The sequence below is a fragment of the Methylopila sp. Yamaguchi genome (assembly GCF_002897035.1).
Classification (GTDB): Bacteria; Pseudomonadota; Alphaproteobacteria; order Rhizobiales; family Methylopilaceae; genus Methylopila.
In genome coordinates, this window is sequence record NZ_BAUX01000012.1 from 54,414 (window position 1) to 109,991 (window position 55,578).

A 55,578-nucleotide genomic window follows, 5' to 3' on the forward strand; every position below is an offset into this window, starting at 1 on the left:
GATCAGGAAGTGGATGAAGTACCAAGCCGTCGCGATGCGGGCGTAGGTGATGTAGGGCTCCTCCGCCGGCTTCGAGCCAAGCCAGCCGAGGATCACGGCGTCCGCGACGAAGATCCAGAAGAAGATCTTGAACATCGGCCGGTACTTGGCGGAGCGCACCTTTGAGGTGTCGAGCCAGGGCAGCACGAACAGCACCGCGATGGCGCCGAACATGAACAGCACGCCGCCGAGCTTGGAGGGGATCGCGCGCAGGATCGCGTAGAACGGCAGGAAGTACCACTCCGGCACGATGTGCGCCGGCGTCACCAGCGGGTTCGCCTCGATGTAGTTGTCCGCATGGCCGAGGTAGTTCGGGATGTAGAACACGAACCATGCGAAGAACGCGATGAAGCAAACGAGCGCAAAGCCGTCCTTGATGGTCGCGTAGGGCGTGAACGGCAGCGTGTCCTTGCGGAAATCCTTCACCTCGACGCCGGTGGGGTTGTTCTGGCCGACGTGGTGCAGCGCCCAGATGTGCAGCACGACCACGCCCGCGATCATGAACGGCAGCAGGTAATGCAGCGCGAAGAAGCGGTTCAGCGTCGGGTTGTCGACGGAGAAGCCGCCCCACAGCCAGGTCACCACCGCCTGACCCACGCCCGGGATCGCCGAGAACAGGTTGGTGATCACGGTGGCGCCCCAGAACGACATCTGGCCCCAAGGCAGCACGTAGCCCATGAAGGCCGTCGCCATCATCAGCAGGAAGATCAGCACGCCGAGGATCCACAGGATCTCACGCGGCGCCTTGTACGAGCCGTAGTACATGCCGCGGAAGATGTGGATGTACACGGCGATGAAGAACATCGAGGCGCCGTTGGCGTGCAGGTAGCGCAGCAGCCAGCCGTAGTTCACGTCCCGCATGATCTTCTCGACCGAAGCGAAGGCTTTGGTCGCTTCGGGCGTGTAGTGCATCGCAAGCACCACGCCGGTCAGGATCTGGGCGACCAGCATGAACACCAGGATGCCGCCGAAGGTCCAGAAGTAGTTCAGGTTGCGCGGAACCGGGTAGGCCACCGCGCTGGAGTGCACCAGGCCGACGATCGGCAGGCGGCTCTCGAACCATTTGGCGAGGCCGCTTTTGGGCTGGTAGGTCGAATGTCCTTGCATCGAATTCACCTCGTCGCGCCGCGCGGGCGTGAACCTGCGGGGCGGCCTCAGCCGATGGTGATCTTGGTGTCGCTGTCGAAAGCGTAGGGCGGGATGTGGAGATTCTCCGGCGCCGGCCCTTTTCGGATGCGTCCCGCGCTGTCGTAGTGCGACCCGTGGCAGGGGCAGAGCCAGCCGTCGAACTCGCCCGACTTCGACGTCGGAACGCAGCCGAGATGGGTGCAGATGCCCGTGACGATCAGCCAGTTCTCCTTGCCCTTCGCCGCGCGGTTCTCGTCGGTCGCCTCAGCGTCGGGAGCCAGGTTTTCGTTGCGCGCGTTGCGGTCGGGCAGTTGGCTGAGTTCGACGGCCTTCGCCTCTTCGACGTCCTTCGCCGTGCGGTTCCACACGAACACCGGCTTGCCGCGCCATTTGACGGTGATGATCTGGCCTTCGGCGATCTGACTGATGTCGACTTCGCTGGTGGCCAGCGCGAGCGCCGACGCGTCAGGGTTCATCTGAGCCACGAACGGCCACACGGTGAACCCGGCCCCGACGGCGGCCGCGGCCCCCGTCGCCAGATACAGAAAGTCGCGACGGGTCGGCTCGGCGGCGTCGTGCGTGGCTGCCACGATCAGTCTCTCCCAAAAGCTTCCTCAGTGCGGCGGAACGGCAGGCGAAGCTCGTCGGTCCAACGCGCGGCCGTCCTTTGGAACGGCTCTTATCTCTTGCGCGCTTTGTCGCACCCGATGTCGCGGCCTGTCCAGCCCGCCTAAGACTTTAGGACACAGTGTCGCATCTTAACCACCGGGATTCCGCCACGATTCCGTTATCGGAGGGAAATTTCCGTTTGCGTCTCGCGCTTTACCAACCCGAGATCCCCCAAAACGCCGGGACGCTGCTGCGACTCGCGGCGTGCCTTGGGGTCGCGGTCGACATCATCGAACCGGCGGGATTCCCCGTGTCCGATCGGGCTTTTCGTCGCGCCGGCCTCGACTACCTCGACCATGTGGAGGTGGTCCGTCACGTCTCGTTCGAGGCGTTCGAGCAGGCTCGCCGAGCGGCGGGCCGGCGGCTCGTGCTTCTGACCACCCGAGGCGCGGTCGCTCATGTCGACGCCGCCTTCCGGGCCGACGACGCGCTAATGCTCGGCCGCGAATCGGCCGGCGTCCCGGACGCCGTGCACGCCGCCGCGGATCTGCGGGTGGTGGTGCCCATCCGTCCCGAACTCCGTTCGCTCAACGTCGCGGTCGCCGGGGCGATCGCCCTCGGCGAAGCGCTGCGCCAGACCGCGGGGTTTCCCTCCCGGGCCTCGCCACCCTAAATGCCCGCCTCCCGCCCTCGCACCTGCGGATCGGTCGCCATGCCCTCGCCTCTCGTCGATGTCGACGCCCGCAAAACCCGGGTCCGCTCTTGGTTCGAGTCGCTCCGCGACCAGATCCACGCCTCGTTCGAGGCGCTCGAGGACGAAGCGCCGGGCGACGGGCCCGCCGGCCGGTTCGAGCGCACGCCCTGGTCGCGCAAGGACCACACCGGGGCCGACGGCGGGGGCGGCGTGATGGGCATCATGAAGGGCCGGCTGTTCGAGAAGGTCGGCGTCCACTGCTCGACCGTGTTCGGGGAGTTCGCGCCCGAGTTCCGCAAGGACATCCCTGGAGCGATGGAGGCGCCCGGCTTCTGGGCCTCGGGCATCTCCCTGATCGCGCACCCCCTGAACCCAAACGTGCCGACCGTGCACATGAACACCCGCTTCGTGGTGACGAGCCGCGCCTGGTTCGGCGGCGGCGCCGACCTCACGCCCGTGCTCGACCGGCGGCGCACGCAGGACGATCCCGACACCATCGCCTTCCACGCGGCCTTCGAGCGCGCCTGCGAAGGCCATGCGGTGGCCGACTACGACCGTTACAAGGCGTGGTGCGACGAGTACTTCTTCCTCAAGCATCGCAACGAGCCGCGCGGGATCGGCGGCGTCTTCTACGACTGGCTGGACAGCGGCGACTTCGAGGCCGATTTCGCCTTCACCCGCTCGATCGGAGAGCGCTTCGCCGAGGTCTATCCGGAGATCGTCCGGCGCAACGTCGCCAAGGAGTGGACTGAAGCCGACCGCGCGGAGCAGCTGGTGCGCCGCGGCCGCTACGTCGAGTTCAACCTGCTGCACGACCGCGGCACGATCTTCGGCCTGAAGACCGGCGGCAACGTCGCCTCCATCCTGTCCTCGCTGCCGCCCGTCGCCGCCTGGCCCTGAGGCCTGAACTTCACAGCCCCGTTATCAGGCTGGAAAAATGACAGGTCGTGTCGCGGCGGCACTGGCGCGGCGGACGTCGTCGCTTAGTTCGCTCGGGCAACACGCACCCTGGGGGCCGCCGTCATCGCCGCACGTCAACTGACCCGCCTTGCGGCGCTCGGGCTCGTCGCCCTTTGGCTCGGCGCCTGCTCCGGCGTACAGTCCACGCTGGACCCCGCAGGCCGCGAGGCCCGCGATGTCGCGGACCTGTTCTGGGTCATGCTGATCGGCGCGGGCGTCGTATGGACGATCGTGCTTGGCGTCGCCGTCTACGCTACGCGCGTGAAGACCGACGCCCATGAGGAGCACGTCGGCAAACGGCTGATTTTCTGGGGCGGGGTCGTGTTTCCCGTCGTCGTGCTGGCCGCGCTGCTGGTCTACGGGCTGCGGCTGATGCCGGAACTGCGCCAGCCCGGCGAAGGCCTGCGGATCGACGTCGCCGGCGAGCAGTTCTGGTGGCGCGTGCGCTACAGGCCGCAGAACGGCCCGGAGGTCGTGACCGCCAACGAGATTCGCATGCCCGTCGGCGAGCGCGTCGAGTTCGCGCTGACGAGCCCGCATGTGATTCACGCCTTCTGGATACCAACGCTTGGCGGCAAGGTGGACATGATCCCCGGCCGCGAGAACCGACTGGTGCTGGAGGCGGAAAAGCCGGGAACCTACCGCGGCGTCTGCGCCGAGTTCTGCGGCGCGAGCCACGCGCTGATGGCCTTCGACGTCGTCGTGATGGAGAAGCCAGCCTTCGACGCCTGGCTGGCGGCCCAGGCCGCGCCGCTTCCCACTGCTACCGGCGATCTCGCGCGTGGCCGCGACTTGTTCCTGCAGAACGGCTGCGGCGCCTGCCATGCGGTGGCCGGAATCGAGGCCAGGGGCGAGGTCGGGCCAAACCTCAGCCGCTTCGGCGCCCGCAAGACGCTGGGCGCGGGCGCGCTGCCCAACACCGCCGAGAACGTCGTCCGCTTCATCGCCGAGACTGACAAGGTCAAGCCGCGCGTGACCATGCCCTCCTACCCCGCCTTGCCGCGCGACGACCTGACGGCGATCGCGGCCTATCTGGGGAGCCTGAAGTGAAGGGGGTTCTGGGTGTTTCTCTCGTCCACCCTGCCCTCTCCGAGGGAGGGAGAAGAGCATGACCGACGCCGCGCTCGCCTCGCCTCAGGACGATCCGGAGGTCCGCAAGGGCCAGGAGGAACGGCTCGAGAAGGTCTGGGAGACGCCGAAAGGCGTGCGCTACTGGTCGGCCGTGAACAATTCCGAGGTCGGGATCTGGTACACGGGGACTGCGCTGTTCTTCTTCCTGTTCGCGGGTGTGCTGGGGCTGCTTATCCGCGCGCAGCTCGCCGTCCCCGACAACGATTTCCTCTCCGCCACCTTCTACAACCAGGTCTTCACGCTGCACGGCACGGCGATGATGTTCCTGTTCGCGATCCCGATCTTCGAGGCGGTCGCGATCCTGATCCTCCCCGAGATGCTGGGCGCGCGCGACCTGCCGTTCCCCCGGCTGTCCGCCTTCGGCTACTGGAGCTTCCTGCTCGGCGGCGTGTTCGTCTGCGGGTCGATCTTCTTTAACGCGGCGCCCGACGGCGGCTGGTTCATGTACCCGCCGCTGACCACCGACGAGAAGCAGACGGGCATCGGCGCCGACGTCTGGCTGCTGGGGCTGTCGTTCATCGAAGTCGCGTCCATCGCAGCCGCGGTGGAGCTCATCGTCGGCACGTTGAAATGCCGGCCGCCGGGCATGCGCATCAACCTGATGCCGCTCTACGCCTGGTACGTGCTGGTCGTCGCCGGCATGATCCTGTTCGCCTTCCCGCCGCTGATCGCTGGCGACATCCTGTTCGAACTCGAGCGGATGTTCGGCTGGCCGTTCTTCGATCCCGCCAAGGGCGGCGACCCGCTGCTGTGGCAGCACCTGTTCTGGATCTTCGGCCACCCCGAGGTCTACATCATCTTCCTGCCCGCGATCGCGCTGCTCGCGATGATCGTGCCGACCTTCGCGCAGCGCCCGATCCTCGGCTATTCGTGGATCGTGCTGGCCGCCGTGGGCACCGGCTTCCTGTCGTTCGGCCTGTGGGTCCACCACATGTTCACGACCGGGTTGCCCGCGATCTCGCTGGCCTTTTTCTCGGCGGCGTCCGAGGCGGTCGCCATTCCGACCGGCGTGCAGATCTTCGTGTTCCTGGCGACGCTGCTCGCGGGACGGGTGATCTACTCCGTGCCGATGCTCTACGCCGTCGGCGCGCTCGCGATCTTTGTGTTCGGCGGCCTCACCGGGGTCATGGTCGCGCTCGCGCCGTTCGATTGGCAGGCGCACGACAGCCACTTCGTGGTGGCCCACCTGCACTACACGCTGATCGGCGGCATGTTCTTCCCGCTGATCGCGGGCATCTACTACTACTACCCCTTCGTGATGGACCGCCGGCTGTCGGACCGGCTCGGCAAGATTGGCTTCTGGCTGCTGTTCGTCGGCTTCAACGTCACCTTCCTGCCGATGCACATCACGGGCCTGCGCGGCATGCCCCGCCGCGTGTTCACCTACGCCGAGGGCCTCGGCTTCGAAACGCTGAACATGGTGTCGACCGTCGGCTCCTTCGTCTTCGCAGCCGGCGTGCTGGTGGTGGGCTGGGACATCCTGCGGCCGAAGTCGAAGGAGCCCTACGCGCCGCGCAACATGTGGAACGCCGGCACGCTGGAGTGGCTGTCGGAAAACCCTGGCAAGGAATGGGGCGTGCGGACGGTGCCGGTCGTCACCACGCGCTACCCGCTCTGGGACCAGCCGAACTTCATGCGCGACTATGACGAGGGTCGGTTCTACCTGCCCGACGCCGAGGAGGGGAAACGCGAGACGCTCATCACCTCGGTGCTCGACGCCCGGCCGATCCAGTGCCTCCGCGTGCCGGGCAACACCTTCATCACCATGGGCGCGGCCTTCCTCACCGGCGGCGCCTTCATCGCCGCAACCTTCTACGCCTGGACGTTGACGATCGGCTTCTCGATCGCGGCGCTGATCGCGATCCTGATCTGGCTCTGGACCGGCACCGCGATCATCCCGGAGAAGAAGGAGAAGGACGTCGGACTCGGGTTGAAGCTCCCGCTCTATGTCTCCGGCCCGGACTCGGTCGGCTGGTGGGCGATGTTCATCACGATGATCGGCGACATGTCGGCCTTCGCGAGCCTGATCTTCGGCTATTTCTTCTACTGGACAATCCACGCCAGCGGCTTCCCGCCGTCCGACGCCGCCGGGCCGGGCCTGCTGTGGCCGTTCACGGCGCTGGGGCTGACGGTCGCGGCTTGGGGCGCGATGCTGCTCGGGCGCCGGGCGAACGCCGCCGACCGGCCGCTGTCGCTCCGTCTGTGGCTGAGCGTCTCTGGGATCCTCGCGGTCGGCGGCGGCGCGGCGCTGCTGTGGGGCCCGCACACGACCGGCCTCGACCCAACCTCCCATGTGTACCCGGCGACCGTGTGGGTCATCGCGATCTGGACCGCGGTCCATGTTGGCGTCGGCGTAATCATGACGCTCTACTGTCTGGCGCGCTCGGTCGGCTCCAAGCTGACGACGGAGCACGACATCGACATCCACAACGTCGTGCTGTTCTGGCACTTCGTCCTGATCACCATGGCGGTCAGCGTCGCGACCATCGCCCTGTTCCCGCTGGTGGCGCGATGATCGCCTCGACCCGCGCGAACCTGATCACCCTCGTCACCGCGCCCACCGTGTGGGCGCTGCACTTCCTCGTCTCCTACACCGCGGCCGCCGGCTACTGCGCCAAGACCATGGCGGACGCGCGGGTGATGACCGGCGCGGCATGGCCGGACATCACCATCGCTCGCCTTGTGATCCTCGTCGCGACCGTGGTCGCCGTCGCGATCATCGCGCTCTGCACGCGGCAGGCCTGGGGCCACTGGCGGAGCGGCGACGTGGACCCGCCGTTCGACGAGCCGAGCTTCGAGGGCCGGCAGGGCTTCCTCGGCTTCGCCACGCTGCTGCTGTGCGGGCTTTCGGTCGTGGGCGTGATCTTCGTCGCGCTGCCGGCGGTGTTCATCGGAGACTGCCGATGAACCGCAAGCTTCTCCTCGGGACTGGTATCGCCGTGCTCGCGCTCGCCTGGGCGCCGCAGACCAGCGCGCTGATCGGCCACGGCTTCACCGGCCACATGATCCGGCACATGGGCGTGGTCGCGCTCGCCTCGCCGCTGATCGCGCTCAGCGTCGCGGGCTCCCGCTACGATCTCTCGGCCCGCCACTCGCTGCTGTTCGCGGCCGTTCCGGCCTCGCTGGTCGAGTTGGTCGTGGTGTGGGGCTGGCATACGCCGGCCGCCCACGATCTCGCCCGGGAAAGCGCCCTCGCCTATGTCGGCGAGCAAGCCTCGTTCCTGCTTTCCGGCCTCTGGGTCTGGCTCGCCTGCTTCGGCTACGGCGCGGCGACGAAAACGGGCCGCACCGCCGCGGGGGTCGTGGCGATGTTGCTCACTTCGATCCACATGACGCTGCTCGGCGCGCTCCTCGCCATGAGCGTCCGGCCGCTCTACGCCGCGCATCACCAGGTGAGCGAGGCGCTTACCCTGCTCACCCCCCTCGACGACCAGCAGCTCGGCGGCGTGATGATGCTGCTGATCGGCGGCGCGGCCTATCTCGCCGGCGGCGTCGCTTTGGTCGGCCGGCTGCTCTCCGACGATCGCGCCCCATCGGCGCTCACCCGCGGAGGCCGGCCATGAGCGGGTTTCTCAATCGCGGCGTAGACATCCGCGTGACCCCGAAGCGCGCCGGTCTCGCGGGGATCGCGGTGGTGGCGGCGGGCCTCGCCTTCGGCTGGTCCGGGCTGTTCAACATCTCGGCGAGCACCAAGCACTGGCCGGTGACCGACTGGTTCCTGCACTGGGTGATGATCAACTCAGTGGAGACCTGGTCGATCGGCGTCGAGGTCCCGGACAACCTCGACGATCGCGCGCTGATCGCCCGCGGCGCCGGGCATTACGCAACGGGCTGCGCCTCCTGCCACGGCGCGCCCGGCCGGCCGCGATCCCCGCTCACCGACGTCATGAGCCCGCCGCCGCCTGACCTCGACGCCAAGGTCCCGACCTGGGAGACCGCTCAGCTCTTCACCATCGTGAAACACGGCGTGAAGTTCTCGGGCATGCCGGCCTGGGTCTCGTTCGACGAGCGGGAGGACGAGGTCTGGTCGGTCGTCGCCTTTCTAAAGAAGCTGCCGGGCATGACGCCGGACGAGTACAAGGCGCTCGCCATGGGCGCCGAGACCGATGGCGCGGTGGGCGGGCTGGTGGCGATCGCGCATGGCCCGCAAGGCCGCGGCCCGCGCGAGGACGTGCTGGCCGACTGCGCCCGCTGCCACGGCCGCGACGGCCTCGGCCGGGACGGCGACGCCTTTCCCGTGATCGCCGGCCAGTCGGAGGACTACCTGTTCGACGCGCTGTCGGCCTACGCCGTCGGCAAACGCCACAGCGGCATCATGCAGCCCGCCGCCGCGCGGCTGCCTTATTCCGAGCTCGCGGCGCTCGCCGAGCATTACGCCAACCAGCCCGCCGCCCGCCCGAAGGACGCGCCGACGCCCGATCCGGCCCTGGTGGCCGCGGGCGAGAAGATCGCGCGCGATGGCGTGCGAGCCACCGGCACGCCCGCTTGCCAGTCCTGCCACGGGCCGTCCGCCTCGGCGCGCAACCCCGCTTACCCGTCGCTTAACGGGCAGCACGCGTCTTATCTGGAGACCCAGCTCCACCTCTGGGAGAAGGAGCACGACTCCCGCGGCGGCGGGCCGTTCCGCGAGATCATGCGCAAGGTCGCCTTCCGCATGACGCCGGAGGAGATCCGCGCCGTCGCCGCCTACTACGCTTCTCTCCCGCCGGGGAAGTGAGGGGGTGCGTCGGCGTCCAGCTGACCACGTCGACCCACCGCCGTCATGCTCGGCAAGGCCGGGCATCCACGACTTTCTAAAGATCGTCGAGCTCGACCCCAAAGCCGTAGATACCCGCAAAGACGCGTGCATGACGGTGCGGTTGTGAGCGACGCCGCGTTTATGTCGTAGCGCTTCCGCCTCAAGGCTTCCGATACGACGTCGCCCGGATCGTTAGCTCCGCTCCCGCCGGATCGCGCACGAACACCACGCCGGCCTGCTTCGACGACTTGCGCGCCACGTAGTCGAGGGTGACCTCGGCGCTTTCAAGCACCTCGTCGCCCTGCTTCAGCTCGGCGAGCATCAGGATCTCAGCCGCGGTCGAGGCGCCCTCGTTCTTCGCGGTGAAGCGGACGACATAGCCGCCGGAGCCACGGCTGACGTCGTCGACCGTCGCGACGATCGCGGGCGGGCCGTCCTCGTAGGTCAGCGCCTCGTGCGTAAGGACGCCCAGCACGCCCACCACGATGGCCGCGCCGAGCCCGGCGACGCCCCACTCCAGCCATCCAATTTCGCGCGGGCCTTCCTCAGCCATGTCGGTTCCTTAAACGATGAGCCGCGCGAATGCGGCGCCCACGGCGGCCGGGAAGCCCAGCGTCACGCACAGCCGCAGCGCGGCCTCGACCCCGAGATCGTCGAAGCGGCCGAACGTCCACATCAGGGCGAAGCACACCAGCAACGACAGCGCGTAGCCGACGACGGTGTAGCGCGCGAACAGGCTCCAGAAGCCGGCGCCCTCCGGGTCGACGGGCTCCTGGCCGGCGTACTGCAGCACGTAGACCACCGAGTGCATGGCGGCGAGGGAGACCAGAACGAGAGCGATGGCGTGGAACGGCGTCATCTCCGCGGAGATCAGGTCGACCTCCTCGGTCGGCGCGACGCTGAAGCAGAGGTAGATGGCGCCGGCCGCCATAAACAGCAGCTCGGCCCAATACCCCGCCTCGCGGGCGTGCCGCTCGTCGCTCTCGTCCGCCTTGCCGAACTGGCCCTGCGCGACCACGGCCCCCAGGCTCGCCGGCACGCTCTCGATCACGATCGCGCCCATGATCTCGTCGAACGACATCCGCGGTTCGATCAGGCCGAACAGGCTGAGGATCACCGCGGAAGTGACCACGCCGACCGCGAAGGCCACCAGCGCGTCGCGGATGTCGTCGCGCCAGCACGTCGTCTCCTCGAAGCCGATGAAGCGCGACAGGCCGACGAGCAGCGGGATCAGACCTGCGACGAGCGCGAGCAGCCGCCATCGGTCGAGGCTTGCTCCCAGCGACCACATCTCCATGGTCATCAGCACGGGCAGCGAAAACACCGCCGCGCCGCCGACGGCCCGGCCCACGCCCGCGAGGAAGTCAAGCTCGACGTCGCGGCGGGACGGGGTTTGCGCTGGCGCCATAAGATGCAGATTCCGGAGAGCCGCCCACGGACGCGGGCGTCGCCGCTAGATCGCGCGGGCGTGGCCGGCGTCAAGCGGCGAAGCGGCGGGCGGCTTGGATGAGCTCGCGGGTGTAATCCTCGCGCGGGGCCGAAAGAACGGCGCGGCAGGCGCCCTCCTCGACCACCCGGCCGCGGCGCATCACCACCACCCGGTCGCACAGCGCCTCGACCACCGCGAGGTCGTGACTGACGAAGACGAGGCTCAACCCGCCCCCGGCCCGCAGCTCCCTGAGCAGCGCCAACACCTGCGCCTGCACGGAGACGTCGAGCGCCGAGACCGGCTCGTCGAGCACGACGATGCGCGGATCCGCCGAGAGGGCGCGGGCGATGCCGATGCGCTGCAGCTGACCGCCGGAGAACTCGTGCGGGTGGCGGGCGGCGTGCTCCGGCGCGAGGCCGACGCGCGCGAACAGCTCCGCCACGCGCGCCTTTCGCCGGGGCGCGTCCCAGCCCTTCAGCCCGATCATCGGCGCCTCGACGCTGGCCCCCACCGTCTTGCGGGGGTTCATGGCGCTCGCCGGATCCTGGAAGACCATCTGGGCGCGCCGCTGCAGCCGGCGGCGATCTGCCCCGCGGCCGAGATCGAGCGCCTCGCCGTCGAGCGCGAGGTCACCGGCGCTCGGCTGCAGCAGCCCGACCAGCATGCGCGCGAGCGTGGATTTGCCGGAGCCGCTCTCGCCGACGATCCCCAGCGTCTCGCCCGGCCCCAGCGGCAGACTGACGTTGTCGACAGCGACCAGCGCCGGACGTTTCGTCCCGAACCATCCGCCGCCTCCGAAGCGGCGCGTGACGGCGCGGGCCTCCAGCAGCGGCGACGACGCAGCGCGGGCTTCGACACGCCGTCCTCCCTTCGGCTCCTCAGCATGAGGAGGTGGGGAGTCGCCCGGGAGCCTCACCGCGAAACCTCCTCATGCTGAGGAGGCCCGCAGCGCCGTGTCGAAGCACGCACCCCGTCCCCGAACCCTTCCCTCATGCCGCCTCTCCTGAAAGCTCGCGCCAGCGAATGCAGCGCACGCGGCGCCCCTCCATGGCCTCCTCAAGCCCGATCGGGCCGGCGCGGCAGGCGGCCACGGCGTGGTCGCATCGGGGGGCGAAGGCGCAGCCGTCGGGTCGGGCGTCGATCGCGGGCGGGGCGCCGGGGATCGGCGCGAGCGACTTGTCCGGCTGCCCAAGCCGCGGCGCGCAAGCGATCAGGCGGGCGGCGTAGGGGTGCAGCGGCCGCGCGGCGACGACGCGCGCGGGCCCCTCCTCCACGATCTCACCGGCGTACATCACCACGATCCGGTCGCAGAGGCAGGCGACGACGCCGACGTCGTGGCTGACGAAGATCAGCGCGGCGCCGCGCTCGCGGCGAATTCGGGCGAACAGCTCCAGAATTCGTCCTTGCGTCGTGGCGTCGAGCGCCGTCGTCGGCTCGTCCGCGACCAGCACGTCCGGGGCGTTCGCGAGCGCCATGGCGACGCCGACGCGCTGGCGCTGGCCGCCCGAGAGCTCGTGCGGGTAGGCTCGAGCGATCCGCTCGGGGTCCGGCAGGCCCACGTCCGCCATCAGCGCGCTCGCCCGCGTGCGGACCGCCTTCGCCCCTTCACCAGGCGCGGGGCGTATCGCCTCCACGATCTGCGCCTCGATCCGCATCAGCGGGTTCAGCGTCGTCAGCGGATCCTGAAACACATAGGCGATCCGGTCGCCCCTGAGCCGCCGGAGTCTGTCGAGGCCCAGACCCAGCACGTCGGCGCCGCCGATCCGCACCTCGCCGGACACGATCGTCCCCGGCGGCGTCGGCGCGAGGCGCGCCAGCGACAGAGCCGTCACCGACTTGCCTGAGCCGCTTTCGCCCACAATCCCCAACGCCTCGCCGGCCTGAAGCGTGAAGGAGACGTCGCGGATTGCCGGGAAGCTCCCGCGGGGCGTGGCGAAGGCGGTGGTCAGCGCGCGGACGTCGAGGACCGCCGCGGAGTCGTTTGGGCCCGAGCCCGCCCCGGTCATGCCCCGCTCCACCCGCGTCGCCGGCTGCGGGGCGCCGCTCTCGACGCCTTTCATGCGCGGGTCGAGCGCGTCGCGCAGGCCGTCGCCCAGCAGGTTGAGGCCGACAACCAGCACGAACACCACGACGCCCGGCGCGGCCGCGACATGGGGGGCGGCGACCACCACCTTGTGGCCGTCGCCCAGCATGGAGCCGAGGTCGGCCTGCGGCGGCTGCGCGCCGAGGCCGAGAAAGGAGAGGCCCGCGGTCTCAAGGATCATCCAGCCGATCGTCGTGGCGGCGGTGACGATGAGCAGCGGGGCGACGTTCGGCAGCACCTCGCTGAGGAGGATGCGGAGGTCCGAGAATCCGGCGAGGCGGGCCGCGGCCACGTAGTCCTGGCGCACGATCCCGAGCGCCTGCCCCCGAACCGCGCGAGCGAAGAACGGGACGTTTACGATGGCGATGGCGAGCGCGGCGTTGGTCAAGCCCGGCCCAAGCGCCGCGACCACGGCGAGCGCGAGCAAAAGGTAGGGAAAGGCCATCAGTACGTCGACGAGCCGCATGAGGAGGCCGTCGACCCAACGGCCGTAGAAGGCGGCGACGAGGCCGACGGTCCCGCCGACCAGCGCCGCGGCGAGGGTCGCCGCGACGCCGACCGCGAGGCTGACGCGGAGCCCGAAGATCAGCCGCGCGAGGACGTCGCGGCCGAGCTGGTCCGTGCCCAGCAGGTGCCCCGCCGCGCCAAGGGCAGCCAGCCGGTTCGCGGGCTCGGTCGCGTCGGGGTCGGGAAGCGGAAGCAAGGGCGCCGCCAGCGCCAGCGCGGCGAAGACCGCCACCAGGGCGAGGCCCGCAAGCGCGAAGGGCTGGCGCGCGAGCCTCACGAGGACGCTCACGCCTCGAGCCTCGGGTCGAGCGCCGCCTGGGCGAGATCGGCGACGACGTTGATCGCGACATAGAGCGTGGCGAGCGCGAGCACGCCGCCCTGCACCAGCAGGATGTCGCGCCGGCCGATCGCCTCCACCAGCATGCGGCCCACGCCCGGCCACTGGAACACGGTCTCGACATAGACCGCGCCGCCGAGCACGTAGCCCGCCTGCAGTCCGATGACGGGGACGACCGCCACCAGCGCGCTCTTCAGCGCATGGACCGAGATCACCCGGTCCTCCTCGACCCCTTTGGCGCGGGCGGTGCGCACGAAATCCTGCCGCAGCACCTCGAGCATGGCGGCGCGGGTGAGCCGGCCGAGAATCGCCGTCGCGACCACCGCCAGCGTCACGGCCGGGAGCACGAGGTGGCGCAGCAGATCGACGACGCCTCCGCCGCCGAACAGCGCGGACATGCCGCCGGTCGGGAACCAGCCGAGCCCGACCGCGAGCCAGAGGATGAGCAGAAGCCCCAGGAAGAACGAGGGCGTCGAGACGCCGAGCAGCAAAGCGAGGCCGATCGTGCGGTCGACCCAGCCGTTCTGCCGCACGGCGGAGGCGACGCCCGCGGCGAGGCCGAAAAGGACGCTCAGGGTCAGCGCCGCCGCGGCGAGGATCAGCGTGGGGCCGAGCCGCTCCAGCACCTCGTCGAGCACCGGCCGGTCGAGCGCGTAGGAGCGCCCGAGGTCGCCCGTGAGCGCGGCCCCGACCCAGGCGAGGTAGCGGGCGGGCAGCGACCGGTCGAGGCCGAGCTCCGCGTTCAGCCGGGCGACGCTCTCGGGCGTCGCGTAGGAGCCGAGGATGGCGAGCGCGGGATCGCCGGGCACGAGCGCGATGACGAGGAACACGACGACGGTGACGCCGAACAGCACGGGGACCGCGAGCGCGAGGCGGCGGAGCGCATAAGCCGTCATCGCTTCGCCATGCCCTTCAGCTCCAGCAACGAGGACGGCTCCAGCGTCAGGCCCTCGACGCCTCTCGCCGTCACCGCCGTCTGCTTGGCGGAGGCGACGAAGGCCCAGGGCGCGGCGTCGTGCGTCAGACGGTCGATCCGGCGGTAGAGGCCGGCGCGGGCCTCCGCGTCGGTCTCCCCGCGTGCGGCGTCGATCAGCCGGTCGAGCTCCGGGTCGGAGAAGCCGCCGGCGTTGAAGCCGCCCTTGTCGGCGGCCGCCTCCGAACGCAGCGCGAGATAGGGCAGCGTGTCGGGATCGTTGGTGGACCAAGCCATCTCCGCCATCGCGGCGCCCTTCAGGCCGCCGTTGACGCGCGCGAGATAGGCGTTCCACTCGAAGGTCTCGATCGCGACCTTCAGCCCGACGCGCGCGAGATCCGCCTGGATCGCGGTCGCCATGGCGAGCGGCTCCAGCATGCCGGAGCCGCCCTCGGCCGCGAGCAGGGTGAGAGTCGCACCCTGGGCGCCCGCCTCGCGGATCAGCGCGCGGGCGCGCTCCGGGTCATGCGGATAGGGCTCGAGCGCGGGATCGTGCGCGGCGCCGAAGGCGGGCGAGATCGGGCCGGAGGGCACGGTCGCGGCGTTCGACAGCACGTTCTCGACGATCGTCCGCTTGTCGATCGCGAGGTTCACCGCCCGGCGCACACGCACGTCCCGGAGCGGACCCTCGACCGCGTTCAGGATGAGAAACCAGAGGTGGGGCGCCGGGGCCTCGTGGAGAGCGAAGCGCGCGGGGTCGCGGAAGCTTCCGAGCTGATCCGGCGGGACCTCCACCATCAGGTCGATCCCGCCCGCCAGCATCTCGCTCGCGCGGGCGTTGGCGTCCGGGATCGGTCGGAAGGCGATCCGGGCGAGCGACGGCTTGTCGCCCCAGTAGGCCTCGTTGCGCACGAGCGCCACCTGCCGGCCGCTCTCCCAGCGCTCGAACCGGAACGGCCCGGTGCCGACCGGCGCGCGGCCGAACGCCTTGCCCGCGGCCTTCGCCGCGGCCGGCGAGACCATGTAGCCGATAGGGTAAGCGAGATGCGCAAGCAGCGGCGCGTAGGGCTCGTCGAGCCTCAGCCGCACGGTCAGCGGGTCGAGGACCTCCACCGCCATCACCGGCGCGAGGAAGAAGGCCAGCGGGAACGGCCCGGCGTCCGCGCTTGGATGCTTCGGGTCGAGCAGGCGGTCGAGGTTGAACCGGACGGCCTCCGCGTCGAAGGGAGTCCCGTCGTGGAAGCGCACGTCCGGGCGGAGATGGAAGGTGTAGGCCCGCCCGTCGTCGGAAATCTCCCAGCGTGCGGCCAAGGCCGGGGCGGGCTCCAGCGATCCGGGGCGGAAGCGAGTCAGCCCCTCGAACAGGTTGGCGAGGATGCGAAAATCGTTCGCGGCGGTGACCGCCGCCGGATCGAGCGACTTGGGCTCCGCCATCTGCCCCACGACCAGCGTGTCCCTCGGCGTCGCCGTCCGCCCCGGCCCCGTGGCGACGAGCGCGACGACACCGAGCGCGAGGCCGAGAACGCAGATCGTGAAGCCGGTCGCGGCGCGGCCCATGTCCCCTCCCCGTTCGCCTGCACGCCTCCGTTATAGGCCCCGTCGTCCGCTCGTCAGCGGCGCGAGCCGCCGACGGTTTCTCAGGCGGTCCGGAGAGCGACGGCGCCTTGTTCGTCTGGCGGCGACGCGGAGGAGCGACGGCGGACGCCACCTGGGGCCGTCGCTCGGGCCGCAACCCAGCTCGGCCGCACCCCCAAGACGCTCAGTCCCTCCGCACCGGCCTCGGCGGCTGCGTTCCGCGCCGGTAGCCGAGCGATCCGGAGCTCTCGGCCTCACGCCGCGCGCGTTCGACCTCCGCGAGTTGCACGAGCAGCGCGCCGACCGCGGCGCGCGGGTCGCCGTGGGCCTGCGCGATCACCGCCTCGATCTCCGCCGCTTGGCCCGCAAGAATTTCGTCCTGAAACAGCTCCGCCGTCGACGGGGCCTCCACCTGTCTCGCCATGATCTCGCTCCGTGCCGGTCTGAGGAATGGATTCCAGACGTCCGCCCGTGGCGCAAGAACAAAAAAGAACATCACCCTTTGGCTGGGGAGAACGGGCGCAAGCGGGAGCCTGACGAGGCGGTGGTCGCCAAAGCGCCCAGCCGCTGAGCTCGGCGGCTGGCCTTGCCGGCGTCAGATGCGCTGACCAGCCAGCTCAGGAAGTGAGCACAGGGGGCGCGGCTGAGTGTCCGTGGTGTCGATGGCGCGAGAAGAAGGCGTTCTACACGTACGTCGACGTTCCAATCCGAGCGGGCCTTCGACTAGGCAGGCGCGCCGCCCCTAAACCTCAGGAACGTCCGCGGCTCGCCGTCTCCGAACGCCATCACGTCGTAAGTCTCCGCCTCGCGTCCTTCGAGCTCCATGCCGGGCGACCCGATCGGCATCCCGGCGACGGCCAGCCCACGGACCTTTGGACGCTCGGCCAGCAGGCGGTCGATCGCGGAGGCAGGCACATGGCCTTCCAACACGTAGCCGTCGATCTCGGCCGTGTGGCAGGATCGGAGGGCGACAGGCACGCCGAGCTTAGCTTTCACCGCGATGATGGCGTCGGTCTCCACAGTTTCCGCCGGGTAGCCGGCCGCACGGACATGGTCGACCCAGGCCTCGCAGCAGCCGCAGGACGGGTCCTTGTGGACCACCATTCGCGGCTTGCCCCCGGCGCGAGCGTGGCCGACGGCGGCGGCGGCCGCTATCAGCGAAAGCGCGATCCTTCGAGTAATCCGATGCATCATCTCTCCGTCCTCGGGTCTGGATGCGTGGGACGGGCGGCGTTGTCTGCGGACGTGCGGATCAACGCAAGACCATCCAGACGGCCATGCCGACCATCATGAGGTTCTCGGTCAGAGAGACGAAGCCGAGCGGCACGTTGCTCGAGCCGCCGACGCAGGCGCATTTGAGTTCGCGCTTGTCCACGTAGACCGCCTTGAACACCGATATCGCGCCGATCGAGCCGATGAACAGCGCGACCGGGATCGACACCCAGTGCAGCGCGCCCGCGGTCATGAGCACGCCAGCCAGCGCCTCTGCGTACGGGTAGACGTAGCCGTAGCGAACCCAGCGCTTCGCCAGAAGGTCGTAGTTCAGGAACATGGTCGAGAAGCTCTCGACGTCCTGCAGCTTCAGCAGCGCGAGCACGCACATGCTGATCGATACGAACCACTCCGCGGCTTGGACCGTGAAGGGCGTGCCGAACGCGGCGTGGCTCGCCGCAAGCGCGACCAGAGCGGCCATAGCGAACACGGCGACGACGGGCCTGTAGCTGGTTTCGCCGGGCTTCGGGACGTGCAGGCCGAAATGGCGGCGGAGGTCGTCGTAACCGCCGATGCGCCGCCCGTCGATGAAGATCTGCGGGGTGGTCTTCACCCCGTATCGCTCCTTAAACGCGTCGGTCTCGTTACGCGTCTTGAGCCAGTGGTCATCGACCTCGAAGCCATTGCGCCTAAGGAGGTCAACCGCCTTCGTCCCGTAGGGACAGACGTGCGACGGCATCACCATGCGGTGGATCGACGCCGTCGGGCGCGTGGTCGTGCTCATGTCGTCTCCCGAGCGCCGGGCGCCGCCGCGACGACCGCTTCCGACGCTTCACGTGTGGTCATCACTTGGCCCGGGCGTTCGCCCAGCTCTCAAACTGGGCGATCTGCTTCTCCTGGTCGGCGATGATCGCCTTCGCCCACGACTTGGCCTGTTCGTCCTTGCCGTGCTGGAGCTCGATCGTGCTCATCGCCACCGCGCCGCGATGGTGGGCGATCATCCCGCAGACGAAGGCGAGGTCCGGATCCTTGATCCCATGCGCCGCCCTCATCGCCCGGTTCATCTCGTGCATCGCCTTCATGGAGGCCGTCTGCGGCCCGCGCATGTCGAACATCGAATGGGCCGCCATGTCGCCCATCTCCATGGCCTTGCCAGTCACGCCCTGCCCCGGCGAGGCGGCCTGACATGCTTTGGGGAGGCTCTCCGCGCCCTCTGGGGCCTGCTTGGCGTCCTGCGCCATCGCGGTCAAGCACGTCGCGGCCAAGGCCGCGGAAGCCAGAATGAACTTGTTCACGTCAGATCTCCTGATCAGATGTCGGCAGACGCGCGGCGCGCCCAAGCTCTCGAGGTCATTTCTTACGGATCTTGGTCACGGTGATCTGGCCGTTCACGCGCTCGGCTTCGAACGTCACCTTGTCGCCCGCCTTGACGGACTTGAGCATCGCGGGGTCGGCCGCCTTGAAGACCATCGTCATCGGATCCTCCATGTCGAGGCTCTTGATCGGGCCGTGGTCGAGCGTGATCTTGCCGGCCGCCTCATCGATCTTCTTCACCGTTCCGTCCGCTGCGAGCGCGACGGATGCGGAGAACAGCGCAGCTGACAGAATGGCGCCGGCGGAGACGAACTTTTTCATCTGGATCTTCCTTGGTTCGCGGCTCACTTGACGGCGACCGCGCCGTCCATGCCGGCCTCGCGGTGGCCGGGGATGAGGCAGGCGAAGTTGAACTCCCCGGCATTGGTGAACTTCCAGACGATCTCGCCGGACTTGCCGGGAGAGACGCGTCGCCCGTTCGGATCGTCGTGCTCCATGTCTGGGTTCTTGCGCATTGCGATCGCGTGGCGGTCGTTCTCGGCTCGGGTCGCGAGCATGAACTCGTGGTCGACCTGGCCCTCGTTCTTGAGGACGAAGCGCACCTGCTCGCCGCGCTTGGCGGTCAGGGAGCCGGGTTCGAACAGCATCTTGCCGTCGTCGGTCTCCTTCATGACGACCTCGACGGTGCGGGCGGGCTTGGCCGGATCTCCCGGCTCGCCATAGGCGCGCGTCTTGCCGTCATGGCCGGGGTCAGCGAGCGCGGCGGCCGGCGCGAGGACCGCTGCGAGCGCGGCGGTGACGATGAGCTTCCTCATGGGGCTTCCTCTCGTGGGTCGGTGGCGTCAGTGGTTCGCGTGCCCGCCGCCGCCCTTGCCGGCGGCCTTGGGCTTGACGACGTTCATCTCGACGGAGCCGGGCTTGGCGGGTTCGGCAGCGGCCTTGGGAGCCGCGGGGGCCTCGCCCTTCCACTCGAAGGCGACGGTTCCCTGCGGGTGCTCGAACCATCCGGGATCGCGGTAGTCCTCGCGCGCGAGCCCCTTGCGGACCTTCACGACCGAAAACATCCCGCCCATCTCGATCGCGCCGAACGGGCCGAAGCCGGTCATCATCGGCAGCGTGTTGTCCGGGAGCGGCATCTCCATCTCGCCCATGTCGGCCATGCCCGCCTGTCCCATCGGCATGTAGCCGGGGGCGAGCTTCCGGATGCGCTTGGCCAAGTCCTTCTTGTTCACGCCGATGAAGTTCTGGAGCCCGTGGCCCATGGCGTTCATGGTGTGGTGCGACTTGTGGCAGTGGATCGCCCAGTCGCCCGGGGCGTCGGCGATGAAGTCGAAGGCGCGCATTTGCCCGACCGCGCAGTCGACCGTGACCTCGGGCCAAGCGGCGGCCTCCGGCACCCAGCCGCCGTCCGTGCACGAGACCTTGAAGTCGTAGCCGTGCATGTGGATCGGGTGGTTCGTCATGGTGAGGTTGCCGAACCGCACCCGGACCCGATCGCCCTTCGCCGCCACGAGGTGGTCGATGCCTGGGAACACACGGGTGTTCCAGGTCCAGAGGTTGAAGTCCGTCATCTCGGCGACGCGCGGCACATAGGCGCCGGGCTCGATGTCGTAGGCCGACATCAGGAAGACGAAGTCGCGGTCGACGCGCCGGAATGCCGGGTCCTTCGGGTGCACCACGAAGAAGCCCATCATGCCCATGGCCATCTGGACCATCTCGTCGGCGTGCGGGTGATACATGAAGGTCCCGCTCTTCTTCAGCTGGAACTCGTAGACGAAGGTTTTTCCCGGCTTGATGTGCGGCTGGGTCAGCCCGCCGACGCCGTCCATCCCCGAGGGCAAGAGCTGCCCGTGCCAGTGCACCGTGGTGTGCTCCGGCAGCCGGTTGGTGACGAAGATGCGGACCTTGTCGCCCTCCACCGCCTCGATGGTCGGTCCCGGCGACTGGCCGTTGTAGCCCCAGAGGTGGGCGACCATGCCGGGCGCGAGCTCCCGCACCACGGGCTCGGCGACGAGGTGGAACTCCTTCCAGTCGCGGTTCATGCGCCAGGGCGCGGTCCAGCCGTTCAGCGTGACCACGGGGTTGTAGTCGGGGCCGGTGGTAGGCGTCAGCGGAGGCTGCATTGTCGCCTCCGACATGGTGGCGGCCTCCGGGATCGAGGCGGCTTGGACGCGGCCGGAGACGGCGCTCGCCGCGACCAGCGTGGTGGCTCCCGCCGCGGAGGCGGACAGGAAGGATCGGCGCGACACGGCCATGGTCTGTCTTCCGGTCAATGGGGCGAGGCCGCGGATGCGGACGGAGCAGACGCGACGGCGGCCGAGGGCGCGAACGACGCTGGCGCGCCGCCCCAGATCAGGGCCGCCTGGAAGTCGACGTCGGCGATGAAGAAGTCGCGCTTGGCGCGGATCGCCGCGACGTTGCTCGCGACGTTCTCTCGGGCGTTGGTCAGGAGCTCGAAGGCGTCGACCAGCATGCCGTTGTAGCGGAGCAGCGACTCCTCGGTGATGATCTTGCGGAGCGGCAGGACCCTCGCTTGGTAGGAGCGCGCGATGTCGTGGCGGCCGCGCCATGTCTGGTAGGCTTCGCGGGCCTCCGAGCGCGCGTTGACGGCCTTCTCCAGCAGGCGGTTGACCGCGCCCATGTAGGTCTCGCGTGCTCTCGCCGATCGCGCCTTTCCGAAGTCGAAGATCGGGATCTGGACGGCGACCTCGAAGCCCTTCGGGTTCGCCTTCTCGCCCTCGGCTGAGCGGGCTCGGTTGGCGACGCCTGTGACCTCCAGCAGGGAGATCGCCCGGGTCTGCTCGGTCAGCCCGTAGTGTTGCGCGAGCGCGTCGAGTTCGAGGCGGTCGGCGATGATGTCGACGCGGCGGGTGAGCGCCACGGCCTCGACGTCGCCCTGAGGCTTCAGCGTCGGGAAGCCGGGCAGCCGGTCCGGCAGCTTGAACTCCGTGTCCCGCCCCCAGAGTCCAAGCTTCCGCGTAAGCGCCTCGCGCTCCTTGGAGGCCTCGAGACGCGCCTCGGCCAGCTCGGTCGAGACCTCGGCGTAGAGGGCGGCCGAGCGCGCTTGGTTGAGCTTCGTGGCCGCCCCCGTTTCGCCGAGCTTGCGTGTGAGCTCGGCCGCCGCGCCCGCCGAGGCCCTTGCGGTCGCGAGGAAGCCGACGGTCTCCCGCGCAGCGACGGCTCGGATCCAGCCTCGGCGCGCCTCGGCGGCCGTTTGGAACGTCGCAGCGATCGCTTTCTGTTGCGCCGCTCGGAACTCCGTCTCGGCGATCCTGGCGCGTCGAGGCAGCGTCAGGAGTTGAAGCAGATCGGCGATCAGCCTCCGCTCGACGTCGAGGTCTCCCGACCCGGCCACGCGCTCGAGCGACACGGTCGGCGACGGGGGAAGGCTAGCTTCGACGTATGCGGCCTCGGAGACGCCGAGCGCGTTGTATTCGGCCTGAAGGCCGCGGTTGTTCAGCAGCGCGATCTGGACGGCGCCGTCGGCGGTGAGCGGCCGGGTCAAAAGCGAGCGGACACGGCCCTGCGCCGCTTCTGCGTCCGCCGGGGTGACGATCTTCGCGGCGTTCTTGCCGAGTTCCAGCGAAACCCGAGAGACGACAGGGGCCATGCCGCCGTCGGGCGATAGGGAGGCGCAGGCGGCGAGCGTGGCCGCGGCGGCCGCGACCAGCGTCGCCCTTGCGAGGCCCCGGGATCGGGTCGCGACCATCACATGCCTCCCGGCGTCTTCGGAGCGACGCCCCGGTTCTGCTCGGCCCACGGCTTCGGCGGCACGGGTCGGTGGTCGGCCGTGCCCGCCGTGACGGAGGCGTAGCGGGCGGGCGCCGCCCGGACCGTCGGATCAGATGGATCGCGCCCGGCCACCGGAGGTGGCGGGAGCGTGGAGCAGCCGGCCAGCAGCGACGCTGCGGCGGCCGTGAGAAGCGGCTTCATGTGAACCCCGGGATCTGAACGAGCGGGCGCGGGCGGCGCGGGAAGCGCGCCGCATGACGCGGTCGGTCAGGTCTCACGGGCGCGCGCCGAGCGCGGGAAGCGCGCGCGGAACGTCAGCGAGGCTCAGCCGACCGTGGCGGCCAGCGGTCTCGGAGGTCGCTTGACGTTGATCGCGGGGCCGCTGTGGGCGGTCGGCTCCGGCAGGGACGGCCCCGAGGTCGCCTCGATCGGCAAGGGCGTCAGAACGCCAAGCTCCTCGGACAGCACGGCGTGGCAGACGCTGCTGCAGCAGCGCGTCTTGTCGGCCGGCCCATGGCCTCCGCAGTCCGCGTTGGCGCCTGACGCGGCGACGTCAGCCGCCCGGTCTTCCGCCGCGGCTCCACTGGACACGTCCCCGACCGAAGACGGCGGCCGAGACTGCTCCGCGGCGGGCGGAGCGCCGTGCCCGGCGTGCGCCTCGCTGGGAGTCGCCCAAGCGGAAGCCACGAAGACGGCGAACACGACGGCGGCGAGCAGGCGGAGGATGGCGCTCATCCGCGCACCCTCCCGAGCACGTTTACGAGCTCCGCCACCTTCTGGCGCTGCTCGTCCTTGTCGCCGGACTGGATGGCGTTCTCGACGCAATGGCCGACGTGATCCTTGAGGATCTCCTCCTCGACCCGCTTGAGGGCGGCCCGGACGGCGGAGATCTGCGTGACGACGTCGATGCAGTACCGGTCCTCCTCGAGCATGCGCGCGATGCCGCGGACCTGGCCCTCAATCCGGCCCAGCCGCTTCGCGCAGGAGGTCTTGGCGCAGCACTGCATCGGACCAGGCTACCCCGAGGGGGTATGTTCGGCAAGTTGCGGTCGGACGGTTCGGAGGCCGTCAACGACTTCTATTCTGGCCCGGCGCCACGTCGATTGCTCATGCCGCCTGACGATGCGCTCGAACCGCCAGCCGGCTGCGGCTCCCACCCGAAGGTGCTGCGCCCGCCGTAGCTATGGGACATGTCTCGTTCGTCCTGCAGCGCCGCGTCGAACGACGGCCCGTCCACCACGGTCTCAAGCCTCCGGGATTCCCTGTCGAGCCGCGCGAGGGCTTCAAGTCTGTCGTCCCGACCCAGCTTCGCGTTCGAAACGGCGGTCTTCAGAACGCGGATCGTCTCGTCGTAGACGAGGGTCGGCACGGGGAAGGGATGCCGATCCTTGCCGCCATGGGCGAACGAGAAGCGCGCGGGATCGCTGAAGCGGCACGGCGCGCCGTGCACGACCTCCGCGACCAGCGCGAGCGCCCGGACCGTGCGGGCCCCGACGCCGGGCGTCGCCAGCACGTCCGCGAAGTCCTCCGGCCCTCTTTCGGCCGCCGCGGCGATCGCCCCCTGGAGACGGCGCGCGATCACGTCACCGGCGCGCACCTCGTGATGCGCGGGCAGGACGAGGTGCGGCAGCGTCATCTGGTCGGATGGTTTGGCTGGAGCCTCTCGAGGCGGCTCGAGCGCCATCGCGTCGGCCGCGATTCTGTCCGGCGACGTGGTCCGCAAAAGATCGAGTTGAGCGTCCCGGGAAGCTGCGGCGCGCCGGTCGGCGAGGTTGACGATCGCGCCGCCGGTTTCGCCGTCGATCGCGGCGTGCGGATCGTCGACGAAGCTCGTAAGACCCTCGGACAGCCAGTGGTAACGGCGGGCTTGGCGAAGATCGCCGTTCATGCCCTGCTGCACGACCGCCCAGCGACCATCGTCCGTTACGATGAAGCTGTGCAGGTAGAGATCGAAGCCGTCCTGCACGGCGGCGCTGTCGACCTTGGCGATCAGTCGGCTGGCCGCGGCGAGCGCCGTTGCGTCGAAGCCCACGCGCGCCCCGGCTGCGATCAGTTCGTCAGGGGTCTGTCTCGACTGTTTGCCCCGGCCGCCACAGACGTGGATGCCGAGTTCGCCGGCGCGCGGCGTCAGCCCGCGCTTCAGTGCGCCGACGACGCTCGTCGTGACGCCGGACGAATGCCAGTCCATCCCCATGACCGCCCCGAAGGACTGGAACCAGAAGGGATGCGACAGCCGCCGCAGAAACTCGTCGCGACCGTAGTGGTGGACGATCGCTTCGGTGATGATGACGCCGAGCTGCGTCATGCGCTGGCCAAGCCAAGCCGGAACGCGGCCGCCGTGCAGTGGAAGGTCCGCGCTGCCGGCCCGTCGCGTCATCGCTCTTTATCTCAGGTCTGATCGCGCACGACTTTACCCGCGGAGGACCCGCGGCGCGCAAGGACGTATAGCAGGCCGCGCCTCCCGAGGCAGGACCGCACCTTTCCCTTCCCCCAGGCTTGTCACGCGGCCCATGCGTTCGCTCGCCATGTCTTTGGAACAGCGACGGCCCGCTGGGCGCAATGGGCGGTAACATGCTTGGCCGGTGGAGCTGACGCTCGCGAAGCGTCAGGCGCACGCGTCCGATGTCGATCAGGCGACCGCCTGAACCTGCGCCTTCGCGGCGCGCGCGCTCCGCACGGGCGGCGCGCCGAACAGTCGCCCGTATTCGCGCGTGAACTGCGACACGCTTTCGTAGCCGACCGCATAGGCGGCGCTGCTGGCGCTCGCCTCCTCGGACAGCATCAGCCGCCGCGCCTCGATCAGGCGCAGCTGCTTCTGGAACTGCAGCGGCGACAACGAGGTCACGTTGCGAAAATGCTCGTGGAACGAGGACGGGCTCATGCCCGCCGTCTCGGCGAGCCGCTCGACCCGTAACGGCCGCGCGAACTCGGCGCGCAGAAGAGCGACCGCCCGGGCCACGCGCCGCACATGCCCCTCAGGCCAGCCCAAGAGGCGAATCGCGGCGCCGTGGCGTCCCGCGAGCAGCCAGTAGTGCATCTCGCGCACGAGCTGCGGCCCGAGCACGGGCACGGAGGATGGACGCTCGAACAGCCGCATCAGGCGGAGCGCCGCGTCCGTCACCTCCGCGTCTGTCGGGTGCACGCGCACCGGCGCGGGGTCGCGGACCCCGTCCTCCGGCATCTGGGCCGTCAGGTCGGCGATGACGGCCGGATCGAGCTCCAGCACCAGCGAATAGTATGGGGCCGTAGGGCTCGCGAGGGTGACCTGGCTCAGCGTCGGCACGTCGGCGGTGATGAGCAGACTGTCGCCGGCGGAGAAGTCGAACGCCGTCGCGCCCATCGCGACGTGCTTCGATCCCTGCAGCACCAGCGCCGCCAGCGGGCGCGGGATCTGGTGGACGATTTCGCTTGGGGCGGTCGCGCGAACCAGCGTCAGGCCCGCGACGGGCGTGTCGAACACGCCGTCGCCGGTCCCTTGGGAGTCCACATGCGCGCGGACGGCGTCGAACAGGGCGGTCATGGCCCAAAGCTAAATCAGGCGCGCGACGTTTGCACGCCGCTTCGGAGGAATAGGCAAAAACCGTCGAGCTTCGGGAAACAAGCCGAGACGCTGGGCGACGATGTTCAGCCCGTCCCCAACACGGAGCCCGAACATGACCACCATCTCACTCGTGACCGGCGCCAGCCGCGGCCTCGGCCGCAACACGGCCCTCAGCATCGCCCGCGGCGGCGGCGACGTCGTCATCACCTATTACAGCCGCTCCGACGAGGCCGAAAAGGTCGTTGCGGAGATCGAGGCCATGGGCCGCAAGGCGCTGGCTTTCCGGCTGGACTCCGGCTCGGTCCCCGCGTTCAAGCCCTTCGCGCAAGAGCTCAAGGCGGCGCTCAGCCAGACCTGGGACCGGGAGACCTTCGACCATCTCGTCAACAACGCCGGGCATGGCGACTACGCGCTGATCGCGGACGCGACCGAGGCGCAGTTCGACCGGCTGGTCGACGTGGACTTCAAGGGCATGTTCTTCCTGACCCAGGCGCTGTTGCCGCTGATCGCCGACGGCGGTCGGATCGTGAACCTGTCGTCGGGCCTCACCCGCATGTCCTATCCGGGCTACGGCGCTTACGCCGCGGTCAAGGGCGCGGTCGAGACGCTCACGCTCTACATGGCGAAGGAGCTCGGCTCCCGCGGCATCGCGGTCAACACCGTGGCGCCCGGCGCGATCGAGACCGACTTCGGGGGCGGCGCGGTGCGCGACGATGAGAGCCTCAACAAGGCCTTCGCCGACATGACCGCGCTCGGCCGCGTCGGCGTGCCGGACGACATCGGCCCGATGATCGCAAACCTGCTCGCCCCCGCCAACCGCTGGGTCAACGCGCAGCGGATCGAGGTCTCGGGCGGCCAGATCATCTGACCGCCGCATGTCGACGGCGGAGCCCCACACGCTCCGCCGTCGGCCAGCGCGGAGACCCGCATTCTCTAGATCAACAAAAAGAGTCGAAGCTGCCTCCGACTCTCTTCTAGTTCAGCGACCTTTTGTTCTAGCGGCCCACTTCCGTCGTCGACTTGACAGGCTTACTGCCCGGCTCGTGCGACATGGTCTTGGTGCGGGACTGGACCCCGTCCTCGCCGACGGTCGTTTTTGTTTGCGACTTCGAGAACGTGCCGCCGTCGTGGGACATGGCCTTCGACTGGCCCTTCAGGTCGCCTGAGCCGGTCTCATGGCTCTTGGAGCGGCTCGAGTTCTTTGTGCCGCCCGCCGCGGCGCCGCCGGTGGCGAGCGACGATCCCCGCGAGCCGTCAGCGTCCGTCGACGTGCCTCCCGTTCCCAGCGTGGTCGCGGATGTGCCTCCGGCGGCCGCAGAGCCCCCGGTTCCGCCGGTCGAGCTGCTCTGGGCGAACGCCGGAGCCGTCATGAGCGCTCCGGCGAAAACGCACGCTGCGAACTGGCGGGAGATTCTGGCGTTGGTGCTGGTGTACCGATTGATCATGGCGGTGTTCCTACTTCTGCCCGGGCGGGACGGTCACGACGCAGTCGCCGTCGCTGCTGGTCGCCACGCCCTGTCCGTTCGATGACGAGGAAGACGACGAAGACGAAGAGGAGCCGCCCCTCGACGCTCCGGCGCTCGGGCCGGTGGTCGATGCAGTCACGCCATTTGGTCCGGCGGTGACTTCGCTCGACATCTGGCCCGCGCGGGCCTGTGACGACGCGCCGGGAGGCGCTTCCACCGTGCGGCAGGGCTTTCCGTCAGGCCCGGTGGTGACGGTCTTGCCGTCCGGTCCCGTGCTCGTCGACACAGAGCCGCCTGGACCCGAACTCGACGAGGACGAACTTGACGCCGCGTACGCGACGCCGATCGTGGCCACGGCCATTGCGGCCGCAGCGCACATCACGATTGATGAGCGGGGCATGGGGTGAGCCTTCAGTGATAGTGAACGAGCGGCCCCGGCGATGCCGGGGCCGCTGCGGATCACTTGCTCTTGTTGCGACCCGGCGCGTTCTCGCTGTTGCCGGGGCCGGACGCGTCATGTCCGGCCGCGCCGGCCGAGGAGCCGCCGGTTCCGACCGAGGAGCTCGAACCGCTGCCGCCGCCAGCGGTCGAACCGCCCGTGCCCAACGTCGAAGAGCTGCCCGAACCCGAGCCGCCCGCCGAAGAGCCGCCAGTGCCGACCGTCGAGTTCGAGTCGCCGCCGCCGGCGGAGGACCCGCCCGTGCCGACAGTCGAGGAGCTGCCCGAACCCGAACCGCCGGACGACGAGCCGCCGGTGCCGACCGTTGAACTGGACTCGCCGCCGCCAGCGGAGGATCCACCCGTCCCCACAGTCGAGCTCGACTGCGCATGTGCAGCGATCGCAGTGCCCGCGAAAAGGGCGCCGGCGAGTGCGAAGGTTCTGAAAGCCTGGAAATTCATAGGATGTCTCCCTGCGCACCGACGGTCGTCGCTGCACAAAAGTTGATCCGCCCTCGCACAGCAAACGTGCACTGGAGGCAGGCGTTCCTCGCCCACGTCTCGATTTTTTGGAAGGGATCGACGTTGCTAGAGGCTGGGAGGTACTTCGGAGGTCGACCTCCACATCCCGCGACCGGCCACGATGTCTGCCCCTCGACACCCTGTCCGGCGTCGGTCAGCAGACCGGGGGGATTTCCCCTCCCCGGCTGTCACGCCGCCCCAGTTCGCTCGCCATTTCTCCGAGCGCCTGATGGGCGCGAGAGATGGAGCGTCGCATGACCATCGTCGTCATCAGCGGAAGCTGAGGGAGCCCCGCCCAGGCCCGGTAAGGCGGACGGGGTCCGCACGCTCCCGCCTGCAGTGCGGATCAGACCAGGACGCCGCCACCGTCGACCACGAGCGTCTGGCCCGTGCCGTAGGTCTGAGCCATGAGGTAGACGTAGGCCTCAGCCACCTCATCGGGCTCGCCCACGTGTCTGACCGGCAGACGATCCGCCTGGTCGGCGTAGAAGGCGCTCCGAACCTCGTCGTCCATGCCGCGCCAGAGCGGCGAGCGTACGACGCCCGGCGAGACGATGTTGACGCGCAGAGGCGCCAGCTCGACGGCGAGCGCGCGGGTGAGCCCTTCCATAGCCGAACAAATGCTCGCCGCCACGGACCAGCCCGGAGCAGGCCTTGCGCCCGCGATCCCGGAGGTGAAGATGATGGAGCCGCCGGGCCGCAGCTTGCCGTGAGCCGCCTTCGCCGCTCCCAGGGCGCCCCAGTAGCGCAGCTCGAAGAATGTCCGCGCCTCGTCCAAACTCATCGAGGCCAAGGGGGACAGCTTCAGCCCTTCGCCGGCCGTGTAGACCAGATGGTCGAACGCGCCGACGGTTTCAAAGAACCTGGCGATCGCGTCGGCGTCCAGAAGGTCGACGACCGTCCCGGTGGAGCCGGCGGGCAGCGCAGCCAGCGCTTCGTCGACGCGGCCTGGGTTGCTCGAAGCGATGACCGCCTCGGCGCCCTCCGCCGTTGCGGCCTGCGCGACGGCCAAGCCGATGCCCGAGGTGCCTCCCAGGAGGACGACCTTCTTTCCTTGCAGTTTCATTGCGACGCTCCTTGTTCGGAGCCGGATTTTCGTCCTTGAAATCAGTTGCCTCCAGAGCAACTTCAGACACTCTATGATGACGAGGAATCATCATGGGTCTTGATGCGCGGCTACTGTCCGGAATTGGCGTGATGATCGCGGTCGTCGACCAGGGAGGCTTCGCCCGTGCGGGAGACGAGCTCGGGCTGACGCCCTCGGGCGTGAGCCGCGCGATCGCACGCCTCGAAGCCCAGTTGCGAGTTCGCTTGTTTCATCGGACCCCACGTCGTGTGGAGCTGACCGAGGAAGGCCGCCGCTTCCACGCGGAGGTCTCGCCGCTGCTGGCGGCGATCCGCGACGCTGCGGAGGACGTGGGCGAGGCGACCGCCAGCGTGAGGGGGCGATTAAAGGTCAACAGCGATCCCTGGTTCGCCCGGGTGATCCTGGCGCCTCGCCTTCCCGATCTCCTGCGATTGCATCCCGAGCTTCAGATCGAGTTTGTGGTCAGCAACCACCGCGAGGAGATGATGTACGGCGGCGTCGACGTGGCGGTGCGGTTCGGATCGCCGCCTGACGCCGCGATGATCGCCCGGAAGCTTCTGGAGACACGGATCGTTACCTGCGCTGCGCCGGCGTACCTCGCGCGGAGAGGCGCCCCGCAAAGCCCGGAGGACGTCGCGCAACACGATGTTCTGCTGTTCCGCAATCCGGAAACCGGCCGGCCCTTCCCTTGGGAGTTCCATAGGGCTGGCTCGGTGGTCGAAACCAGGGTCGCGGGACGGGTCGTCATGGACGACCCGTCCGCCGCCCTGGCGGCCTGCGAGGCCGGGGGCGGTCTCTTCCAGAGCTTCGAACTGGGTCTTGCGCCGTGGCTTCGCGATGGGCGTCTGACACAGGTGCTGACGGATTGGGCCGAGGAACGCTTTCCGCTTTATTCCTTCTACCCGTCCCGGCGTCAGACGCCGGCGAAGGTGCGCGCCTTCCTCGATTTCGTGGACCGCATCTGCAGGATGGAAGCCGCGACAGCGTGATGAGATGTCGCCAGTCGGGCCATCGTCGACTGCAAAGGGGCGACAGGCTTCGTGCAGCGAAGAGGCGCTGCTCCCGCCTGACATGGGCGGTGGGTAGCCGCCGATAAGCCGCGGGGGCGCCGCTCAATGTCGTCGCAGCGTCCGTCGGCTACCGGAGCGCTTAGAACCTGCGCGTGATGCTGGAGAAGACGATTGGCGCCCAGCGCCGGCCTGCTTGAGGCGGCCACATCGGGCGCGGACAGCCGCAGACCGGGGAACACGGCGTCGGGGTCGGACGTTGTTGGGGCTCCTGCAACTAGGGAGGCGCCATCATGGCCGACAAAGGACTCGAGAAGCTCTTCCACGAGACGCTGAAGGACATCTACTACGCCGAGCGCCAGATTCTGAAGGCGCTTCCCAAGCTCGCGCGAGGGGCCCAGGCGCCGCAGCTGAAGGCCGCTTTCGAGAAGCACAAGGAAGAGACGCAGGGCCAGATCGAACGGCTGCAGCAGGTCTTCGAGATCATCGGCAAGCCAGCCCGCGGCAAGACCTGCGACGCGATCGAGGGGATCATCTCCGAAGGCGAGGAGATCCTCGACGAGTTCAAGGGCGACCCGGCCCTGGACGCCGGGCTGGTCGCAGCCGCTCAAGCCGTCGAGCATTACGAGATCGCGCGCTACGGCACGCTGAAGACCTGGGCTGAGCAGCTCGGCCTCTCCGAGGCGGTGAAGCTCTTCGACGAAACCTTGAGCGAAGAGAAGAAGACGGACGCCGACCTGACCAAGCTCGGCGTCTCGGCTGCGAACGTCACTGCGAAGAAGGCGGCTTAATCCTAGTCGCGCTCTGCGACCGCCATTTGAACGGCCCGCCGCAGCGTCTGCGTGCGGGCCGTTCTTTATCCAAGGGCCCCGCGACGACCTTTCTCCGCTCGCGCATGACGACGATCTCGCGGCGGAAGCCGGCGGTCCACTTGGCCTCCGGGCCTCGGCATGGCGATACTGGCGGCTTGTTCGCCGCGAACGTCATGCTCAGCCGCGTTTCGCCGCCTATACCGCTGCAGCAACGCTGAGGCGAACACGCGCCGGTCAGGAAAGCGCCTGATCTGGAGTGGTAGGCCCGGCCGGACTTGAACCGACAACCAGACCGTTATGAGCGGTCGGCTCTAACCAATTGAGCTACGGGCCCCCGGCGCAGACATACGCCAGAGCGGGACGCTTTGTCATCGGCGCGATGCGAAGGTCCGGCCAAACGCTCACAACGCCGCCACGCCACGCGTCGCCACATCGATTTGTTGTTTGATGTGGATTTACGTTGACTTCACCGCCGCGTCACGTGAGGAACGTCGACGTGCGCCGCGGCGGGCGGCGCGCGAGACCTTTCCACGACAGGGCGCGCGCATGGCGGATTTCCCGACTCAGGCTCAGATCGTCATTGTCGGCGGCGGCATCATCGGGGCCTCGACGGCCTACCATCTGGCGAAGCTCGGCCTGAAGGACGTCGTGCTGCTGGAGCGGCACAAGCTGACCTCCGGCTCGACCTTCCACGCGGCCGGCCTCGTGGGGCAACTGCGCTCAAACGCCAACATCACGCAGCTGCTCGGCGAGAGCGTGAAGCTCTACCGGACGCTGGAGCAGGAGACCGGGCTCGCCACCGGCTGGAAGATGAACGGCGGCCTGCGCCTCGCCTGCACCGAGGAGCGCTGGACCGAGGTGAAGCGGCAGGCGACCACCGCCCGCTCCTTTGGGCTCGAGATGCACCTGCTGACCCCGAAGGAGGCGCAGGATCTTTGGCCGCTGATGGACGTCTCCGACGTGATCGGCGCGGCCTTCCTGCCGACGGACGGCCAGGCCAACCCCTCCGACATCACAGGCTCTCTCGCCAAGGGGGCGCGCATGCATGGAGCGCGGATCGTCGAGGACACGGAGGTCACGGGCTTCCGTATCGAAAAAGGGCGAGTGACCGTGGTCGAAACCGACCGTGGCCCGATCGCCTGCGAGATCGTCGTGAACTGCGCGGGCCAGTGGGCGCGCGAGGTCGGCCGCATGGCGGGCGTCAACGTGCCGCTCGTTTCGGTCGAGCACCAGTACATGATCACCGACCGGATCGAGGGCGTGACCTCCTCCCTGCCGACGCTGCGCGATCCCGACCGCCTCACCTACTACAAGGAGGAGGTCGGCGGCCTCGTCATGGGCGGCTACGAGCCGAACCCGATCGCATGGGGCGTCGACAGCTTCCCCAAGGCGTTCAACTTCCAGCTGCTTCCGTCGAACTTCGATCATTTCGAGCAGCTGATGGAGCTCGCGCTCGGCCGCGTGCCGGCGCTGGAGACGGCGGGCGTCAAGGAGTTGATCAACGGGCCGGAGAGCTTCACGCCGGACGGCAACTTCATCCTCGGCCAGGCGCCGGAACTGACAGGCTTCTTCGTGGGCGCAGGTTTCAACGCCTTCGGCATCGCGTCGGGCGGCGGCGCCGGCAAGGCGCTCGCGGAGTGGATCGCCGGCGGTCGCGCGCCCTACGACCTCGCGCCCGTCGACATCCTGCGCTTCGGCCGCAACCACCAGGACGTCGCCTGGGTGCGGGAGCGCACGCTGGAGGCCTATGGCAAGCACTACACCATCGCCTGGCCGCATGAGGAGCACGCGAGCGGCCGCCCGCTGCGGCGCTCGCCGCTCTACGACCGGCTGAAGGCGCAGGGCGCAGTGTTCGGCGAGAAGCTTGGGTGGGAGCGGCCGAACTGGTTCTCCCAGCCCGGCGAGGAGGCCCAGGACCGCTACACCTTCGGCCGGCCGAACTGGACCGACGCGGTGGCGCGCGAGCACCGCGCGGTGCGCGAGGCGGTTGGCCTGTTCGACCAGACCTCCTTCGCCAAGTTCCGCATGGTGGGCCGCGACGCCGAGGCGGCGCTGTCCTGGCTCAGCGCCGCCGACCTCGCCGGGGCGCCCGGCGCCGTCGTCGTCGCGCCCATGCTGAACGTCAAAGGCGGAGTCGAGTGCGACCTCACCGCGGTGCGGGTCGCGCCCGACGACTACTACCTGATCGCCGGCACCGCGGCCGCCACCAAGGACTTCGACTGGCTCCGCCGCAACATCCCCGAAGGCCTCGACGCCCACCTGATCGACGTGTCCTCCGCCTACGGCGTGCTCAGTCTGATGGGCCCCAACGCGCGGAGGACGCTGGAGCGCGTCTGCTCCGACGACCTGTCGAACGACGGCTTTCCCTTCGGCTCCGCCCGCAGGATCAACGTCGCGGGCGCCCCGACTCTCGCGCTCCGCGTGACTTACGTCGGCGAACTCGGCTTCGAGCTCCACCTGCCGGTCGAATTCACCGCCACCGTCTATGACGCGCTGATGGCGGCGGGCGCGGATCTCGGGATCGCGAACGCCGGCTACCGGGCGATCGAGACGCTGCGGCTGGAGAAGGGTTACTGGGCGTCGGGCGCCGACGTCGGGCCGGACCATACGCCGTTCGAGGCGGGCTTCGGCTGGGCCGTAGCTCTGGACAAGGCGGCCGACTTCCTTGGCCGCAACGCGCTGCGCGCCGCGCAGGGGCGGCGCATCAAGAAACGGCTCGCTGGCTTCACCGTCGACGATCCGTCGATCGTGCTGCTCGGCCGCGAGACAATCTACCGGAACGGCGAGCGCGTCGGCTGGCTCTCCAGCGGCGGGTTCGGGCACACCGTCGGCAAGCCCATCGGCTACGGCTACGTGCGCCAGCCCGAGGGCGGCCTGGATGACGCTTTCGTCCTGTCCGGCGCGTACGAGCTCGACGTCGCCACCCTCCGCGTGCCGGCGAAGGTCCATCTCGCGCCGCTGTACGACCCGGAGATGCGGCGCGTGCTCGCGTAACAGGCGCGTGATCAGCCGAGGCGCCGCAGGACGAGGCGCCCCAGGCCAAATTGCCCCGAGCGCGAAGTTTTTTCTTGGGAGGAAAGCCTCGAACGCCAACAGAATGCCTCGTCCTGTGTGGATTTCTATCCGCTGGCATCGAACCTGCATTACGATGCCCGCCAGCCCCGGCGTCCTGAGGAGGACCGACATGCGACGCATTCTGACGAGCTTGATCGCGGCCAGCGCCTTGGCGCTCGGCTCCGCCGCGGTGGTCGCCGCCGCGCCCGAGTCAAAGGACCCGATCAAGATCACCCTGAACGACTGGACCGGCCAGCTCCTCACCGCGCACATCATGGGCGGCGTGCTCGAGAAGGCCGGATACACCGTGCAGTACGTGCCGGCGGACTATCTCGCGCAGTTCGCAGGGATGCGCACCGGCGACCTAACGGTCGCGATGGAGGTCTGGGCGACCACCGCCAAGGAGGCGATGGACGCCGCGATCGACGCCGGCGGCGTGGAGAACGTGGGCGAGACCGGCATGCAGGCGCGCGAGGACTGGTGGTACCCGTCCTACATGAAGGAGAAGTGCCCCGGCCTGCCGGACTGGAAGGCGCTGAAGGAGTGCGCCGAGGCCTTCTCGACGCCGGAGACCGCGCCGAAGGGCCGCTACCTCGGCGGCCCGGTGACCTGGGGCGGCTATGACGAGGAGCGCATCCAGGCGCTCGACCTGCCGTTCGAGGTGGTGCACGCCGGCACCGACGCGGCCCTCTTCGCCGAGCTGAAGAGCGCCTACGAGCGCAAGGCCCCCGTGCTGCTGTGGATCTACGCGCCGCACTGGGCCCCCATCAAGTACGAGGGCGAGTGGGTCGAGTTCCCGAAGTACGAGAAGGCCTGCTACGAGGACCCGGCGTGGGGCTCCAACAAAGAGGCCAAGTACGACTGCGCCAAGCCTGTCGGCCCGATCTACAAGGCGGTCTGGACCGGCATGAAGGACAAGTGGCCGACGGCCTACAAGGCGGTGAAGGCCTACACCTTCGACAACAAGGGCATCGGCGAGCTCGCAGCCCGCGTCGACATCGACGGCGAGAAGGTCGAGGCTGTCGCGGCGGACTGGGTGGCCAAGAACGAGGCCGTCTGGAGCGCTTGGCTGAAGTAGGCTCTTCGCCTCGATCGTAACGCGTGTCCCGCCCGGCGTCGCAGGATCCGGGCGGGACGGGTCAGCAGCCGTCGCCCGGAGCTGTCGATGAGCCACCCCATCCTCGCCTGCAGAGGCGTCGCCAAGCTCTACGGAGCCAGGGCCTCGCGCTTCGTTCGCGACGGGCGTTTCGCAGGCGCTCCGGAGGAGCTTGCGGCCGCCGGCGTCGTCGCCGCCGTCCGCGACGTCGACCTTGAGATCGCGCGCGGCGAAACCTTCGTGATCATGGGGCTGTCGGGCTCGGGCAAGTCCACCCTCGTCCGCTGCCTCTCCGCCCTGACGCCCCCGAGCGCCGGCGAGGTGCTGTTCGAGGGCCGGAACCTCAGCACCATGGCCGAGGGCGACCTCCTGCAGATCCGCCGGCACCAGATGGGCATGGTGTTCCAGAACTTCGCCCTGCTGCCGCATCTCACCGTGCTGGGCAACGTGGCCTTCCCGCTTGACGTGCAGGGCGTCAAGAAGACCGAGCGCGAGGCCAAGGCGCTGGAGATGATCCGGCTCGTCGGCCTGTCGGGACGCGAGGGCCGCTTCCCGCGTGAGCTCTCCGGCGGCCAGCAGCAGCGCGTCGGCATCGCCCGCTCGCTCGCGGTGAAGCCCGACCTCTGGTTCCTCGACGAGCCGTTCTCGGCGCTCGACCCGCTGATCCGCCGCGAGATGCAGGACGAAGTGCTGCGGCTGCAGGGGTTGCTGAAGAAGACCATCGTCTTCATCACTCACGACTTCGACGAGGCGGTGCGGATCGCGGATCGCATCGCCATCATGAAGGACGGCCGCATCGAGCAAATCGGCACGGCCGAGGAGCTCCTGCTGCGCCCCGCGACCGACTACGTCCGCGCCTTCACCCAGGAAGCGCCGCGGGCCAAGATCCTGACCGCGCGCGCCGTGATGGCGCCCGCGCCGTCCGGCGCCGAGTTCGCCGGCCGCGTCGACGCCCGCGCGCGCGTCGCCTCCTTCGCCCACGAGGTCGAGGCGGCCGAGCGGCCCTTCGCGGTGGTCGACGGCGGCGCGGTGATCGGCGTGGTCGACCGGCTCGCAATGATCGACGTCCTGGTCGGCCGCGAGCGGAAGGCCGTCGCGGCATGAGCGTCGCAGCCGCGACGCATCCGCCGGCGGCGACGCGAACGGGCGTCCCTCTGCTGCGCTTCGCCGTCCCCCTGGCGCTCGTCCTCGTCACGGCGGTTCTCGTCTCGTTGCCGACGAGCGCGCTGCCGGCCTGGGCGTGGAAATACCCTCTCGCCTGGCAGGCGCCGCTCCCGGCGTGGATCTCGGCCTTCATGAAGTGGCTGATGGAGACCGCGTCGCTCGGCCTGTTCACCGTGCGCGACCTCACCCGCGGCGTCGCGAGCGCGCTGGACGCGGTGCTGTTCGTGGCGAAGGCGGTGCTTGCGACGGGCGTCGCGCAGGGCGCGGGCGCAAGCGCGACGACCCTCGTGCCTCCCATCCCATGGTTCGCGATGATCCTGGCGAGCTCCGCCGCGGCCTACGCCGTCGGCGGGCGAAGGCTCGCCTTGGGCATGGCGGCGGGGCTGCTCTATCTCGCCGTCTTCGGCCAATGGGCAAGCGCGATGATCACGCTCGCGTCCGTGCTGGTCGCGAGCGTGATCGGGGCGGCCGGAGGCCTGCTGATCGGCCTCGCCTGCGTCCGCTGGCGAACGCTCGAGCGGCTGATGTCGCCGCTGCTCGACATGGCCCAGACCATGCCGGTCTTCGCCTACCTGTTGCCGATGCTGATCCTGTTCGGCTTCGGGCCCGCCTCCGCGATGGTCGCGACGGTGATCTACGCCCTGCCTCCCATGGTGCGGGTGACGATCGTCGCAATCCGCGCCGTGCCGGAGGAAATCCGCGAGCTTGGCGTGATGTCCGGCTGCACCCGGCGGCAGATCACCTGGAAAATGCTCGTCCCGAGCGCGCTGCCGGCGCTGATGGTGGGCGTGAACCAGGTGATCATGCTGTCCCTCAACGTCGTCATCATCGCCTCGATGATCGGCGCCGGCGGTCTCGGCTGGGACGTGTTGGCGGCGCTGCGGCGGCTCGACATCGGCGGCGGGCTGGAGGCGGGCCTCGCCATCACTGTGCTCGCGGTGCTGCTCGACCGTTTCGCGCAAGCGATGGCGCAGCGCACCGAGCGTGTGGCGAAGGAAGACGTCGCGGGAGCGGCCGGCCGGCGTCTCGCCGTGCGCGTGGCCCTCGTCTGGGCGCTCGGTCTCTGGATCGCCGCGGCGGTCTGGCCCGAGATCGCGCTCTACCCCAACGACTGGAAGCTCTCGACAGCGCCGTACTGGAGCCAGCTCGTCAGCTGGATCAACGTCAATTTCTTCAGCGTGCTCGACGCGATCCGCACCGCGGCTCTGCTCAACGTCCTGACGCCCGTGAAGCGCTTCATGCTCGCCCTGCCCTGGCCGTGGGTGGTGGCGCTGGTCATGCTGGCCGGCTGGCGGCTCGGTGGCCTCCGGCTGGCGCTGACCACCGGCGCGATGACGCTGTTCCTGGCGGTCGTCGGCCTGTGGCAGACCTCGATGCTGACCGTCTACCTCTGCGGGGTCGCGGTGCTCATCTCGGTCGTGATCGGCGTGCCGATCGGCGTCGCCGCCGCCAACCGCCCCCGGCTGTGGCGGGTGGTCGAGGCCGTCATCGACACGCTCCAGACGCTGCCGGCCTTCATCTACCTGATCCCGATCGTGATGCTGTTCCGGGTCGGCGACTTCACCGCGCTGATCGCGATCGTGCTCTACGCCGTCGCGCCGGCGATCCGCTACACTGCGCACGGCGTGCGCCGCGTCCCCGCCACGCTGATCGAGGCGGGTCAGATGACCGGCTGCAGCCGCCGGCAGCTGCTCACACGCATCCGCCTCCCGCTGGCGACGCCCGACATCCTTCTCGGCCTCAACCAGACGATCATGCTCGCCCTCTCCATGCTCGTGATCACCGCGCTCGTGGGCACGCGCGACCTGGGCCAGGAGACTTACATGGCGCTGTCGAAGGCCGACGTCGGCCGCGGGCTGGTCGCCGGCGTCTGCGTCGCCTTCATCGGGATGGTGGCCGATCGGCTGATCTCGGCGGCCGCCGAACGGCTGCGGCGGCGCACCGGGCTCGCGGCGTGACGGCGAACGCGCTCGACCGCATCCGCGCGCTGCCGCTCTGGACGGGCAAGGTCGAGCCGCAGCCGCTCGCGGGCGGCATCACCAACAGCAACTTCCTGGTGGAGGACGGCGGAGCGCGCTTCGTGGTGCGGCTCGGCGAGGACATCCCCGCGCACAACGTCATGCGCTTCAACGAGCGGGCGGCGGCGCTGGCGGCCGAGCGCGCCGGCGTGTCGCCCGCGCTGCGCCATTTCGAGCCCGGCCTGATCGTCATCGACTACATCGAGGCCCGCACCTTCACCGAACAGGACGTGCGGGACCACCTGCCGCGGGTCGCCGAGCTGATCAGCCGCGCCCACCGCGAGGTCACCCGCGAGATCCGCGGGCCGGCGCTGGCCTTCTGGACCTTTCACATCCTGCGCTCCTACGTGCACGCCTTGCGCGAGCGCGGCCATCGGCTGGCCGGCGACCTGCCCCGCTACGCGCGCGTCGCCGAGCGGCTGGAGGCGAGCCTCGGGCCGACCGAGATCGTCTTCGGCCACAACGACCTGCTGCCCGGCAACTTCCTCGACGACGGCGATCGCCTCTGGCTGATCGACTGGGACTACGGCGGCTTCAACACGCCGCTGTTCGATCTCGGCGGCCTCGCCTCGAACAACGGCTTCAGCCCGGCCCAACGGGACGAACTGCTCGCGCTCTACTACGAGCGCGCGCCGGACGACGGCCTGCGGCTGCGGCTTCAGGCGATGCTCGTGGCCTCGCTGCTGCGCGAGGCGCTGTGGAGCATGGTCTCCGAGAGCGAGTCGACGATCGACTTCGACTACCAGGCCTACACCGCCGAAAATCTGGCGCGGTTCGAGCGTGCGCTCGCCGAGTTCGAGGTCATGGCGGGCTGAACCAGCGCATCGCCACGCAATCCGGCGCCTGACATGACGTTTTGACTGTCGGCGACGAGGTTTTGCGCCTAGGTTCTGGGGACAGCGTCGCCCCGCCCAGAGCCCCGCGAGACCCGCAATGTCGCTGAAGCGCCAGAACGACATCCTGCAGGCCGTCCGGGCGAACGGCAGCTTCAGCATCGCCGAGCTCGCCACGCGGCTCGCGGTCTCGACCGAGACGATCCGGCGCAACGTCCAGCCCCTGATCGACGACGGCGCGCTGCTGCGCTTCCACGGCGGCGTCATGTTGCCGGAGGCGGTGGACGAGCCGCCGTTCCAGCGCCGCATGCAGGTGAACCACGAGGCCAAGTGGGCGCTCGCCGGCATCGTGCGCGATCAGGTCCGCGACGGCGACAGCCTGATCCTCGACAACGGCACCACCTCCGCCTACGTCGCCGACGCGCTCGCCTCGCACTCGCGCCTGACCGTCGTCACCCACTCCGTCCAGATCGCATATCGCCTCGCCTCGCGGAACGGCAATCGCGTGTTCTTCGCCGGCGGCGAGCTCTCAAGCGAGGACGGATCGGCGATCGGTCCCTCCGCGATCGAGTTCGTGCGGCAGTTCCAGGTGCGCTACGCGTTCATCTCGGTCGGCGGCATCACCCTCGGCGGCGAGCTCGGCGATTTTCATCTGTTCGAGGCCGAGTTCGCCCGCGCGGCCCTCCAGCAGGCGCAGGAGACCTGGATCATCGCGGACGCGACCAAGTTCGGCCGCGAGGCTCCGGTGAAGGTGTGCCAGCTCTCGGCGGTCGACGCGATCGTGTCCGACGGCGCGCCGCCGGCGGAGTTCGCGGCCAAGTGCCGGGCCGGCGGCGTGCGCGTGCTCACCCCTCAGACGCTGAAGCAGGACCGCCCCGCAGCCGGGCGTCCGCAGGCCTGATCCCGACCTCTGGTCCCGCCGTCGGTGCGCCCCACTTCGGTCGGCGACTCCGAATCTTGTTCGAGGACCCGACGATGGCCGCACTCATCCCCACTCCGTCGCGCCGCGAGGCCGAGATCGCCTCCACGGCGCTCGGCTGGCTCACGCTCGCCCTCGCGGCGGTGGAGTTGGCGGCGCCGGGACGGCTCTCCCGGTCGCTCGGCCTGTCGGCTAACCACCAGTTCCTGAAGGGCTTCGGCGCGCGGGAGATGGCGACCGGCGCGGGCCTGTTCGGGTGGCGAAGGGGCCGCGGACGGACGTTATGGATCTGGGCGCGCGTCGCCGGCGACGCGATGGACATCGCCACGATCGCGCCGGCGCTGAGCCGCGACAACCCGAAGCGCAAGGCGGCGTTCGCGGCCTTCGCGGTCATCGTCGGCGTCACTCTCGTGGACGTGCTCTGCGCCCGCGCGCTCGACGACCGCGACTAACGCCGGCTCGGCCGCCTCGCGCGGAAAGCCGGGTCACCGCAGGAACCGGCCGAGCCGCTCCAGCGCCGCGTCGAGCACCGCGTCGTCCTTGGCGAAGCAGAAGCGCGCGACCGTCGTCACCTTGTCCTCGGCGTAGAATGCGGACACGGGGATCGCGACGACCCCTCCCTCTCGCGCCAGCTGCGTGCAGAAGGCGACGTCGTCGGTCACGCCGAGCGGCCCAAGGTCAATGTTGAGGAAGTAGGTTCCCCGCGTCGGAAGAACCGTGAAACCGGCGCCCGCGAGGCCCTCAGCGAACCGATCGCGTTTGCCCTGCAGGCCCGCCCGCATGGCGTGGAACCACGCCTCTTCCTTTCCCAGTCCATAGGCCACCGCGGACTGCAGGTTGGGCGGGGTGGTGAAGGTGAGATACTGGTGCGCCTTTGACAGCGCGCCCATCAGGGACGGCGGCGCGCAGACGAGCCCGACCTTCCAGCCCGTCATCGCGAAGATCTTGCCCGCAGAGCCGATCTTGACCGTGCGGCGCTCGAGCCCTTTGACGGCCAGCGCGGAGACGTGGGCCGCCCCGTCGAAGGTGACGTGCTCCCAGACCTCGTCCGAGATCACCACGACGTCCGTGCCCTCCACCGCGCGGGCCACCGCCTCCAGCGTCTCGCGGCCGTACACGGCGCCCGCGGGGTTCAGCGGGTTGTTCAGCAGCACCGCCTTGGTGCGCGGGCCGATGGCGGCTTTCAACGCCGCCTCGTCCAGCCGCCAGTCCGGCGGAGAAAGCTTCACGAAGCGGGGCGTCGCGCCGGCCCGCAGCGCGAGCGGCAGATAGGCGTCGTACATCGGCTGCAGCAGCACGACCTCGTCCCCGGGCTCGACCAGGGCGAACAGCGCGCCGGCGAGCGCTTCAGTGGCGCCCGAGGTCACCATCACCTCCGCATCGGGGTCGAGATCGAGCCCCTGCCAGCGGGCGTAGTGGGCGGCGGCGGCCGCGCGCAGCTCGGCCAGGCCCATCATCGGCGGGTACTGGTTCCAGCCGTCGACCACGGCCTCCGCCGCCTTGGCCCGCACGTCGGCGGGACCGGGGGCGTCGGGAAAGCCCTGGCCGAGATTGATCGCGCCAGTTTCCCTCGCGAGCCGGGACATGGTCTCGAACACGGTGACGGGCAGGTCGGCGAAGACAGGATTGAAGCGGGGCGACATGCTTAGAACAGACACGGGGAATCTGGGAGTTCGAGAGCGACGCCGACTTGTAAGGCTCAGGCCGTCGACGGCGTCGCTGCGTCTCAATGAGAAACCCAAGGGGTCTAACGCCAAACTCAAAATGATCATAGTTACAATCTATAAATTCGATAGTATTTTCAATTGACCCCCTTCGACGCTTCAAGCATGGTGCCTTCGTCCGGCGGGAGGCGGCGAAAGCGTCGCCCTCGGGGCGGCACGTCGCGCCGGTTCCGGAGGCTTCCGGACGACGATAGAGGACACGCCGATGACGACACCGTCGAAACGCGGACGCTGTTGACGCTTACGTCGTAAGGCGCGCTCGCCGCGCGCCGCGTCTCCTCTAAGATTGCACTATCGCCGGCGCCGTCGTCGGCCTCGAGGCCCGCTATGAACGTTCCTCTCCGCGCTGCGCCGCTGGCCGCGGCCCCCACCCCATCGGTCCCTTCGGACCACCTCCTTTTCGAGGACGTGCGCCTGGCCTACCGCGCCAGCGACGGCGGAGAGATCGTTGCGCTCGACGGCGTCAGCTTCTCAGTGCCGCGCGGCGGCGTGGTCGCGGTCATCGGCCCGTCGGGCGCCGGCAAGTCGTCGCTGCTTCGGCTGGCCGAGGGGCGCGAGCGCCCGACCGCCGGCCGCGTCGAGATCACCGCTTGGGGCGGAGCGGCGCCGTCCGTCGGCGTGCTTGCGCCGCACGCCGCGCTCGATCCCAATTTGACGCTCACCGAAAACCTGGCCGCGCCGCTCCGGCGCTCCGGACGGCCGGAGCCGGAGATCGCGCGCGAGATCGAACAGGCGCTGCACTACGCGGGCCTCGACGCCGAGCGGAACCGGCGTCCGGGGGAACTCGCCACCGGCGAACGCCGGCGCGCGGCGCTCGCGCGCGCGCTGTCCGGCGGGCGCGACGTGCTGCTGCTCGACGAGCCGACCTCTGCGCTCGATCCCGACAGCGCCCAGGAACTGCTCGCCGCGGTGACGCGCGCGAGCGAGGAGCGCGGCGCGACCGTGCTGCTCGCGACCCACGACATGGCGGCCGTGACGACGCTCGCCCGCACCGTCGTCGTCATCGACCAGGGCCGGGTGGTGGAGACCGGCCGCACCTCCCGCATCTTCTCGCGGCCCGAACACAGAGTGACGCGCCGGTTCGCGGCCGCCGCGCCCGGCGCCGCTCTCCCGCCGTTCCTGCGCGGAAAGCTCAAACCGACGCCCTCCCCTCAGGGCAAGGCGCTGCTCCGGCTGGGCTTCGAAGGCCTCGCCGCGACGCGGCCCGTGCTGACCCATGTCGCGCGCGAGCTCGGCTTCGACCTCGGCATCGTCGCGGGCTCGATGGGAGCGCTGAGCGGGGATCCCTTCGGCGTGCTGATCGTGGCGGCCCCCTCCGACGAGCCGTATTTCACGGCGGCCTTGGAGCGGCTCGAGGACAACGGGCTCGCTGTCGAAACGCTGGGCTTCGTGAGCTGACGCCGCCTCAGGCGACCCGCCCCGCCCCGCCGAAAAACCGCCAGGTGCCGCGGCCCGCGTTCTTCGCGGTGTAAAGCGCGCGGTCGGCTCGGACGACGAGGTCGTCGTCCACCTGCGCCCCGACGCCCGCGACCGCCACGCCGATCGAGACGCTCGGCGTCACCTCGAAGCCGCCGCCGAAGACGGGCTCCGCCAGCACCGCGCAGAGGCGTTCCGCAAGCGAGTCGAACTCCGCCGCCGTCTGGCCGGACGCGATGATCGCGAACTCGTCGCCGCCGAGGCGCGCGACGAGGTCGTCCGCGCGAGCTGCCGTGCGCAAGCGGATCGCGGTCTCCTGAAGCAGCGCGTCGCCGGCGGCGTGGCCAAAAGTGTCGTTCACCTGCTTGAAGTGGTCGAGGTCGATCAGCACCACCGCGATGCGGCCACCCATGCGGTCGAGCCGCGCGGCCGCGCGCAGAAGCCCGCGTTCGAACACGCCGCGGTTGGCGAGGCCGGTAAGCGGGTCATGGGTCGCGAGATGCTCGAGCGCCTGCTCCAGGTTCTTGCGCTGGGAGATGTCCGTGAGTGTGCCGACCGCGCGCACCGCGTAGCCTTGCTCGTCGCGCTCGACGATCTTGCCGCGATCGAGGACCCAGACCCAGTCGCCGTTCTTGTGGCGGCACCGCATCTCGGCTTCGTAGAACGCCGTCCGACCCTCCGCATGGGCGTCGAACGCCGCCCGCGCTTTCGCCAGATCCTCGGGGTGGACCAGCGCGTCCCATGCGCTCGTGCCGTTGAACTCGTCCGGCTCGTACCCGAACATCCGGCACGCCCGGGGACTGAAGAACCCCTCCCCGGTCGGTACGTGCCAATCCCACAAACCGTCGTTCGCGCCTTCGAGCGCGAAGGACAGGCGCCGGGCGTCCCTGTCCAGCGCCGCGAGTTCGCGGCGACGCTCCGACATAATGACGGCGACCAGCAGCGCCGGGACGGTGGTGAGCGCCAGCATGGCCTGAAGCGGCAGCAGGACCGAGGCGCGGTTCTGGTCCGTTGTGTCGGGCCAGAATCCGAAGAACGCCGCCCCGGTGACGCAGATGGCGAAAATGGATGTGGTGAGCGCGGTCGCGAAGACGCCAAAGCGGAGCGCGAACCACAGCAGCACGGTCGCGCTGAGTTCGATCAACGCCAAGGTGCCCGTGATCGGAACGAGGACGCCGGCGACGGCGAGCGCGAGACAGGCGGCGCCGAGCTCCAGCCTGCGCAGGCGGCGGCGCCGGGTGTCGTTCCGCCGGGTCTCCCACCCGCCGGACCGCGCGGCGAGCCGCTCCCGCCGGATGCGCCAGAACAGGAACGGCGGGACCAGAAGGATGAAATTCACCGCCTCGACCAGCCACCAGGCCACCGTGGCGTGGAAGGGATCGGCGGCGACCTGGACCGAGGCCGTCGCCGCGCCGCCGATCAGCGCCCCGGGGATCGGCGCGGCGGCGGCCACGAGGAACAGGCGCACGACCTTGCGCACCGTGGAAGGCGCCCCGGTCCCGACCTCCGTCCAGGCGAGCCCGAGGCAGGTCGTCAGCACCGTCAGCGCGTTCGCGACGCCGAGGACAGCCGAGAGCGCCAGCTCCCCGTCCAGCGCGTAATGGGCGGCCGCGTTGGCGAGGCCGATCGCGGCGACCTCCGGCCACGGGCGGAGGCGGCCCCAAACGATGAGCACGCCGATGGCGATCGCCGTCGCGGGCCACACCACGACGACGCCCGTATGGCGTCCGAACACCAACGTGGCGTAGGCGAGGCCGCCGTAGACGCACCCGAGCGCCACGACATCGACCGCGCGTTTAGCCCCGTATCCCGTCATGGGCCAAGCGACCTTCTGCGACAAAGCTGCGGCAGGATAGCCTGAACGCTCTTAGGATTTGTTGACTGATCACTTCAAAACAGCGCGCGACCCGATCATACCTCGTTCATTGAGCGCGAAACGACGGTCCCGCGGCAAGCGGCGGCGCGCATCCGCCGACGCCCCTGCTCACGAGCTCCTCTAACCTGCGGTCACCCCCGATTGACGTCGAAGGCGGAGAACGCCTGCTGCGTCGGCATGACCTGCAGCCGATTGATGTTGACGTGGCGCGGCAGCGTCGTCGTCCAGAAGATCGTCTCGGCGATGTCATCCGCGGTCATGCCCTCCATCCCGGCGTAGACGTTCGACGCCTTGTCGGCGTCGCCCTTGAACCGGGTGAGCGAAAATTCGGTCTCGACCATGCCGGGCTCGATGTTGGTGACGCGCACTTTCTTGCCCTGGACGTCGGAGCGCAGCGCGAGCGCGAACTGCTTCACGAAGGCCTTGGTGCCGGCGTAGACATTGCCGCCGGGATAGGGATAGTCGCCCGCGACCGAGCCGATCGTGACGATGTGGCCGCCGCCGCGCGCGATCAGACCCGGCAACGCGGCACGCACCGTGTGCACGAAGCCGGTGACGTTGGTGTCGATCATCGTGTGCCAGTCCGAGATGTCCGCGGTCTGCGCCGGCCCAAGGCCGAGCGCGAGGCCGGCGTTGGCGATCACGACGTTCACGTTCTTGAACGCGTCCGGCAGGCCTTCGAGCAGCGCCTCGGTCGCCGGCAGATCACGGACGTCGAGGGCCGCCACATGGAGGGCGTCGCCGAGTTCCGCCTTGAGCGCATCGAGCCGCTCGACGCGCCGTCCGGTCGCCACCACCTTCGCGCCCTCCGCCACGTAACGCCGCGCCAGCGCCTCGCCGAAGCCGGAGGTCGCCCCCGTGATGAGGACGACGAGGGTCTTGGGATCGATCATGGCGTAGGACATCGGCGGGCGTCTCCAGACAGCGGCCGGCCGCGCGCGTGCGCCGCCGGCTCCAAACGACCGCCGAGATAGCGCAGCGGGAGCCCAGCGCCAACGCGCGGCGCGCGATGCGACGCGTGATTTCTACTGACGGCCGAGATCTTCGGGCGTAGCCTGCGATCCAAAGGGAGTTCGCGGCGCGTTCGTGACTTCTGGTTAACTGTCACGTTCGGCTTGCTTACACGCGGCGGCTCCCACAACATCTGGGAGGATACGAACATGGCCGGAGCCATCCGAAATCCCCTGCAATGGGGCGTCGACGGACTGGGCGAAAGCGTCGAGGCCTTCGGGGCCGCCAACCATAGCCTGCGGCGGCCGGCGACGGAGTACGAGACCACGCGGCCGCGCGTGCGCAGAATCGGCCTTGGCGATCTCGGGATCGCGCTGCGCCTTGGAATCGACGACTTTCTCGCCGCCCGCACCGATGTGCTGTTCATCGGCCTGATCTACCCGCTCGCGGGCCTCATCCTCTGGGCGATGACGCTGCACGAGAACATGATCCCGCTGCTGTTCCCGCTGACCGCCGGCTTCGCGCTGATGGGGCCGTTCCTCGCGCTCGGCCTCTACGAGCTCAGCCGGCGCCGCGAGGCGGGCGAGATCGCCACATGGGAAGCGGCGATGGGCGCCTTCGCCACGCCGTCGGGCGGCGCGATCCTCAGGCTCGGGCTGATCCTCACCGCGCTGTTCGCGGCCTGGCTGCTGACGGCGATGGCGATCTACGGCAGCATCTACGGCTGGGAGACGCCGACCTCGCTCCGCGCCTTCGCGGAAGACGTGCTCGGCACCCGCCGCGGCGGGGAGCTGATCCTCTACGGCTGCGGCGCAGGCTTTCTCTTCGCGCTCGTGGCGCTGTCCATCAGCGTGATCTCGTTCCCGCTGCTGCTTGATCGCAAGCTCCGCGTGCGCACCGCGGTCGCCGCCTCGGTGCGCGCGGTGGCGAAGAACCCGGTTCCGATGCTCGCCTGGGGCGCGCTCGTGGCGGCCCTGCTCGTGCTCGGGTCGCTGCCGCTGCTGATGGGGCTGATCCTGGTGCTCCCGATCCTCGGGCACTCGACCTGGCACCTCTACCGCCGGGTCATCGTCTGACGGAGACCTGGACGGAAGAAGGCCGCGCGTCCAGCGTGACGCGCGGCCTTCAGAAGAGAGAGCTCCAGAAGCCCAGCGTTTAGCGGGAGGCGGTCGCCGCTCCAGCCGTCACGCGCCAGACTTTGTTCCCGACGTCGTCCGACACCAGAAGCGCGCCGGTCTTGTCGAAGGCGACGCCGACCGGCCGGCCCCAGGCCGTGCCGTCCGTCATGAACCCTGTCAGCACGTCCTTGGGTTCGCCGGCGGGCTTGCCGCCCGAGAACGGCACGAAGATCACCTTGTAGCCCGACGGCGGGTTCCGGTTCCACGACCCGTGCTGGCCGACGAAGGCGCCGTTGCGGAAGGCCTCCGGAAGAGCTGTCCCCTCCGAGAAGGCGAGGCCGAGCGAGGCGGTGTGCGGCCCGAGCGCGTAATCCGGCTTGATCGCCTTCGCGACCAGCGCCGGCTGCTGCGGCTGCACGCGCTCGTCCACATGCTGGCCGAACCAGCTGTACGGCCAGCCGTAGAAACCGCCCTCCTGCACCGAGGTCATGTAGTCCGGAACGAGGTCGGAGCCGATCTCGTCGCGCTCGTTGACGGCTGTCCAGAGGCGGCCGTCCTCCGGATTCCAGGCGAGACCGTTGGGGTTCCGCAGACCGGAGGCGAACAGACGTGAGGTCGTCGCCGCGGGATCGACCTCGAGGATCGCCGCGCGGTTGGTCTCGTGCTCCATGCCGTTTTCGGCGACGTTCGAGTTGGAGCCGACCGTCACGTAGAGCTTCGCGCCGTCCTTGGAGGCGATGACGTTCTTAGTCCAATGGTGGTTGATCGGGCCGCCCGGCAGGTCGACGACCTTCTCTGGCTTGGCCGTGATCTCGGTCGCGCCTTCGGGATACTGCACCGCCACCAAAGCGTCGGCGTTCGCGACGTAGAGCCGGTCGCCGACCAGCACCATGCCGAAGGGCGACATGAGGTCCTTCATGAAGACCGTCTTGACCTCGGCCTTGCCGTCGCCGTCAGCGTCGCGCAGCAGCATGATCTTGTTGGGGCTCTCGACGCCCGCCCCAGCCTGTTTCTTAACAAGGCCGGCGACCGCATCCTTCGCCCGCGCAAACAGGCTCTTCTGCCCGGCGCCCTCATCCTTCGGCGGCGCGTTCGACTCCGCGACCAGCACGTCGCCGTTCGGCAGCTTGTAGAGCCAGCGCGGGTGGTCGAGCCCGTCGGCGAAGGCCGTCACGGTCAGGCCTGGCGCCGCCTTGGGCGTCTTGCCCTCGGGCCACCCCTTGGCGTCCGCCACCTTCACGGTCGGGATCCAGCTCTGCTTCGGCTGCGAGAGCACCGGGTTGGGCCCGTAGGTCTTCTCCAGCGGAACCGACGCTTCCTCCCCGCAGGCCGCAAGCGACAGGCACGCGGCGGACATCAGAAGAGCTTTGGAATGGGGAAGCATGACAGGGGCCTTTCACGGCGCGCGACGGCGTATCCCCGACGCGACGCAAGGGGAACTCGAGGCGAGAACGTAGGCGACCGGCGGAGGTTCCGCGCATGCACGACGCCGTGATCCTCGCTCGGCGTCGAAACACGCGCGCTTCGTTAATGCACGTTCCTTACTATGCCGCCGATCTCACGCCAGAACCTCTTCGACCGCATGTTTCCGACGCCCGACTTCAACACGCTCCGCCTTTGCAGTCTTGTCGCAAGCCTGGCCTACGCCGGGGTGTTTCTCTCGCTTTGGCGTGGTCGCGCCGGCGAAAGTCATCTGCTGTATTGGGCCATGAGTTCCGCGGTGTACGGCGGCGTGCTGATGACCTTCCCGGCTGTGGACGATCTTGCATCGCCCCTGCCCGGCGCGGCGTTGTTCGCCCTCGTCGCGTTCAGCAACACCCTCCTGCACGCCGGCGCCCGGCGGTTCGACGGCCGGACGCCCTTCGTGTGGTGGATGGCGCTGCCGCCGCCGCTCGCCGCCATCGGCTACGCAAGCCCAGCGTTTCTCGGTCCGATCCCGGGCGTGACCGCGACGGCCGCGATGGAGACCGGCGCCGCGTTGGGACTGACGGTCAGCGTGGCGATGACCGGCCTCGCTTTGCTGTTCGAGCGCCAGACGACGCCCATGCTCGGGCGCCGCATCGCTGCGATTGCGATCCTCGCCTACCTTCCAAGCTACGTCGTCGGCATGGCGGCGCAGTTCTACGCGGGCTGGTTCGAGAAGGCCTCCGCCGTGCTGGCGTTGCTGTCGGATCAGGCCCTGCTGGTGGCCATGTACGTCGGCCTGCTCGCCATGTCCGGCGAGCGCGCGCAGCGGGCGCTGCGGGAGGCGGCGCTGCGCGATCCGCTCACCGGCGCCTGGAACCGCGCCGCTCTCGACGCCCGCCGCTCGGCGCTGGCGGCGGCTCAGTCCGCCGTCATCCTCATCGACGTCGATCAGTTCAAGGCGATCAACGACCAGCACGGCCACGCCGCCGGCGACGCGGTGCTGACGGCCTTCGCCGCGGCGGTGATGGCGCTGAGCGTCGCCTCCCGGGGCGCGACGCTGGTCCGGCTCGGCGGCGACGAGTTCATGGCGGTGCTGCCGCGGGCGACTCCGCTGCGCACGCAGCGGTTCGCGGAGCAGGTGCTGGCTGCGGCGAAGGCGGGCTCGCCCGGCCTTCCGGCCTGGACCGTGAGCGTCGGCGTCAGCGCTGTCGACGTCCACGAAACCGATCTTGCGCCGGCGATGGCCCGCGCCGACCTCGCGCTCTACCGGGCGAAAGCCCGCGGCCGCAACTGCATGGCGGCCTGACGCCCGAGCTTCACGCCCAAAGCCTCACGCCGCGGCGCGCGAGAGCCCGCCGGCCTCCGCGATGAACTGCAGCACCCGGTCGAGCCCCTGCCCGCTCTTCATGTTGGCGAACACAAAGGGCTTGCCCCGCCGCTGGGCGGTCGCGTCGCGGTCCATCACCTCGAGGCTGGCGCCGACCATGGGCGCGAGGTCGATCTTGTTGATCACCAGCAGGTCGGAGCGCGTCACGCCCGGACCGCCCTTGCGCGGGATCTTGTCGCCGGCCGAGACGTCGATGACGTAGATGGTGAGGTCGGCGAGCTCCGGCGAGAAGGTCGCCGCGAGGTTGTCGCCGCCGCTCTCGATCAGGATCAGCTCCAGCCCGGGAAATCGCGCGACGAGGTCATCGACCGCCGCGAGGTTGATCGAGGCGTCCTCGCGGATCGCCGTGTGCGGACAGCCGCCGGTCTCGACGCCGAGGATGCGCTCCGGAACGAGCGCGCCCGAGCGGGTGAGGAACTCGGCGTCCTCCTTGGTGTAGATGTCGTTGGTGATCGCCGCGAGGTTCACCCGGTCGCGAAGGGCCTTGCAGAGCGCGTCCATCAGCGCGGTCTTTCCGGAGCCGACTGGGCCGCCGACGCCGACCCGCAGGGGGCCGTGGGGAGATGCGGTCATGTGCGAAACAACCTCGTGCGTTGGGTTTCGTGGCGCATGGACGCGATGTCGGACCGGAACGCCGCGCCGGACACGTCGTCGAGCGGCGTGGCCGCCGCGCGCGCGGCGGCCACGAGCACGGCCGGCTCCAGCGCCGCGAGCGCCTTGAGCCCGTCGGTCTGGCCGAGCGGCACCAGCCGCACGGCGGCGGAGATCAGGTTCGCGACGCCCGCGTGCAGGAAGGCGGCAAGCGCGGGACCGCGCGGCAGGCCGTGGCCGGCGCTCGCGAGAGCCACCGCGACGGGATAGGCGACCGGCCCCTCCCAGCTCCCGGCGAGATCGAGCGCTGAGGTCGGCGCCGAGGCGCGGATCGCGGTGAGGAACGCGCTCCCTTGCGCGAAGCTTTCAAGGCGCCGTTCGCGCGACGGCTGGAACGCCGCGGCGAGCTCGGCCACGGCGGCGAACATTGCGGCGTCGCCCTCGCAGACCGCGTCGTGGGCGCGTGCGAAGAAGACGGCGTCGGACCCAAGCCCGCCGTGCGCGAGCAGCGCGTCGAGCCAATCGACCAGCGCCGGGCGACTCGTGACGTCGCCGATCTCCACGGCCCACTCCAGCCCGTGGCTGTAGGAAAAGGCGCCGATCGGAAAGGCCGGCGACAGCCAGGTGAGCAGTTTCAGGAGGCCTGCTTCGGCCGCGTCGATCCGGGCCAGCATCTAACCGTGGCCGTGGGCGTGATAGGCGCCGCGTTCCGGCGTGAAGGGACGCGTGACCTCCGTCACCGTCGCGCCGAGCCCGCGCGCCATCTCGGCCAGCACGTGGTCCGGCTCGATGTAGATCGCGTCCTCGCGGATCTCCGCCGGCGTATGGCGGTTGCCGACGTGCCAGGCGAGCCGCGCGAGGCGGAGCGGCGACGCGGCGGTGATCGCGAGCAGCGGCTGGGCCGCGGCCCTCACCAGCACGAGCCGGCCGTCCTCGAGCGTCAACGCGTCGCCGTCTTCGAGAGCCATCGGCTTCTCGAGGTCGAGCAGCACGTCGAGCCCGCCCTCGCAGGCGAGCGCGATGCGGCGCCTCTGCCGGCCGTCGTGATCGAGCGTCACGACGTCCACGGTCCGCTCGGGGCGCACGGCGGCGCGGCGAAGAACGGAGACGGCGCGGATCATCGGAAGTCTCGATCAGGAACGCGATGCGGGAGGGCGCGACTATGGCGGAGCAGGCGTCGGCCTGTCCACGGCGCAGACAGCGCGGATGACAGGCGGGACCCGCCTACAATTTAGGCGCCAGCCGCCGGTTAGGTCAGTCCGCTCCCGCCTTGGCGGCCGCGCGGCGCCGGAATGCGAGGCTTCCGCAATCGAGAGACGAAGGTTTCCGCGCCGTCGAAGTCCCAGCGTTTCCGGTCGCGCGCCGACGGCGCGGACGGAACGGAGCGCGTTTCCGCTTGCCCATGGCACGCGCCTTGCTGCAGGTTGCCCGTGCAGTGCGTCTAGGGTTCCGGCCGTCCGATCAGGGCGGCGCTGGTCCGAGAGACGCACTCTCCGCTGAGCATGCGGGGAGACACGGCGGGGCAAAATCCCGGGAGGTCACTGCACGGGTTCGTCGCCGCGAACCGACCTCCATTGCTTTCGTGCGCGGCGGACTCCGAGGACACCACGGCTCATATGGCCGACCGAGGAGCGTTCCGCATGCTACGCAGGCTCATCGCCGCTCTTGCTCTCTCCGCGACCGTCTTCGCGCCCTCCGCCGAAGCCGCCCCGAAGAAATCCTTTGAGATCGCCTGGACCATCTACGTCGGCTGGATGCCGTGGCCCTACGCGGCCGACAGCGGCATCGTGAAGAAGTGGGCGGACAAGTACGGCATCGACATCAAGGTCACCCAGATCAACGACTACGTGGAGTCGATCAACCAATACACCGCCGGCAAGTTCGACGGCGTCACGCTGACCAACATGGACGCGCTGACGATCCCGGCCGCCGGCGGCGTCGACACGACGGCGGTGATCGTCGGCGACTTCTCCAACGGCAATGACGGCATCGTCTCCAAAACGGCGAAGTCCGTCGCGGACCTGAAGGGCGAGAGCATCAACCTCGTCGAACTTTCGGTCTCGCACTACCTGCTCGCCCGGGCGCTGGAAGGCGCGGGCCTGTCGGAGAAGGACGTCAAGGTCGTCAACACCTCCGACGCCGACATGGTGGCCGCCTTCAAGGCCCCGGACGTGAAGACCGTGGTCACCTGGAACCCGCTGCTGGCCGAAGTGAAGGCCGAGCCGAACGTGACCCCGCTGTTCGACAGCGCAAAAATTCCCGGCGAGATCATCGACGTGCTCGCCGTCAACACCGAGACGCTGAAGGACAACCCGGACTTCGGCAAGGCGCTGGCCGGCATCTGGTACGAGACGCTCGCGCTGGTCACGGACCCCGGCGAGAAGGGCAAGGAAGCCCGCGCCGCCATGGGTAAGCAGTCCGGCACCGACCTCGCGGGCTTCGACTCGCAACTCGAGGCCACCAAGCTCTTCGCCAAGCCCGCGGACGCCGTTTCGTTCACGGAGAGCGCCGAGATCGTGAAGACCATGGACCTCGTGCGCACCTTCTCCTTCGACCATGGACTGCTCGGCGAGGGCGCCAAGTCGAAGGACGCGGTCGGCATCGGCTTCGCCGGCGGCAAGACGCTGGGCGACGCGGGCAACGTGAAGCTGCGCTTTGACCCCACCTTCATGAAGATGGCCGCCGACGGGAAACTGTGACGGGCGCCGCGCCTCCGCGCCTTATGCGTCGAACGATCCCGGATCGGCCGTAGGCCGTCCGGGATAACGGCCTATCCACACGGAGTCCTCATGCGTCGCGCCATGAACATCCGTCCGAACCCGGGCGGCCGCCTGCTGCTCGCGATCATCCCCTTCGTGCTGCTGGCGCTCGTCTACGTGCTGGGATCGGCGGAGCGTCGGGCGGTCAACCCCAACGACAAGCTGCTGCCGCCGTTCTCCGAGATGGCGACCACGGCGACGCGCATGGCGACCGAGCCCGACAAACGGACCGGCGAGATCACGATGGTCGCCGACACGGCCGCCAGCCTCCAGCGGCTCGCGCTGGGGCTCGGCCTCGCCACGCTGATCGGTCTCTCGCTCGGCGTCGCGATCGGCATCCTGCCGGTCGCCGACGCGAGCGGCGGGCCGCTGGTCGGCGTGCTGTCGATGATCCCGCCGATGGCGATCCTGCCCATCCTGTTCATCGTCTTCGGGCTGGGCGAAGTCTCGAAGGTGGTGCTGATCGTGATCGGCGTCGCGCCCTGCATCGTGCGCGACATCGCGATGACCGTTCAGGCGATCCCGGTCGAGCAACTGGTGAAGGCCCAGACGCTCGGCGCCTCCACCTGGCAGACCGTGCTGCGGGTCGTCCTGCCGCAGGCGCTGCCGCGGTTGATCGAGGTGGTGCGGCTGCAGATCGGGCCAGCGTTCCTGTTCCTGATCGCGGCGGAGGCGATCGCGGCGGACTCCGGGCTCGGCTACCGTATCTTCCTCGTCCGCCGCTACCTCGCGATGGACGTGATCCTGCCCTACGTCGCGTGGATCACGCTGCTCGCCTTCGTCATGGACTGGGCGCTCGCGAAGCTGTCGCGCTCCGCCTTCCCCTGGGCCTATGCGGGGGAGCGCCGATGAGCGCGATCTCCGTCCGCGACGTCTGGGTTGAGTTCGGCGACCAGATCGTCATCGAGAACCTCAACCTCGACATCGCCTCGGGCTCCTTCGTCTCGGTCGTCGGCCCCTCCGGCTGCGGCAAGAGCACCTTCCTGCGCATGGTGCTCGGCCAGGACCGCCCGACGCGCGGAACCCTGACGCTCGACGGCAAGCCGCTGCCAGACGAGCCGGGCGCCGACCGCGGCGTGGTTTTCCAGCGCTACTCGGTGTTCCCGCACCTCACCGTTCTCGGCAACGTGCTCGCGGGCTACGAGTTCGCGCAGGCGCCGCTGCTCGGAAAGCTGTTCGGCGCCGAGCGCCGGGCCGCGATCGCGAAGGCCGAGGAGCTGATCGACGCGGTCGGCCTCGGGGCGCACCGCGACAAGTACCCAAGCGCTCTGTCCGGCGGCATGCAGCAGCGTCTCGCCATCGCCCAGGCGCTCGCGAAGGATCCGAAAGTGCTGCTGCTCGACGAGCCGTTCGGCGCGCTCGACCCCGGCACCCGCGTCCAGATGCACGGGCTGCTCAAGCCGCTGTGGTCGCGGCTCGGGATGACCGTGATCATGGTCACCCACGACCTCAAGGAGGCCTTCACCCTCGGCACCCGGGTGATCGCCTTCGACAAGACCCGCCACGATCCGCAGGCCCCCGGCCGCTTCGGCGCCCGCATCACCTACGACCTCGACCTCACGCGCGATGTCGCGGTGCCGGTGCTTGGCTTTTCGAAGCCTCCGCTCGAAGCGAGGGCCGCGCAGTGAGCGCCGCTCGCGGGTCCCGCCTCGTCATGCCCCGGACAGGCCGGGGGATCACGTTCAGTTTTCGTCACTACCCGCTGATGACGTTCCCGAGCCTCGGGAAGACGGCCAGCCTTACCCAAGGAGAAGCCGAATGACCTCGTCGCCCATCCATCGCCGCCGCCTCGCAGGACTGGCCGCCTCGCGCGAACGCCTGCGCCGCCACCATCCCGACTTCAGCAAGATGGACACCCAGGGCTGGAAGGCGCTCGACGCGGAAAGCCGCCTGCCGGAGACCATGTGGCGCAAGGAGCAGCAGTGGGCGCTCGACATGGGCCTGCCCGGCGCGGACAGCATCACCGATAAGTCGATCCCGACCTTCGCCCG

56 protein-coding genes, 1 tRNA gene and 1 riboswitch (2 of these 58 running past the window's edge) are annotated in these 55,578 nt (G+C 69.4%); of the genes, 26 read left to right on the forward strand and 31 right to left on the reverse strand.

Annotated elements, in window-relative coordinates; genetic code table 11:
• Positions 1-1,146 carry the 5' portion of a cytochrome b gene (locus METY_RS14535; RefSeq protein ID WP_103122115.1) on the reverse strand. Its footprint begins 132 nt before the window's first position, so 1,146 of the gene's 1,278 nt are visible here — the first part of the coding sequence; it begins with the start codon at positions 1,144-1,146; its stop codon lies beyond the left edge, outside the window.
• Between the two features lie 47 nt (positions 1,147-1,193).
• A complete protein-coding gene (petA, locus tag METY_RS14540) occupies positions 1,194-1,757 on the reverse strand; it encodes a ubiquinol-cytochrome c reductase iron-sulfur subunit (RefSeq protein WP_103122116.1) in 564 nt (187 codons plus the stop codon).
• Positions 1,758-1,975: 218 nt separating this feature from the next.
• On the opposite strand from petA, the gene METY_RS14545 reads away from it, so the two are divergent.
• The 7 genes from METY_RS14545 to METY_RS14575 all read left to right on the forward strand — a co-directional run bounded on the left by METY_RS14545 (position 1,976) and on the right by METY_RS14575 (position 9,278).
• Entirely contained in the window at positions 1,976-2,449 is a 474-nt protein-coding gene (locus METY_RS14545) for a tRNA (cytidine(34)-2'-O)-methyltransferase (protein WP_103122117.1), read from the forward strand.
• Positions 2,450-2,488: 39 nt separating this feature from the next.
• Positions 2,489-3,370: an oxygen-dependent coproporphyrinogen oxidase gene (gene hemF, locus METY_RS14550; RefSeq protein ID WP_103122118.1), complete on the forward strand. Its 882-nt coding sequence runs from the start codon at positions 2,489-2,491 to the stop codon at positions 3,368-3,370.
• Positions 3,371-3,577: 207 nt separating this feature from the next.
• On the forward strand, positions 3,578-4,480 hold the full coding sequence (gene coxB / locus METY_RS14555; protein WP_346433160.1) for a cytochrome c oxidase subunit II: 903 nt from the start codon (positions 3,578-3,580) through the stop codon (positions 4,478-4,480).
• 58 nt (positions 4,481-4,538) lie between these two features.
• Positions 4,539-7,076 (forward strand): cytochrome c oxidase subunit I, encoded by a 2,538-nt coding sequence (gene ctaD / locus METY_RS14560; protein ID WP_103122120.1) that lies wholly within the window; start codon positions 4,539-4,541, stop codon positions 7,074-7,076.
• On the forward strand, positions 7,073-7,468 hold the full coding sequence (locus METY_RS14565; RefSeq protein WP_103122121.1) for a hypothetical protein: 396 nt from the start codon (positions 7,073-7,075) through the stop codon (positions 7,466-7,468). Before ctaD ends, METY_RS14565 begins: the two co-directional genes overlap by 4 nt.
• On the forward strand, positions 7,465-8,124 hold the full coding sequence (locus METY_RS14570; protein WP_103122122.1) for a cytochrome c oxidase assembly protein: 660 nt from the start codon (positions 7,465-7,467) through the stop codon (positions 8,122-8,124). The genes METY_RS14565 and METY_RS14570 overlap by 4 nt, the downstream gene beginning before the upstream one ends.
• A complete protein-coding gene (locus tag METY_RS14575) occupies positions 8,121-9,278 on the forward strand; it encodes a c-type cytochrome (protein ID WP_103122123.1) in 1,158 nt (385 codons plus the stop codon). Before METY_RS14570 ends, METY_RS14575 begins: the two co-directional genes overlap by 4 nt.
• Before the next feature lie 181 nt (positions 9,279-9,459).
• On the opposite strand, the gene METY_RS14580 is transcribed toward METY_RS14575, so the two are convergent.
• The 19 genes from METY_RS14580 to METY_RS14670 all read right to left on the reverse strand — a co-directional run bounded on the left by METY_RS14580 (position 9,460) and on the right by METY_RS14670 (position 25,921).
• A complete protein-coding gene (locus METY_RS14580; protein ID WP_103122124.1) occupies positions 9,460-9,852 on the reverse strand; it encodes a TIGR02588 family protein in 393 nt (130 codons plus the stop codon).
• Positions 9,853-9,861: 9 nt separating this feature from the next.
• Positions 9,862-10,707: a TIGR02587 family membrane protein gene (locus METY_RS14585; protein WP_103122125.1), complete on the reverse strand. Its 846-nt coding sequence runs from the start codon at positions 10,705-10,707 to the stop codon at positions 9,862-9,864.
• A 70-nt stretch (positions 10,708-10,777) separates the two neighbouring features.
• The gene (locus METY_RS14590; RefSeq protein ID WP_244593670.1) at positions 10,778-11,644 is read right to left on the reverse strand and encodes an ABC transporter ATP-binding protein; all 867 of its coding nucleotides are present in this window, start codon (positions 11,642-11,644) and stop codon (positions 10,778-10,780) included.
• A gap of 73 nt (positions 11,645-11,717) precedes the next feature.
• Positions 11,718-13,607 carry a dipeptide/oligopeptide/nickel ABC transporter permease/ATP-binding protein gene (locus METY_RS14595; RefSeq protein WP_103122126.1) on the reverse strand — a complete coding sequence of 630 codons (1,890 nt, stop codon included), beginning with the start codon at positions 13,605-13,607 and terminating at the stop codon, positions 11,718-11,720.
• Positions 13,604-14,551 carry an ABC transporter permease gene (locus METY_RS14600; RefSeq protein WP_103122127.1) on the reverse strand — a complete coding sequence of 316 codons (948 nt, stop codon included), beginning with the start codon at positions 14,549-14,551 and terminating at the stop codon, positions 13,604-13,606. Before METY_RS14600 ends, METY_RS14595 begins: the two co-directional genes overlap by 4 nt.
• Positions 14,548-16,125, reverse strand: coding sequence for an ABC transporter substrate-binding protein (locus METY_RS14605; protein WP_103122128.1), 1,578 nt, complete (start codon positions 16,123-16,125; stop codon positions 14,548-14,550). Before METY_RS14605 ends, METY_RS14600 begins: the two co-directional genes overlap by 4 nt.
• Before the next feature lie 202 nt (positions 16,126-16,327).
• Positions 16,328-16,567: a hypothetical protein gene (locus METY_RS14610; protein ID WP_103122129.1), complete on the reverse strand. Its 240-nt coding sequence runs from the start codon at positions 16,565-16,567 to the stop codon at positions 16,328-16,330.
• A gap of 299 nt (positions 16,568-16,866) precedes the next feature.
• Positions 16,867-17,334, reverse strand: coding sequence for a DUF411 domain-containing protein (locus METY_RS14615; protein WP_444849094.1), 468 nt, complete (start codon positions 17,332-17,334; stop codon positions 16,867-16,869).
• 61 nt (positions 17,335-17,395) lie between these two features.
• Complete coding sequence (locus METY_RS14620) at positions 17,396-18,139, reverse strand: MauE/DoxX family redox-associated membrane protein (RefSeq protein ID WP_103122131.1); 744 nt, start codon at positions 18,137-18,139, stop codon at positions 17,396-17,398.
• A 61-nt stretch (positions 18,140-18,200) separates the two neighbouring features.
• Complete coding sequence (locus tag METY_RS14625) at positions 18,201-18,650, reverse strand: DUF305 domain-containing protein (protein ID WP_146035732.1); 450 nt, start codon at positions 18,648-18,650, stop codon at positions 18,201-18,203.
• Positions 18,651-18,705: 55 nt separating this feature from the next.
• Positions 18,706-18,990: a copper-binding protein gene (locus METY_RS14630; protein ID WP_103122132.1), complete on the reverse strand. Its 285-nt coding sequence runs from the start codon at positions 18,988-18,990 to the stop codon at positions 18,706-18,708.
• A 23-nt stretch (positions 18,991-19,013) separates the two neighbouring features.
• Complete coding sequence (locus METY_RS14635; protein WP_103122133.1) at positions 19,014-19,484, reverse strand: cupredoxin domain-containing protein; 471 nt, start codon at positions 19,482-19,484, stop codon at positions 19,014-19,016.
• 27 nt (positions 19,485-19,511) lie between these two features.
• A complete protein-coding gene (locus METY_RS14640) occupies positions 19,512-20,924 on the reverse strand; it encodes a multicopper oxidase family protein (RefSeq protein WP_103122134.1) in 1,413 nt (470 codons plus the stop codon).
• Positions 20,925-20,938: 14 nt separating this feature from the next.
• Complete coding sequence (locus tag METY_RS14645) at positions 20,939-22,378, reverse strand: TolC family protein (RefSeq protein WP_103122135.1); 1,440 nt, start codon at positions 22,376-22,378, stop codon at positions 20,939-20,941.
• The gene (locus METY_RS14650; protein WP_103122136.1) at positions 22,378-22,602 is read right to left on the reverse strand and encodes a hypothetical protein; all 225 of its coding nucleotides are present in this window, start codon (positions 22,600-22,602) and stop codon (positions 22,378-22,380) included. Before METY_RS14650 ends, METY_RS14645 begins: the two co-directional genes overlap by 1 nt.
• Positions 22,603-22,725: 123 nt before the next feature.
• On the reverse strand, positions 22,726-23,136 hold the full coding sequence (locus tag METY_RS14655; protein ID WP_103122137.1) for a hypothetical protein: 411 nt from the start codon (positions 23,134-23,136) through the stop codon (positions 22,726-22,728).
• Positions 23,133-23,408, reverse strand: a complete 276-nt coding sequence (locus METY_RS14660; protein ID WP_103122138.1) for a metal-sensitive transcriptional regulator — start codon at positions 23,406-23,408, stop codon at positions 23,133-23,135. The genes METY_RS14655 and METY_RS14660 overlap by 4 nt, the downstream gene beginning before the upstream one ends.
• 71 nt (positions 23,409-23,479) lie before the next feature.
• Positions 23,480-24,778, reverse strand: a complete 1,299-nt coding sequence (locus METY_RS14665; RefSeq protein ID WP_103122139.1) for a DUF763 domain-containing protein — start codon at positions 24,776-24,778, stop codon at positions 23,480-23,482.
• A gap of 252 nt (positions 24,779-25,030) precedes the next feature.
• Positions 25,031-25,921 (reverse strand): AraC family transcriptional regulator, encoded by an 891-nt coding sequence (locus tag METY_RS14670; RefSeq protein ID WP_103122140.1) that lies wholly within the window; start codon positions 25,919-25,921, stop codon positions 25,031-25,033.
• Positions 25,922-26,054: 133 nt separating this feature from the next.
• On the opposite strand from METY_RS14670, the gene METY_RS14675 reads away from it, so the two are divergent.
• Positions 26,055-26,810 (forward strand): SDR family NAD(P)-dependent oxidoreductase, encoded by a 756-nt coding sequence (locus tag METY_RS14675; protein WP_103122141.1) that lies wholly within the window; start codon positions 26,055-26,057, stop codon positions 26,808-26,810.
• Between the two features lie 127 nt (positions 26,811-26,937).
• On the opposite strand, the gene METY_RS14680 is transcribed toward METY_RS14675, so the two are convergent.
• Complete coding sequence (locus METY_RS14680) at positions 26,938-27,312, reverse strand: hypothetical protein (RefSeq protein WP_103122199.1); 375 nt, start codon at positions 27,310-27,312, stop codon at positions 26,938-26,940.
• A gap of 218 nt (positions 27,313-27,530) precedes the next feature.
• On the opposite strand from METY_RS14680, the gene METY_RS21105 reads away from it, so the two are divergent.
• Positions 27,531-27,815 (forward strand): hypothetical protein, encoded by a 285-nt coding sequence (locus tag METY_RS21105; protein ID WP_160147360.1) that lies wholly within the window; start codon positions 27,531-27,533, stop codon positions 27,813-27,815.
• Between the two features lie 62 nt (positions 27,816-27,877).
• Entirely contained in the window at positions 27,878-28,354 is a 477-nt protein-coding gene (locus METY_RS21245; protein WP_200819691.1) for a hypothetical protein, read from the forward strand.
• Positions 28,355-28,714: 360 nt separating this feature from the next.
• Here METY_RS21245 and METY_RS14695 read toward each other — a convergent pair whose 3' ends face one another.
• Positions 28,715-29,434 (reverse strand): SDR family oxidoreductase, encoded by a 720-nt coding sequence (locus METY_RS14695; protein ID WP_103122143.1) that lies wholly within the window; start codon positions 29,432-29,434, stop codon positions 28,715-28,717.
• A gap of 131 nt (positions 29,435-29,565) precedes the next feature.
• Here METY_RS14695 and METY_RS14700 point away from each other — a divergent pair, with 131 nt between their 5' ends.
• Together METY_RS14700 and METY_RS14705 are read left to right on the forward strand one after the other, a co-directional pair.
• Positions 29,566-30,444, forward strand: coding sequence for a LysR family transcriptional regulator (locus METY_RS14700; protein WP_346433161.1), 879 nt, complete (start codon positions 29,566-29,568; stop codon positions 30,442-30,444).
• 311 nt (positions 30,445-30,755) lie between these two features.
• Positions 30,756-31,253, forward strand: a complete 498-nt coding sequence (locus METY_RS14705) for a YciE/YciF ferroxidase family protein (RefSeq protein ID WP_103122145.1) — start codon at positions 30,756-30,758, stop codon at positions 31,251-31,253.
• Positions 31,254-31,531: 278 nt separating this feature from the next.
• Here METY_RS14705 and METY_RS14710 read toward each other — a convergent pair.
• Positions 31,532-31,608: transfer RNA gene (locus METY_RS14710), tRNA-Ile, on the reverse strand.
• A 212-nt stretch (positions 31,609-31,820) separates the two neighbouring features.
• Here METY_RS14710 and METY_RS14715 point away from each other — a divergent pair.
• The 7 genes from METY_RS14715 (at position 31,821) to METY_RS14745 (ending at position 40,810) form a co-directional block, all read left to right on the forward strand.
• Positions 31,821-34,268 (forward strand): GcvT family protein, encoded by a 2,448-nt coding sequence (locus tag METY_RS14715; protein WP_103122146.1) that lies wholly within the window; start codon positions 31,821-31,823, stop codon positions 34,266-34,268.
• A gap of 190 nt (positions 34,269-34,458) precedes the next feature.
• Positions 34,459-35,406, forward strand: a complete 948-nt coding sequence (locus tag METY_RS14720) for an ABC transporter substrate-binding protein (RefSeq protein WP_103122147.1) — start codon at positions 34,459-34,461, stop codon at positions 35,404-35,406.
• Positions 35,407-35,493: 87 nt separating this feature from the next.
• Complete coding sequence (locus METY_RS14725) at positions 35,494-36,528, forward strand: ATP-binding cassette domain-containing protein (protein WP_103122148.1); 1,035 nt, start codon at positions 35,494-35,496, stop codon at positions 36,526-36,528.
• Positions 36,525-38,546, forward strand: coding sequence for an ABC transporter permease (locus tag METY_RS14730; RefSeq protein WP_103122149.1), 2,022 nt, complete (start codon positions 36,525-36,527; stop codon positions 38,544-38,546). The genes METY_RS14725 and METY_RS14730 overlap by 4 nt, the downstream gene beginning before the upstream one ends.
• Positions 38,543-39,421, forward strand: a complete 879-nt coding sequence (locus METY_RS14735) for a choline kinase family protein (RefSeq protein ID WP_103122150.1) — start codon at positions 38,543-38,545, stop codon at positions 39,419-39,421. Before METY_RS14730 ends, METY_RS14735 begins: the two co-directional genes overlap by 4 nt.
• Before the next feature lie 118 nt (positions 39,422-39,539).
• Complete coding sequence (locus tag METY_RS14740) at positions 39,540-40,340, forward strand: DeoR/GlpR family DNA-binding transcription regulator (RefSeq protein WP_103122151.1); 801 nt, start codon at positions 39,540-39,542, stop codon at positions 40,338-40,340.
• Positions 40,341-40,414: 74 nt separating this feature from the next.
• Positions 40,415-40,810: a hypothetical protein gene (locus METY_RS14745; protein WP_103122201.1), complete on the forward strand. Its 396-nt coding sequence runs from the start codon at positions 40,415-40,417 to the stop codon at positions 40,808-40,810.
• 33 nt (positions 40,811-40,843) lie between these two features.
• Here the strand turns inward: METY_RS14745 and METY_RS14750 are convergent, their stop codons facing one another.
• Positions 40,844-42,001: an aminotransferase gene (locus METY_RS14750; protein WP_103122152.1), complete on the reverse strand. Its 1,158-nt coding sequence runs from the start codon at positions 41,999-42,001 to the stop codon at positions 40,844-40,846.
• 408 nt (positions 42,002-42,409) lie between these two features.
• On the opposite strand from METY_RS14750, the gene METY_RS14755 reads away from it, so the two are divergent.
• Positions 42,410-43,480 (forward strand): ATP-binding cassette domain-containing protein, encoded by a 1,071-nt coding sequence (locus METY_RS14755; protein WP_103122153.1) that lies wholly within the window; start codon positions 42,410-42,412, stop codon positions 43,478-43,480.
• 7 nt (positions 43,481-43,487) lie between these two features.
• Here the strand turns inward: METY_RS14755 and METY_RS14760 are convergent, their stop codons facing one another.
• A complete protein-coding gene (locus METY_RS14760; protein ID WP_103122154.1) occupies positions 43,488-45,314 on the reverse strand; it encodes a diguanylate cyclase domain-containing protein in 1,827 nt (608 codons plus the stop codon).
• Positions 45,315-45,505: 191 nt separating this feature from the next.
• Entirely contained in the window at positions 45,506-46,279 is a 774-nt protein-coding gene (locus tag METY_RS14765) for an SDR family NAD(P)-dependent oxidoreductase (protein WP_103122155.1), read from the reverse strand.
• Between the two features lie 255 nt (positions 46,280-46,534).
• On the opposite strand from METY_RS14765, the gene METY_RS14770 reads away from it, so the two are divergent.
• Complete coding sequence (locus METY_RS14770) at positions 46,535-47,401, forward strand: DUF2189 domain-containing protein (protein WP_103122156.1); 867 nt, start codon at positions 46,535-46,537, stop codon at positions 47,399-47,401.
• A gap of 79 nt (positions 47,402-47,480) precedes the next feature.
• Here METY_RS14770 and METY_RS14775 read toward each other — a convergent pair whose 3' ends face one another.
• Complete coding sequence (locus METY_RS14775; protein ID WP_444849093.1) at positions 47,481-48,800, reverse strand: PQQ-dependent sugar dehydrogenase; 1,320 nt, start codon at positions 48,798-48,800, stop codon at positions 47,481-47,483.
• A 189-nt stretch (positions 48,801-48,989) separates the two neighbouring features.
• Here METY_RS14775 and METY_RS14780 point away from each other — a divergent pair, with 189 nt between their 5' ends.
• The gene (locus METY_RS14780; RefSeq protein WP_103122158.1) at positions 48,990-50,156 is read left to right on the forward strand and encodes a GGDEF domain-containing protein; all 1,167 of its coding nucleotides are present in this window, start codon (positions 48,990-48,992) and stop codon (positions 50,154-50,156) included.
• 24 nt (positions 50,157-50,180) lie between these two features.
• Here the strand turns inward: METY_RS14780 and ureG are convergent, their stop codons facing one another.
• The 3 genes from ureG to METY_RS14795 are packed head-to-tail and all read right to left on the reverse strand — an operon-like array spanning position 50,181 to position 51,949.
• A complete protein-coding gene (gene ureG, locus METY_RS14785; RefSeq protein WP_103122159.1) occupies positions 50,181-50,810 on the reverse strand; it encodes an urease accessory protein UreG in 630 nt (209 codons plus the stop codon).
• Positions 50,807-51,502, reverse strand: a complete 696-nt coding sequence (locus METY_RS14790; RefSeq protein WP_103122160.1) for an urease accessory protein UreF — start codon at positions 51,500-51,502, stop codon at positions 50,807-50,809. Before METY_RS14790 ends, ureG begins: the two co-directional genes overlap by 4 nt.
• Positions 51,503-51,949 carry an urease accessory protein UreE gene (locus tag METY_RS14795; protein WP_103122161.1) on the reverse strand — a complete coding sequence of 149 codons (447 nt, stop codon included), beginning with the start codon at positions 51,947-51,949 and terminating at the stop codon, positions 51,503-51,505.
• 309 nt (positions 51,950-52,258) lie between these two features.
• Positions 52,259-52,367: riboswitch (guanidine-I (ykkC/yxkD leader) on the forward strand.
• A gap of 101 nt (positions 52,368-52,468) precedes the next feature.
• On the opposite strand from METY_RS14795, the gene METY_RS14800 reads away from it, so the two are divergent.
• The 4 genes from METY_RS14800 to METY_RS14815 all read left to right on the forward strand — a co-directional run.
• Entirely contained in the window at positions 52,469-53,527 is a 1,059-nt protein-coding gene (locus METY_RS14800) for a putative urea ABC transporter substrate-binding protein (protein WP_103122202.1), read from the forward strand.
• Between the two features lie 90 nt (positions 53,528-53,617).
• Positions 53,618-54,439, forward strand: coding sequence for an ABC transporter permease (locus METY_RS14805; RefSeq protein WP_103122162.1), 822 nt, complete (start codon positions 53,618-53,620; stop codon positions 54,437-54,439).
• Positions 54,436-55,215 (forward strand): ABC transporter ATP-binding protein, encoded by a 780-nt coding sequence (locus METY_RS14810; RefSeq protein WP_103122163.1) that lies wholly within the window; start codon positions 54,436-54,438, stop codon positions 55,213-55,215. Before METY_RS14805 ends, METY_RS14810 begins: the two co-directional genes overlap by 4 nt.
• 130 nt (positions 55,216-55,345) lie before the next feature.
• Positions 55,346-55,578: the 5' end (the start) of an agmatinase family protein gene (locus tag METY_RS14815; RefSeq protein WP_103122164.1), read on the forward strand. It continues 973 nt past the right edge of the window; only the first 233 of its 1,206 coding nucleotides appear in the window; the start codon lies at positions 55,346-55,348; its stop codon lies off the right edge, out of view.

What these genes read in the sequence shown, in the direction of transcription:
- hemF (WP_103122118.1), top strand. Translation starts at nt 2,489, where the DNA reads ATGCCCTCGCCTCTCGTCGATGTCGACGCCCGCAAAACCCGGGTCCGC.
- ctaD (WP_103122120.1), top strand. Translation starts at nt 4,539, where the DNA reads ATGACCGACGCCGCGCTCGCCTCGCCTCAGGACGATCCGGAGGTCCGC.
- METY_RS14565 (WP_103122121.1), top strand. Translation starts at nt 7,073, where the DNA reads ATGATCGCCTCGACCCGCGCGAACCTGATCACCCTCGTCACCGCGCCC.
- METY_RS14570 (WP_103122122.1), top strand. Translation starts at nt 7,465, where the DNA reads ATGAACCGCAAGCTTCTCCTCGGGACTGGTATCGCCGTGCTCGCGCTC.
- METY_RS14575 (WP_103122123.1), top strand. Translation starts at nt 8,121, where the DNA reads ATGAGCGGGTTTCTCAATCGCGGCGTAGACATCCGCGTGACCCCGAAG.
- METY_RS14580 (WP_103122124.1), bottom strand. Translation starts at nt 9,852, where the DNA reads ATGGCTGAGGAAGGCCCGCGCGAAATTGGATGGCTGGAGTGGGGCGTC.
- METY_RS14585 (WP_103122125.1), bottom strand. Translation starts at nt 10,707, where the DNA reads ATGGCGCCAGCGCAAACCCCGTCCCGCCGCGACGTCGAGCTTGACTTC.
- METY_RS14600 (WP_103122127.1), bottom strand. Translation starts at nt 14,551, where the DNA reads ATGACGGCTTATGCGCTCCGCCGCCTCGCGCTCGCGGTCCCCGTGCTG.
- METY_RS14605 (WP_103122128.1), bottom strand. Translation starts at nt 16,125, where the DNA reads ATGGGCCGCGCCGCGACCGGCTTCACGATCTGCGTTCTCGGCCTCGCG.
- METY_RS14610 (WP_103122129.1), bottom strand. Translation starts at nt 16,567, where the DNA reads ATGGCGAGACAGGTGGAGGCCCCGTCGACGGCGGAGCTGTTTCAGGAC.
- METY_RS14615 (WP_444849094.1), bottom strand. Translation starts at nt 17,334, where the DNA reads ATGCATCGGATTACTCGAAGGATCGCGCTTTCGCTGATAGCGGCCGCC.
- METY_RS14620 (WP_103122131.1), bottom strand. Translation starts at nt 18,139, where the DNA reads ATGAGCACGACCACGCGCCCGACGGCGTCGATCCACCGCATGGTGATG.
- METY_RS14630 (WP_103122132.1), bottom strand. Translation starts at nt 18,990, where the DNA reads ATGAAAAAGTTCGTCTCCGCCGGCGCCATTCTGTCAGCTGCGCTGTTC.
- METY_RS14635 (WP_103122133.1), bottom strand. Translation starts at nt 19,484, where the DNA reads ATGAGGAAGCTCATCGTCACCGCCGCGCTCGCAGCGGTCCTCGCGCCG.
- METY_RS14640 (WP_103122134.1), bottom strand. Translation starts at nt 20,924, where the DNA reads ATGGCCGTGTCGCGCCGATCCTTCCTGTCCGCCTCCGCGGCGGGAGCC.
- METY_RS14645 (WP_103122135.1), bottom strand. Translation starts at nt 22,378, where the DNA reads ATGGTCGCGACCCGATCCCGGGGCCTCGCAAGGGCGACGCTGGTCGCG.
- METY_RS14650 (WP_103122136.1), bottom strand. Translation starts at nt 22,602, where the DNA reads ATGAAGCCGCTTCTCACGGCCGCCGCAGCGTCGCTGCTGGCCGGCTGC.
- METY_RS14655 (WP_103122137.1), bottom strand. Translation starts at nt 23,136, where the DNA reads ATGAGCGCCATCCTCCGCCTGCTCGCCGCCGTCGTGTTCGCCGTCTTC.
- METY_RS14660 (WP_103122138.1), bottom strand. Translation starts at nt 23,408, where the DNA reads ATGCAGTGCTGCGCCAAGACCTCCTGCGCGAAGCGGCTGGGCCGGATT.
- METY_RS14665 (WP_103122139.1), bottom strand. Translation starts at nt 24,778, where the DNA reads ATGACGCGACGGGCCGGCAGCGCGGACCTTCCACTGCACGGCGGCCGC.
- METY_RS14670 (WP_103122140.1), bottom strand. Translation starts at nt 25,921, where the DNA reads ATGACCGCCCTGTTCGACGCCGTCCGCGCGCATGTGGACTCCCAAGGG.
- METY_RS14675 (WP_103122141.1), top strand. Translation starts at nt 26,055, where the DNA reads ATGACCACCATCTCACTCGTGACCGGCGCCAGCCGCGGCCTCGGCCGC.
- METY_RS14680 (WP_103122199.1), bottom strand. Translation starts at nt 27,312, where the DNA reads ATGACGGCTCCGGCGTTCGCCCAGAGCAGCTCGACCGGCGGAACCGGG.
- METY_RS14695 (WP_103122143.1), bottom strand. Translation starts at nt 29,434, where the DNA reads ATGAAACTGCAAGGAAAGAAGGTCGTCCTCCTGGGAGGCACCTCGGGC.
- METY_RS14700 (WP_346433161.1), top strand. Translation starts at nt 29,566, where the DNA reads ATGATCGCGGTCGTCGACCAGGGAGGCTTCGCCCGTGCGGGAGACGAG.
- METY_RS14705 (WP_103122145.1), top strand. Translation starts at nt 30,756, where the DNA reads ATGGCCGACAAAGGACTCGAGAAGCTCTTCCACGAGACGCTGAAGGAC.
- METY_RS14715 (WP_103122146.1), top strand. Translation starts at nt 31,821, where the DNA reads ATGGCGGATTTCCCGACTCAGGCTCAGATCGTCATTGTCGGCGGCGGC.
- METY_RS14720 (WP_103122147.1), top strand. Translation starts at nt 34,459, where the DNA reads ATGCGACGCATTCTGACGAGCTTGATCGCGGCCAGCGCCTTGGCGCTC.
- METY_RS14725 (WP_103122148.1), top strand. Translation starts at nt 35,494, where the DNA reads ATGAGCCACCCCATCCTCGCCTGCAGAGGCGTCGCCAAGCTCTACGGA.
- METY_RS14730 (WP_103122149.1), top strand. Translation starts at nt 36,525, where the DNA reads ATGAGCGTCGCAGCCGCGACGCATCCGCCGGCGGCGACGCGAACGGGC.
- METY_RS14740 (WP_103122151.1), top strand. Translation starts at nt 39,540, where the DNA reads ATGTCGCTGAAGCGCCAGAACGACATCCTGCAGGCCGTCCGGGCGAAC.
- METY_RS14745 (WP_103122201.1), top strand. Translation starts at nt 40,415, where the DNA reads ATGGCCGCACTCATCCCCACTCCGTCGCGCCGCGAGGCCGAGATCGCC.
- METY_RS14750 (WP_103122152.1), bottom strand. Translation starts at nt 42,001, where the DNA reads ATGTCGCCCCGCTTCAATCCTGTCTTCGCCGACCTGCCCGTCACCGTG.
- METY_RS14755 (WP_103122153.1), top strand. Translation starts at nt 42,410, where the DNA reads ATGAACGTTCCTCTCCGCGCTGCGCCGCTGGCCGCGGCCCCCACCCCA.
- METY_RS14760 (WP_103122154.1), bottom strand. Translation starts at nt 45,314, where the DNA reads ATGACGGGATACGGGGCTAAACGCGCGGTCGATGTCGTGGCGCTCGGG.
- METY_RS14765 (WP_103122155.1), bottom strand. Translation starts at nt 46,279, where the DNA reads ATGTCCTACGCCATGATCGATCCCAAGACCCTCGTCGTCCTCATCACG.
- METY_RS14770 (WP_103122156.1), top strand. Translation starts at nt 46,535, where the DNA reads ATGGCCGGAGCCATCCGAAATCCCCTGCAATGGGGCGTCGACGGACTG.
- METY_RS14775 (WP_444849093.1), bottom strand. Translation starts at nt 48,800, where the DNA reads ATGTCCGCCGCGTGCCTGTCGCTTGCGGCCTGCGGGGAGGAAGCGTCG.
- METY_RS14780 (WP_103122158.1), top strand. Translation starts at nt 48,990, where the DNA reads ATGCCGCCGATCTCACGCCAGAACCTCTTCGACCGCATGTTTCCGACG.
- ureG (WP_103122159.1), bottom strand. Translation starts at nt 50,810, where the DNA reads ATGACCGCATCTCCCCACGGCCCCCTGCGGGTCGGCGTCGGCGGCCCA.
- METY_RS14790 (WP_103122160.1), bottom strand. Translation starts at nt 51,502, where the DNA reads ATGCTGGCCCGGATCGACGCGGCCGAAGCAGGCCTCCTGAAACTGCTC.
- METY_RS14795 (WP_103122161.1), bottom strand. Translation starts at nt 51,949, where the DNA reads ATGATCCGCGCCGTCTCCGTTCTTCGCCGCGCCGCCGTGCGCCCCGAG.
- METY_RS14800 (WP_103122202.1), top strand. Translation starts at nt 52,469, where the DNA reads ATGCTACGCAGGCTCATCGCCGCTCTTGCTCTCTCCGCGACCGTCTTC.
- METY_RS14805 (WP_103122162.1), top strand. Translation starts at nt 53,618, where the DNA reads ATGCGTCGCGCCATGAACATCCGTCCGAACCCGGGCGGCCGCCTGCTG.
- METY_RS14810 (WP_103122163.1), top strand. Translation starts at nt 54,436, where the DNA reads ATGAGCGCGATCTCCGTCCGCGACGTCTGGGTTGAGTTCGGCGACCAG.